Source organism: Pseudomonas sp. NCIMB 10586, from assembly GCF_023127895.1.
Taxonomy (GTDB): domain Bacteria; phylum Pseudomonadota; class Gammaproteobacteria; order Pseudomonadales; family Pseudomonadaceae; genus Aquipseudomonas; species Aquipseudomonas synxantha_A.
The window spans coordinates 57672-112554 of the sequence record NZ_SPKQ01000044.1; the positions used below are offsets into that span (position 1 = coordinate 57672).

Here is a 54883-nt window from a genome sequence, read left to right on the forward strand (position 1 = left end):
GTTCCACCGCGCTGGAAATTGCCCAGGCCCAGGGTATGGCGCAGCGTGGGGATACCTTGGTGATTACCGCAGGGGTGCCGTTCGGGCAGCCGGGGTCGACCAACTCGCTGCGTATCGAGACATTGCTCTAGCGCCTGTAGGGGCCTCATCGCAGGCAAGCCAGCTCCCACATTTGGATGTGTGAACACCGTCAAATGTGGGAGCTGGCTTGCCTGCGATGGGGACAACTCGGTCTCATTGAATACCTATCATGCACAACCACACCTGCCCCGACTGGGCCGAAGCCCTGCTCAACGGCTTCAGCCAGATTTTCCTGCAGCGCCACCCGCTGTGCGGCCTGCTGTGCCTGCTGGCGATCCTGATCGGCGCCCCGGACTTGCTGGGCGGTGCGTTGCTGGGCGGTGTCGCGGGGTTGCTCACCGCCCAGCGCCGTGGGTATCCCAAAGCTGAGCGTCAGGCCGGGCTGTATAGCTACAACGGCGTACTGCTGGGCTTGTTGATCAGCCAGCACTTTGCCTGGTCGGCGCTGGTGCCGCCGCTGATCCTGGCGGGCGGCGGCTTGAGCGCTATCCTCACCCGGCAATGGTTGAAACACGCCAGCCGGCCCCACAATTTGCCCGCCTACACTGCCCCCTTTGTTGGCCTCGGCTGGCTGCTGCTCGGCCATGTACCTCAAACTACGCTTGCGCCGGCCCAGGCCGACATGTTCGCGGTACTCACGGCGCCCTTTTCCGGTCTTGGGCAAATCATGCTGCTGGAGCAGCCCCTGGCGGGTCTTTTAATCGCCCTGGGTTTGCTGCTGGCTGACCGCCGTGCCGCCGCATGGGCCATGATCGGCGCCAGCCTCGGTGTGCTGGCCGGCCTGTGGTTGAATGAGCCTTCCGGTGCCCTGCTCGGTCTGCACAGCTATAACCCGGCATTGGCGGCCCTGGCCCTGAGCCCGTTACGTCGCCAGCCCTGGTTACCGCTGCTGGGCATCGGCCTGGCCATCCTGCTCACGCCGGGCTTCACCGCCCTGCACCTGCCCGCACTGACTGCACCGTTTATCCTCGCCTGCTGGCTGGTGCGCGCCGGTCACCGGTTGCTTCACAAACCCCGCATGGACAGCCCGTTCGAATCCCCCTAGGCTTGCTCGATATTCGCTTCAGGCAGGATTTATGGACAGCAACAACGACTGGCGCCAGCGGCTCTACATCATGGTGTTTCAAAGCGATACCGTCGCCGGGCGGCGCTTTGACGGCATCCTGCTGCTGATCATCCTCGCCAGCCTGGTGATCGTGATGCTCGACAGCATCGACCAGATCCACCAGAACTACGCGGACGTGCTGGCCTATATCGAATGGGGCTTCACGCTGATCTTCGCCATCGAGTACGGCCTGCGCCTGTATTGTTCGCCCAAGCCGCTGCGCTATGCCTTCAGCTTTTATGGCCTGGTGGACCTGCTGGCCATCGTCCCCGGCATCCTCGCCCTGTACTACAGCGATGCGCAGTACCTGCTGATCATCCGCATCATTCGGATGCTGCGAATCTTCCGCGTGCTCAAGCTCAGCCCGTACCTCAAGCAAGCCAATTATTTGATGGCGGCGCTGCGCGGCAGCAAGCAGAAGATCGTGGTGTTCCTGGTCAGCGTGTGCACGCTGGTGACGGTGTTCGGTACCTTGATGTACGTGATCGAAGGCCCGGAACACGGGTTTACCAGCATTCCCAAGGGCATCTACTGGGCCATCGTGACCCTGACCACCGTGGGCTTCGGCGATATCGTGCCCAAGACACCGCTGGGCCAGGTGATTTCATCGCTGGTCATGATCACCGGTTATTCGATCATTGCCGTACCCACGGGCATTTTTACCGCCGAGCTGGCCAGTGCCATGCGTGGTGAACAGCTGCGTACCGAGTGCCCGGCGTGCAAGAAAGACAGCCACGAACCCAACGCCGCGTTTTGCTCGCGCTGTGGCAGCAATCTTTTCCATAAACTGGAATAAGCAAAGTTCGTTTTAATCTTTAAAGGTCTATGCAGGCCCGGCTATAGTCGCTGGCAAATTGCCTCCCCTCTTCTCGAACAACAAGGAATGAGCAGTGAAAAAAATCCTCAGCGCCTCTCTTCTGGCCGCCGGCCTGGCCCTGGCGGGCTCTGCCCAGGCAGCGACCACCCTGCTCAACGTCTCCTACGACGTGATGCGCGACTTCTACAAGGACTACAACGCCGCATTTCAGAAGCATTGGGAAGCCGAGCACCCGAACGACAAGTTGACCCTGCAGATGTCCTTCGGCGGCTCCAGCAAACAGGCGCGCTCGGTAATCGACGGCCTGCCGGCTGATGTGATCACCATGAATATGGCCACCGACATCAATGCCCTGGCCGACAATGGCAAGCTGGTGCCGGACAACTGGGTCACGCGCCTGCCGAACAACAGTGCACCCTTTACCTCTGCGACCGTATTCATCGTGCGCAAAGGCAACCCCAAAGCCCTGAAAGATTGGCCGGACCTGCTCAAGGACGGCGTGCAGGTGATCGTGCCCAACCCGAAAACCTCGGGTAACGGCCGCTACACCTACCTGTCGGCCTGGGGTTATGTGCTCAAGAACGGCGGCGACGAAGAGAAGGCCAAGGCCTTCGTCGGCAAACTGTTCAAACAAGCGCCCGTGCTGGACACCGGTGGGCGTGCCGCGACCACCACGTTCATGACCAACCAGATCGGCGACGTGCTGGTGACCTTTGAGAACGAAGCAGAAATGATCGCCCGTGAGTTTGGCCGCGATCAGTTCGAAGTGATCTATCCAAGCGTTTCCGCCGAAGCCGAGCCGCCCGTTTCGGTGGTCGACAAAGTGGTCGAAAAGAAAGGCACCCGTACTGCCGCTGAAGACTACCTGAAGTACCTGTGGTCGCCAGAGGGTCAGGAAATTGCGGCCAACAACTACCTGCGCCCACGGGATCCGAAGGTGTTGGCCAAATACACCGACCGCTTCCCGAAGGTGGACTTCCTGTCGGTGGAGAAAACCTTTGGTGACTGGCGCACGGTGCAGAAGACCCACTTCAACGATGGTGGGGTGTTTGACCAGATCTACTCCGGCCAGTGAATGATCTTGACTGAATAGACTCGATCAAAATTGTGGGAGGGGGCTTGCTCCCGATAGCGGTGTGTCAGCCAATGCCTGTGCTGACTGACACACTGCTATCGGGAGCAAGCCCCCTCCCACATTGGGTTTTGCATTGAGTCATTATTTCGCGGCATGACAGTTATCACGCCAAGCGGCCTACTCACTGCCGGCCCTTGCCTTTACTCTCTCACCCCATCGTCCTTCGCCTTACGAGCCACGCCATGAACGCTACCTCTCACGCCACAGGCACCATGACCCGGAGCATGGTCATGCTGTTCGCGTTTTGCTGCGGCGCCATCGTCGCCAACATCTACTACGCGCAGCCAATCATCGAACTGATCGCCCCGGACATCGGCCTGACACCGGCGATGGCCAGCCTGATCGTGTCGCTGACACAAATCGGTTATGCCTTGGGCCTGTTCTTCCTGGTGCCGTTGGGTGATTTGCTGGAAAACCGCAGGCTGATGATCTTCACCACCGTGGTGGCTATCGCGAGCCTGTTGGGCGCAGCGTTCACCGAACAGCCCAACCTGTTCTTGCTGGTGTCGCTGCTGATCGGTTTCAGTTCGGTATCGGTGCAGATCCTCATCCCGCTCGCCGCGCACCTGGCCCCTGCCGAGTCCCGTGGTCGTGTGGTCGGCAGCATCATGGGCGGCTTGCTGCTGGGCATTCTGCTGGCGCGGCCGGTGTCCAGCGTGGTGGCCGACCACTTCGGCTGGCGTGCGATGTTTATGGCCGCCGCCGCCTTGATGGCGTTTATCAGCGTGGTGCTGATGCTGACCATTCCCAAGCGTCAACCCGATCACAGCGCCAGCTACGCCCAATTGCTGCGCTCCCTGGGCACCTTGCTGCGTAAGCAGCCGGTATTGCGCCAGCGTGCGTTTTACCAGGCGTGCATGTTTGCCACCTTCAGCCTGTTCTGGACCGCTGCTCCACTGGAACTGGCGCGCAACCATGGCCTGAGCCAAAGTGAAATCGCGCTGTTCGCCCTGGTGGGTGCCCTGGGCGCCATCGCCGCGCCCATCGCCGGTCGCCTGGCCGATGCCGGCCACACCCACCGCGCCTCGCTGCTGGCAATGCTGTTTGGCGCGTTGAGTTTCCTGCCCGCGTTCGTGCATCCGGTGTACAGCGTGATCGGCCTGGCAGTGACCGGCGTGGTTCTGGACTTCTGCGTGCAGATGAACATGGTCCTCGGCCAGCGCGCTGTATACGCCCTCGATGCCCACAGCCGCAGCCGCCTGAACGCGCTGTACATGACCAGCATCTTCATCGGCGGTGCGTTCGGTTCGGCAATTGCCAGCAGCGTGTATGAACACGGCGGCTGGCTGAGCGTGATGCTGGTGGGCAGCGCTTTCCCACTGGTGGCGTTGTTGCGTTTCCTTTCTGCATCGCGCCAGGTGAAGGTGGCAACCGCCTAAGAGCGCACCAACTTCTCCAGCGCCGCGTCCGCCAGAAAGGAGGACCGGCTTTTGACCTTGTGCTCGCGCACATAACGGTCAATGCGCTGAATGACATAGCCGGGCAAGGTCACATTGACCTTCTCGGTCTTGCCAAGATAAGGCGAGATGTCCAGTTCCAACATGCCCCAGCCCATGCCCAGATAGTCTTCATGAGCGTGATGAGTGGCGACCGAGGTTGGCATCGGAATCACCCCACCCTCTGCGGCGATTTCCTGCAAAAGGATATGCGCCACTTCCACGGCGGCATTGTAGGCTTCTTCGAAACTGTCCCCGGCAGTGACCGCGCCTGGGATATCAGGGATCTGGATACCGGTGGCGGTGAAATCATCGCCCCATTCGATACAGATTGGGTATTGCATGAATGCTCTCCTTAAAACTGAAACAACCCAACCCGCTTCCTGCAACTCCTTGATCAATAGCCTGCTCTGCACCGCTGCCTCCTTGGCTTGGCCTGAATAAAAGCAACCCTAGAGTTACCATTACTCAAGCACAAAAAGCATCGCCCGGACTGGCGGCTGTTTTACCGAATGTTGAAAACTCACGAAAAAATCGAAAACAGCCTGCTTATAAAACCCGTGAACGATGAAAAAACGTTCTGGATAAAGCTCCCCCCTGGCCTGGGACCCGGTTCGTGCGGCTGGTCTGTGTCTGGAGTCGGTTCTGGAATAGGCGTCGGGAGAGGTTCTGGAACAGGCGCGACAATGGTTTCAGGGGTGGGGAAAGGAATCACCGTTGGGGCCTGCCCGCTCCACACCACATCCGTCTGTTTGATCTGGCCTTGGCTGGTCACCAACAAATCTGCTGTGCCAGTGCCAGTCGTATCCACCGCCAGGGTGAAACGCCCCGTCGCCGAGTCATGCCCGAGCACCGCATCCCCCGCCCGGCCTTTGAATCGGTCGGAGAAATTCAGCGACTTGAGCTGCGCAGTCTGAAGCACTCCGGTCAGGTCAATCTTGTCGATCCCGCTTTGGAAGTCCTGGATGATGTCCGGGTTCTGCGGCGTTGAATCGACGACACGGTGATAAACGAACGTGTCCGCCCCAGCACCACCGTGAAGCTTATCCGCACCCCGGCCGCCCGTAAGACGATTGCCAGCTTCGTTGCCTATCAATGTATCGTCGCCGGAACCACCAATGGCATTCTCCACGCTCACGCCCTTGGCAATCGACACATTCCCCCGCAAGCCACCTACATCCGAGAACGTTTCGGCCTTGAGGCTGATGGTTTGGTTCTGGGTGAACCCGGAGAAGTCGAGCGTGTCGTTACCACCGCCGTCCCAAACGGTGAAAATCGGTTTGTCACTCCCGCGCTTGAGGCTATAGAACTCCCGAGCGGAGTTGGAGTTGAAGCCGTAGGTGGTATCGGTATTGCGGGTTTTGCTATTCGCCCCGTAAAGCCGCTGGGCCGCGGCGATATCATCCATCATCGGCGCTACCGGGCTGTGCCTGGCAAAATTATGCCCAGGCTGATAAGTCTCCGCCCAATAACTCATGACACTGCGTGCCTTGGTGTCCTGGGCATATTCGGCAGAGCGGGAGTAATTGAAGCCCCCGCCGTTGTATTCACCCGGATGACTTAGCCCGAGGGTGTGCCCCAGTTCATGGATCAACAAACCCAGGAAGTGGCTGCCCATTGTCGGGTTTTGCCCACCGCTGGTGCCGATGTTGGCCTGGACTCTGGAGTAATGCCTGTTAGGCAGCCCCGCCCAGCCTGACGAACCCGACGTGCCCCTGATACTGATGGTGCCATCGGTGTTCGAGCCGTTTTCGACAAACTCGATATTGGCGACATCCGCCCAGTATTGCAGTGCTTGTCTGGCTCGCTCTTTCTGCGCGGCATTGAAACCGCCGGCGAAGTTAAAGCCGACGACAACCTTGCCATCTTTATTGAGATCATGAAACTTGGATCCACTGCGCGTAATATGTTTCGCTGCCTGATCCGTGGTGAAGGTTTTTTTATTGTTTGCCCAGAGAACAACTGCGTTCTCAGCGGCTGATAACCGGGACTGCGACATCGCCGGAGCGCGCGTACGGGCAGAATGCCTAACAGGGATTTGCATGGTGTATTGATACTCTGAACAGTGAGGAGTTAACCGTCCATATATGAATTACCGACACTGACTTATCCGTTGCCAGCCCGATAAAAATCCCATATCAAAAACACCTTAACTACCGTTATTTTTTTGCGAAAGCATTTATTAAACACAACAGCAAAAAGTCCGTACAAGTATTAATCGGATCGACACACCCCTACATACCAATCGCCACAAAGGCGTTAAGCCACAGAAGAAACAGTTTTCAACAAATCAACTTAATTCAATCAAGAGTTTTACTTAACAACATCAAGAAACCCACTCAAACATACCGAAGAAAACACGCTTGAGGTGAAGGCTTTTATCTGATCTGAAACATGATCAATGCCTACACACCTTGATTGCCCGCAGCTACCGAGTGCGCCTGATCCAGGCAGCACAGCAAGCGTTCGACGGTATGCTCCAAGGGCCCGGAATTATCCAACACAAACAAACCTGCGCCGTTTCCGGCAATCAGCTCAGCGGTAAATCGCGCGTTGCGCGCCAATCGCTCTTCGATGTCCGCCAATGACTCACGCCCGCGTGCGATCAAACGTTGGCGCAATACGGCTTGATCGACCGTCAGCAGCAACACCAACAATGTCGGGTAACGCTCACGGGTCTGCGCCAGGTGGGCGCGAGAGCCATTGACCAGCACATCGTCCCCTGCGGCCAGCCACTCGTCGATTTCCCTGGGGATGCCATACGACAAGCCATTGGCCTGCCAGCTCAAGGCAAACGCGCCCTCGGCGTCCATCCGCGCAAACTCCTGCGGGCTCACCCCTTGCGCCGCTTCGCCGACTGCCTCCGCCGAGCGTGTGATCACCCGGCGCACCATGCGGCAACCACGCGCCTGCAAGCGCAGACGTGCGGCATCCAGCAGGCTGTCCTTGCCCGAACCCGATGGCCCGATGAGATAGATCAACCTGCCCGTCATCAAAACACCCTCTTGGCTTGTCTCCAGGCTTGTTGCGCCCCCGGCAACGCTTCGCAGCAACCGACCTGCGCCAGGTAGCGGCCACTGGAAAGTATATCCAGCAATTTTTCGCCAGCCAGGCCGGCTGGCGGCCACATTACCCGAGTGCGCGCTGCCGCGCACCTGTGGGAGGGGGCAAGCCCTGATGCAAGTCAGTTAAGACAGAACTGGCAACTGTGGCGAGGGAGCTTGCTCCCTCGCCACAGGTCATTGCGCGTACTGCTTGCTCAACCCCGGCGGCACGCCTTGCACATTGGTTTCTTCCCAAGGCCCGTTGGGGCTGATGGAACGGCTCCAGCCGTTGCTCCAGCGGTAGTAGGTACGCTGGCGGTAGAAGGTGTCGGGCTGGTCGTCGAGCACGTACACCTGCATCTTGCCGTCCCAGTGGCTGGCAGCCCCCGGTGGTGGAGCAAAGGTGGGGGACTTGCTTGGCAGTGGCTTTGGCGGCGGGGTCAGCGGGCCGGAAGGCTTGGTGCTCGGCTGAGTCGACGGGCCCGATGGCGGGATGGTCGGGCCGGTGGGTGCCGCAGGTGGGCGGTGGACCGCACAGGCGCTCAGGCCGAGTACCAGGCTGAGCAGGGTGATGCGTGCAAATGCGGTCATGGGCGTTTCCTCAGAATGACTTGTCCGGAGTATCGATGGTCAATTGCTGCAGCGCAGTGGTGCTGCTGGCCAGCGGTTGGCTGCGGCCGATCCATTCGCCAGTGGTCGGTTGGCCGGCCCGGGATATGCGCGCAACCAGTTGGACTTCGGGGAAGTTGGACAGTTTCAACTGCGGCATCATCGCGTCGGCATCGCCCAGTTCGACGGTGATGGGCAGTTCGGCAACGGTGACGCGCTTGGCCGCCAAGGGTGCCGGTGGGCCGCTGACTGCACGGGCGAAGATGAACACAGTGTCGGTCGGCAAGGCTTTGGCTTTCGCTTCGGCGGACAGGTCTACACGCACGGTCATTACCGCCTTGCGCGCGACCGTACCGCCGCTCTCTTTAAGCTTCTCGCCAGCCCGGTCAATACCGCCTTGCAGCGCTACACGGGAGTTGTCCTGCGGTGGCAGTTGCGCCAGCAGACGGTTCCAGTAATCGATCGCTTCCTGATAACGCTGGCCTTCAAAAGCCGCGATCCCCAACAGGCCAAGGCTGGTGACTTCCTTGGGATCGAGCTTTAACGCCTCGTCGGTCAGCGCCTGCACCTTGGGCGACCACTGTTTATTGTCGGCAAAGTATTGTGCCTGGGCCCACTGGCCAAGCAATTCCGGCTGGCGCCCGGCCAAGGCTACGGTGCGTTCAAAGACTTTGGCGGCATCGGCGGAACGGTCCTGAGCCATGTAGGCGCGCCCCAGGAAATACAGGCCCTCGGCCGAATCCGGCTGGGCTGCCGCGGCACGCTCCAGGCGCTGAGTCATGTCGGCCATGGACACCGGAGGCTGTGAGAATTCGCGGGTCAGTTCGACCTTGTCGCTCGCCCCATAATGCAGGTACAGCGCAACGCCAAGCACCGGCACCAGAAACGCCGCCAAAAACGGCAGCGGTTTGCCCAGGCGCGATTCACGGGGCTTTTCCACGCCCTCGGTATCGGCCAGCAACTCGCGAGCCGCCTCGGCGCGGCCCGTATCCAGTTGCACGGCGTTCAATACACCTTCGTCCTGCTGCACTTGCAGCTCGGCGACGCGTTCCTGATACAGCGCCACGTTCAGCGCGGTACGATCCTCTTCACGCTGGGCGCGACGGTCACGCAGTACAGGAATCAACAGGAAACTCAGGGCAATCAGAAGCAGCAAGCCGGCTGCGAGCCAGAAATCAATCATCAGTCTTGGTGTCCAGCAATTGGTCGAGGCGTTTACGCTCTTCAGGGGACAGCGCATCGGAACCATCGGTAGGCGCGGCGCGGCGACGGCGCACGATCACCGCCATCACCACAACGCCGGCCAGCAACAGCCCGGCGGGGCCGAACCAGAGCAGCGCGGTTTTGCCGGTAAGGGCCGGTTTGTAGCGCACGAAATCACCGTAGCGGTCGACCATAAAGTCGATGATCTGCTGGTTATCCTTGCCCTCTCCCAACATGCGGAAGATTTCTTTGCGCAGGTCAGCGGCGATGGGCGCGTTGGAGTCGGCGATGTCCTGGTTCTGGCACTTGGGGCAGCGCAGTTCCTTGGTCAGGTCGCGGAAACGCTCACGCTCGGCGTCATTGGCAAATTCATAGGTGTCGATGGCGGCATGGGCCACACCGGCCAGGCCCAGGGCTAAAACAGCAGCGGTCAACCAACGCTTCATGGCTTGGCCTCATCGACCAGGGCCTGGTACTTGGCGGCCAGTTGCTCACGCCAGACTACCTCGTCGATCACGCCGACGAACTTGTCACGGATCACGCCCTTGGCGTCGATGAAGAAGGTTTCCGGCGCGCCATAGACGCCCAGGTTCAAACCCAGGTTGCCGTCTTCATCACGGATATCGAGCTGGTAAGGGTTATGAAACTCGGCCAGCCATTTCAAGGCCGCCGCATTGTCGTCCTTGTAGTTGATGCCGTAGATCACCACGCCCTTCTCGGCCAGTTTGTTCAGCACCGGGTGTTCGACGCGGCAGGAGATGCACCAGGTGGCCCACACGTTGACCAGCGCCGGCTTGCCCTGCAGGTCGGCCTGGGTCAGGGTCTTGTCACCCTGCACCGTCGGCAGGTTGAACGCGGGAAACGGCTTGCCGATCATCGCCGAGGGTAACTCGGCCGGGTCCAGATACAGCCCGCGATACAGGAACACTGCCATCAGCAGAAACAATGCCAGCGGCACCACCATCAACCAACGTTTCATACTGCCGCTCCTGAAAGGCCCAATGCTTCACGCACACGGCTGCTGACCTTGACCCGATAACGCCGATCCAGCGCGGCGAGCAAACCGCCAAAGCCTGTGAGCAACCCGCCGAACCAGATCCAGCGCACGAAGGGTTTGACATGCACCCGCACAGCCCAGGCGCCGTCGCCCAAGGGTTCACCCAGCGCCACATACAGGTCACGGGTGAAACCGGCGTCGATACCGGCTTCGGTCATCATTGAACTTTGCACTGTGTACAGGCGCTTTTCAGGATGCAATACGGCGATTTCCTTGCCATTGCGCACTACGCGCACGGTGCCTTTATCCGAGGTGAAGTTCGGCCCTTCGAAGTGCCTGGCACCTTCGAAGATGAACTGGTAACCGGCCAGGTCCATGGACTCACCCGGCGCCAGGCGCAGGTCGCGCTCGGCGCTGTTCTGGCTGGAGAGCACTACGCCCAAAGCGCACACGGCGATGCCAATGTGAGCGATCTGCATGCCCCAGTAACTGCGGGTCAGGGTGGGCAAGCCTTTGATCAGGCCTTTGTGGCGCGTCTTGTCGAAGATGTCCCGCACGCCGGCCAGCAACACCCAGGCCGCCAGCAGGAACGTGGCGAGTACCGCCCAATTGAAGTCGCCGTAGGCGAACCCGGCGATCACTGCCAGGGCCACGCTGCCCAACAGCACCGGCATCAACATGCCTGCCAGCCATTTCACCGGGGTGTCTTTCCAGCGCACCAGCACACCGACCGCCATCACTACCATCAACAGGCCCATCAACGGGATGAACAACGCATTGAAGTACGGCGGGCCCACGGACAGCTTGGCGCCGCTCAAGGCATCCAGCACCAGCGGGTAGAGGGTGCCGAGCAGGATCATTGACGCGGCTACCACCAGTACCAGGTTATTGCCCAGCAGCAGGGTTTCGCGCGACCACAGGTTGAAACCGACCTGGCTCTTGACCACCGGCGCGCGCAGGGCGAACAGGGTCAGGGAACCGCCCACCACAAACAGCAGGAAGATCAGGATGAACACGCCGCGTTCGGGGTCGGAGGCAAACGCATGCACTGACGTCAGCACCCCCGAACGCACAAGGAAAGTGCCGAGCAGGCTGAGGGAAAACGCGGCGATGGCGAGCAATACCGTCCAGCTTTTGAATACGCCACGCTTTTCGGTCACTGCCAGGGAGTGAATCAGCGCCGTGCCCACCAACCAGGGCATGAAGGACGCGTTTTCCACCGGATCCCAGAACCACCAGCCGCCCCAGCCGAGTTCGTAGTAGGCCCACCACGAACCCAAGGTGATACCGATACCGAGAAAAGCCCAGGCGACGATGGTCCATGGCCGTGACCAACGCGCCCACGCCGCATCCAACCGCCCGCCAAGCAAGGCCGCGATGGCAAACGCAAAAGCTACGGAGAAGCCCACGTAACCCATGTAGAGCATCGGCGGGTGCACAATCAGGCCGATGTCCTGCAACAGTGGGTTGAGGTCATGCCCGTCTGCGGGGATCTGCGGCAGGATGCGGCTGAATGGATTGGAGGTCATGATCAGAAACAGCAGGAAGCCGATGCTGATCATGCCCATCACCGCCAGGACTCGCGCCAGCATCACTTGCGGCAGTTGGCGCGAGAATACCGACACGGCAAAGGTCCAGCCGCCGAGGATCAGCGCCCACAGCAGCAACGAACCTTCGTGGGCGCCCCACACGGCGCTGAACTTGTAGTACCAGGGCAAGGCGCTGTTGGAGTTGTTCGCGACATAGGCGACGGAAAAGTCGTCGGTCATGAAGGCATAGGTCAGGCAACCGAAGGCGAACAGCAGGAAAGCAAACTGACCCCAGGCGGCCGGCTGCGCCAGGCTCATCCACAAACGATCGCCGCGCCAGGCACCGAGCAACGGCACCACGGCCTGGACCACGGCAAAGCACAGGGCGAGGATCATCGCCAGTTGGCCCAGTTCAGGAATAAACAATGCGGACGTCATCACTTAGCCCTCCTTGGCTGGGGTCGCGGGCGCGGACTGGCCACTGTCTTTCAGGGCCTTGGTGACCTCGGGCGGCATGTACTTTTCATCGTGCTTGGCCAGCACTTCGTCCGCCACTACCACACCATCGGCGTTGAGTTTGCCCAGAGCGACGATGCCCTGGCCTTCGCGGAACAGGTCCGGGAGGATGCCGCGGTAAGTGATGGTCACGGCCTTGTTGAAATCGGTGACCACGAAGGTCACGTCCAGAGAATCGCCGGAACGCTTCAACGAGCCCTGCTCCACCATGCCGCCGGCGCGGATGCGCGTGTCCAGCGGGGCTTCGCCGTTGGCGATCTGGGTGGGGGTGTAGAACAGGTTGATGTTCTGCTGCAGGGCGCTCAAGGCCAGGCCCACGGCAATGCCGACGCCGACCAGGATGGCAAGGATGATCAACAGACGCTTTCTACGCAGCGGATTCACTTTTCGGTCTCCCGGCGCAGACGTCGCGCCTCTTGTTGCAGGTAACGCTTGCGGGCCAGGATCGGCGCGGCAACGTTGAGGGCCAGCACTGCCAGGCAGATGCCGTAGGCGCTCCAGACATACAGGCCGTGGTGGCCCATGGCGAGAAAATCACTGAAAGAAGCAAAGTTCATCCCCGCGCTCCCAGGCTGGTTTGCACTTGGGCTTTGACCCAACTGGTGCGGGCTTCACGCTTGAGCACTTCAAGGCGCATGCGCAGCAACAGCACGGCGCCGAAGAAGCAGTAGAACCCCAGCACCATCAGCAGCAGTGGCGCCCACATTTCCACGGGCATCGCCGGTTTTTCGGTGAGGGTGAAGGTGGCGCCCTGGTGCAGGGTGTTCCACCACTCTACCGAGTATTTGATGATCGGGATGTTGATCACGCCGACAATCGCCAGCACCGCGCAGGCCTTGGCGGCGCTATCGCGATTGCTGATGGCGTTGCCCAGGGCAATCAGGCCGAAGTACAGGAACAGCAGGATCAGCATCGAGGTCAGGCGTGCATCCCACACCCACCAGGAACCCCAGGTCGGCTTGCCCCAGATCGCGCCGGTGACCAGCGCCACGGCGGTCATCCACGCACCAATAGGTGCAGCGCATTGCAGGGCCACATCGGCCAGTTTCATCTTCCACACCAGGCCGACGATGCCGCAAACCGCCAGCATCACGTAGCAGGACTGGGCCAGCATCGCAGCAGGGACGTGGATATAGATGATGCGAAAGCTATTGCCTTGCTGGTAGTCCGGCGGCGCGAAGGCCAGGCCCCAGACCAGGCCGGTGCCGATCAGCAATACGGCGGCGACGCTCAACCACGGCAGCAGCTTGCCACTGATGCCATAAAACCATTTGGGCGAGCCGAGCTTGTGAAACCAGGTCCAGTTCATTGCATTTTCCATCACGGGTGCTTTTCGTCGTGGCGAAAAGCTTAGGGTCTTTACTGACTCAACGTCATTAACGCCGAGTCAGACCTCATTATTCACCGACGCTGATTTTCAGGCCGGCGGCTATAGCAAAGGGTGTCAGGGTTACCGCCAGGGCGGTCAGGCTACCAAGCCACAAGAGGTAACCGGTCGCCGGCATCCCCATGAGCGCGGCTTGCAAAGCGCCGCTGCCCAGGATCAACACCGGGATATACAAAGGCAGAATCAACAGGGCCAGCAGCAGGCCACCCCTTTTCAGGCCCACAGTCAAGGCGGAGCCCACCGCCCCCAACAGGCTGAGCACCGGCGTACCGAGCAACAAGGACACCAGCAACACGGGCAGGCATTCGACGGGCAAGCCCAGCATCATCGCCAGCAGCGGCGAGAGCAAGACTAGCGCCAGGCCGGAAAAAGCCCAGTGTGCCAGTACCTTGGCCAGTACCAGAAGTGGCAGGGGGTGCGACGAAAGGACCCACTGCTCCAGGGATCCGTCTTCGAAATCACTGCGAAACAGCCCGTCCAGCGAGAGCAGGACCGATAAAAGCGCCGCGACCCACACCAGTCCCGGGGACAAGGTTTGCAACAGTTTAGTCTCCGGGCCGACCGCCAACGGAAACAGCGCGATCACAATCGCAAAGAACACCAGCGGGTTGGCCAGTTCAGCCGGGCGACGGCATAACAGCCGCGCTTCACGGGCCACCAACAGGGCAAACACACTCATGCCGACCACCGTCCGAGATCCAGCTCCCGGTAACCACCCGGCTTGCGTGCCAGGGTATGGTGGGTGGTGAGCACCACCAGGCCGCCCTGCTTGCAGTGCCGGGCCAGGTGCTCTTCGAGTTGGGCCACGCCTTGCTTGTCGAGAGCGGTGAAGGGTTCGTCGAGAATCCACAGCGGCGGGCCGGGCAGGTACAAACGCGCCAGGGCCACGCGGCGCTGCTGGCCGGCTGACAGCGTGTGACAGGGCACATCTTCAAAGCCCTTGAGGCCAACGGCGGCCAGGGCCTGCCAGATGCCATCGCGGGTAGCAGGGTGATGCAGGGCGCTGAGCCAGCTGAGGTTTTCTTCGGCGCTGAGCACGTCCTTGATACCCGCGGCGTGGCCGATCCAGACCAGGTTGCGTGCCAGCTCGGTACGTTGTTCGTGCAGGGGCTTACCGTTGAGCCGAACAACACCCGCCGTGGGCTGCATCAAACCGGCCAGCAGACGCAGCAGACTGGTCTTGCCGCTGCCATTGGGGCCGCTGATTTGCACCATGTCGCCAGCCGCCAGACGCAGGTCGAGTTGCTCGAACAACAGGCGCAGGTCGCGTTCACAGGCAAGCGCTACGGCTTCAAGAAGAGGGCTGGTCAAGAGATCGCGGGCCTTTACGGTTCAAGTCGGCGGTGCAGCGGCCGTTATAGAGAGATGCACAATAACGACTTTGGCGACCGATTTTAGAGAGCTGGATCAAATAGTTGTGCGGTTTTTACCGCTCTCTTTGCAGACGGGCGGCATTATACATGCGATGCCCTACTCTAAAGAGGGCAATTTCCCCAGAGACGATGCGCACGATGACCGGTGAGATCAATCTTCCTCCACTGCCTCCAGCCTCAGCACCCAAGGCTGCCCCGCTGCCTGCGGCTGGCGAGTTGCTCAAGCTCCTGGAGCCACAGGCCGGGTTGATTGGCGCCGGAAAAACCGTAAACGCTGAAGTCATCGCGCTGAAACAAGGCAGTGAAGCCTTTCAGCTGTTGCTCAAGCTGACCCTTGAAGGTGGTCGCCAGACCCTGGTTCAAGCCAGCAGCGCCCAGCCCTTGCCTCTGGGCAGCAATGTGGCAGTGAGCCAAACGCCTGCGGGCAACCTGGCCATCAGCTTGCAGCAAGCCATGAGCGCCAACGTGGCCGCCCTCACCCGCCTCGACACCACACAAATGCCGGTGGGCACCCTGCTGCAAGCCAAGGTGCTGACCACCCAGATGCTGCCTCAAGGCTCAGCGCAAGCGGCGATCTATCGCTCGCTGGTGAGTGTGCTCAATAATGCCCTGGCCGGTACCACGCTGACGCTGGAAAGCCCTCAACCCTTGCGGGTCGGCAGCTTGCTCAGTGCCGTGGTGCAGAACGCGCAAACCCTGAATTTTGTGCCGCTGAGCGGGCTGAAAGACCAACTGGCCGTGACGCAACAACTGGCAACCCAGCAAAGTCGCCAAGGCTCGCTGGATGCGGTGTTCACTGCCCTGCAGAACCTGCCCCGTGGCGACAACACCTCGGCCGAGCTGCGGGCCGCTGCCGAGCGTTTACTGGCAGCCTTGCCCGATCTGGCGCAAGTCAGCAATCCCAAGGTACTGGCACAAGTGGTGCAAAACAGCGGCGCCTTCCTGGAAGCCAAATTGCTCGCTGGGCAGAACCCACAAATCCCACCGCTGGATATGAAAGGCGCGCTGTTGCGCCTGGTCGCGGACCTGCTGCCCGCCCTGCCCGCCAACACCAACCTGAATGCGATCCTCGCTGCCAATACCCTGGCCCAGGTGCTGCCGCACTTTGTGCGCAGCCCGTTGAACACTCTCGGCCAGGTCGGCGCTCGGCAGATACCTGCCGGTTTCCCGTTGCCGGAGCGGCTGATCGCGAAACTGGAAGGTGAAGGCGACCTGGAAAACCTGCTGCGCCTGGCCGCCGGGGCGATCTCGCGCTTGCAGAGCCACCAACTGTCGAGCCTGGAACAGACCGGCACCACCGCCGATGGCCGCCTGCAAACCACGTGGCAGTTGGAAATCCCCATGCGCACCCTGCAAGACATAGTGCCGTTGCAGGTCAAGTTTCAGCGCGAGGAGCCTGCGCCTGACAAGGATCAGCCCGAGCGCAAGGATAAAAAAGATCCGAAGCAGATGCTTTGGCGCGTCGAACTGGCCTTCGACATGGAGCCGCTGGGGCCGCTGCAAGTTCAGGCGCAGTTGTCCCAGGGCAAACTGTCCAGCCAGTTGTGGGCCAGTCGCCCTTTCACCGCCAGCCTGATCGAAAGTCACCTGGGCAGCCTGCGCGAGCGCCTGGTGTCATCCGGACTTAACGTCGGCGACCTGGATTGCCACCTGGGCACCCCGCCACGCGGTGCAAAAACCGGATTGGAACAACGCTGGGTGGATGAAACCGCATGAAGAACGCCGCCCCACCCCGCCAGGCCATCGCCCTCAAGTACGACGGCCAACAAGCCCCCACCCTGACCGCCAAGGGCGATGACGCCCTGGCCGAAGCGATTCTCAAGCTGGCACGGGAGAATGAAGTACCGATCTATGAAAATGCCGAGCTGGTGAAGCTGCTGGCGCGTATGGAACTGGGGGACAGTATTCCAGAAGAGCTCTATCGCACGATTGCCGAGATCATTGCGTTTGCATGGACGTTGAAGGGCAAGTTCCCGGTGGGCTACGACCCGGATGCGGGGCCGATGGAGCGGGATGTCACTGAGCGTGGCGACGATTACTGAGTAGCCACAGGCATACCAAGATCCACTGTGGGAGGGGGCTTGCTCCCGATAGCGTCATTACAGCCAACCTATCTGGGGCTGATACACCGCTATCGGGAGCAAGCCTCCTCCCACATTTTTTGATCTGTGTTCAGTTCAGGACTTCGCTCAGGGGGATGAAATTGACCCGGTCGCCAATGGCCAATGTGGTCCCCTCCATCACCTCCACAAACCCCTCCGCCCACGCCGCACTGCGCAGCACCCCGGAGCTCTGGTTGCGATAGATAATCGCCTTGCCCTGCTCGATACGCCCGCGCAGATATTCGCGGCGGTTGCCAGGCTTGGGCCAGTCGAATCCTGCCGGCACCTCGAAACGTAGCGGCTGCACCTGCGCCACGCCTTGGCGGCGCAGCAGGTACGGGCGCGCCAATAGCGCAAAGGTCACCAGGGTCGAGGCCGGGTTACCTGGCAGGCCGATCACCGGCACGCCACGAAAATGCCCGAAGGTCAGCGGTTTGCCTGGCTTGATCGCCAGCTTCCACAACGCCAACTCGCCCTCTTCACGCAAGGCAATGCCGAGGAAGTCCGCTTCGCCCACCGACACACCGCCGGTAGACAGAATCAGGTCGACACTGCCCAGGCCGGCCAGACACGTGCGGGTCTGTTCCAGATCATCCGGCAGAATCCCGGCATCGATCACTTCGCAGCCCATGCGCGCCAGCCAGCTGCACAGCACGCGACGGTTGCTGTTGTAGATCTGTCCCGGGCCCAACGGCAAGCCTGGCTCGATCAATTCATCGCCGGTCGACAGCACGGCCACGCGCGGGCGACGCACCACATCGAGCCGATCCCGCCCCAGAGACGCAGCCAGGCCCAACTCGATGGGCCCCAGGCGCGTTCCGGCGCTGAGTACGCACTCACCCACCGTAGTCTCCTGGCCCTGTGGTCGGATGTTGTCGCCCACCCGTAACGGCTCGGTGAAACTCACGCGCTGATCGGCATGAACCACCGCGTTTTCCTGCATTTGCACGCAGTCTGCGCCTTCAGGTACCGGCGCGCCGGTAAAGATCCGTGCGCAGGTGCCGGCCGCCAGCGGCTCGGGCGCAGTGCCAGCGAAAATCCGTTGGCTCACCACCAGCGGTTCCCCGGTCCAGTCCGCCAGGCGCACGGCGTAGCCGTCCATGGCACTGTTGGGCCACGGCGGCAGGTCGAGCGTCGAGATCAGGTCCTGAGCCAGTACGCGGCCATCGCACTGCGCCAGGGGCAGCACATGCTGGTCACGGATCGGCGCCGATTCCGCCATGGCGAGCAGCCGCTGCAAGGCAGCTTCCACCGGCATCAGTGCGCCGGTCTTGCCCGGCTTATCCACGGGATTCACAGGGTTGGGCCTGCTTCAGGTGCGGGACGAAATTGCATGGGCGGTGACGATTATCCAGTTGCTCGGCGAGGATGCCGTCCCAACCGGTGCGCACGGCATTGGTGGAGCCCGGCAGGCAGCACACCAGGGTGCCATTGGCCAGGCCGGCCAGGGCGCGTGATTGCACGGTGGAGGTGCCGATATCGGCCACGGAGATCTGGCGGAACAGTTCGCCGAAGCCATCGACCTGCTTGTCGAGCAGGCAGCTCACGGCTTCAGGGGTGCTGTCACGGCCGGTGAAGCCGGTGCCCCCGGTGATCAGCACCACTTGCACCACGTCTTCGGCGATCCAGTGGGCAACCTGGGCGCGAATCTTGTAGAGGTCGTCCTTGAGCAGCACGCGCTCGGCCAGATGGTGGCCGGCGGCGGTCAGGCGATCGACGAAGACCTGGCCGGAGGTGTCGGTGTCCAGGGTGCGGGTGTCGCTGACGGTCAATACAGCAATATTCAGGGGTACAAAGGGCGCATCGGCCTTGGCTTTCATGGCTCGGTCCAGTTGTCGAAAAAACAGCCCGATGTTATATCACAGGCCCCTCTTTACCTGCCGCAGTGGAACCGCCATGTCTCTTGAATCTTCACCCCTGCCTTGTTCGATTCTGTTGTTGGCCGGTGGTCGTGGCCAACGCATGGGCGGCCAGGACAAGGGGCTGCTTCAATGGCGGGGCGAGCCCTTGATTGCCCACCTGCAACGGCTGGCCAGGCCGCTCACGGATGACCTGATCATCTCGTGCAATCGCAACCTTGAACACTACGCGCCCTATGCCGACCAACTGGTCAGTGATGACAGCCCGGACTTTCCCGGCCCGTTGGCGGGTATCCGAGCAGGACTCTTCGCTGCACGCCATGAACATCTGCTGATCTTGCCGTGCGATGTGCCGCAGATTGATGAGCGACTGCTGGCCGACTTGCGTCAGATTGCCCAACGCAATCCGCAGGTTCCCGTCATGGTGCGTCATGGCGAGTTCTGGGAACCCTTGCTGTGCATTATCCCAACAGGCCTGAGAGATCAGGTGGAACGGGCCTGGCAAGCGGGTGAACGCAGCCCGCGCAAGGTCCTGCTGCAACTGGGTGGCGTCGGCCTGGAATGCCCGGCCGATGACCCGCGCCTGGCCAATCTTAATACGCCCGAGCTGTTGCACCCACGGGCTGGCGTGTCAGAATGAGCCTTTCACAAGGAACTTTGCCGACGTCCCATACGTCACAAGGTCAGCAATTTATAAGTATTTTCTCGGAGACAAACTCATGACTCAACGGACCATCGCCGCTCTCATGCTTGCACTGGGCCTCGCCACCCTCGCCGGTTGCGCCTCGCCAACAGTGATCACCCTGAATGACGGTCGCGAAATCCAGGCCGTCGACACCCCGAAATTTGACGAAGATTCGGGTTTCTACGAATTCCAACAGCTTGACGGCAAGCGCACCCGCATCAATAAAGACCAGGTTCGCACCGTTAAAGATCTGTAAGCCTTAACGCTTGCCAACAAGGCCCGCCTCGCGCGGGCCTTGTCGTTTGCGGCGTTTACCAGTCGAGGGTGATACGGCTGTGAAAACTGCGTTCTTCACCATTTAGAGGGTCGATGAAACGCACGCCCTGGGCCAGCAGCTTCAGGGGGTGGGCGTAGTCGTCCTCGGCGTCCTTGACCACCTCGGGATAGAACGGGTCATTGCAGATACTCGCCCCGAGGGCAGTCATGTGTACGCGCAGTTGGTGTTTCTTGCCGGTCACCGGGAACAGACCGTAACGCCATAAACCACCCTTTTTCTCGCGCACTTCAACGGCCGTCTCGGTGTTGCTGGCGCCCGGCCCTTCCTGCATCCGAAAGAAGGGTTCGCCATCCACCAGGCGGCTTTTATGCACCAGGGGAAAGCTCAGATTCGGCAGGGCCGGGGCGATGGCTTCGTAGAATTTGTCGATACGCCGCGTGGGAAACAGTTGCTGGTACGCCGAGCGGCTTTGCGGGTTGGCCGAGAACAGCACCAGCCCCGCCGTGTGCCGATCAATGCGGTGCAACGGCACCAGGGCGGGGTTGTCCAGGCGACGGATCAGGCGACGCAACAGGGTTTGCTCAACGTACTCGCCGGCGGGAGTCACCGGCAGGAAATGCGGCTTGTCCGCCACCACCAGATGTTCATCGGCGTACAGGATAGTTTCCTGTACCGGAATCACTTTTTCGTTGGGTACTTCGCGAAAGTAATAGATGCACAGGCCTTCCTTGTAGGCCAGGCCCAGGCTGATCGGGCTGCCATTGATATCCAGCACTCGTTCCCGGGCAATGCGGTCCAGCCACTGCTCACGGCCAATGGCCGGGAAGTGATCGCACAGGCAGTCGATCACCGTTGCCCAAGGCCCCGGTGGCAGATACAACGTGCTGGCTTGGTGCTGGGCAGCGGAAAAACCGGAAGTGGACATGCAAATGCTCGAACCTGGAAACAGGCGGGCATTATCCCGCATGGAGCGCGATTGCGCCTAGGGCCGTTCTCATGCCTTGGCCAGTTGGGCCCGCAGCACCGGCGAAGCGCTCGCCGCCTCGGTGAACTCCTTGAGCCAGCGCAGTACGTCCACTGCTTCCCAACGGCCCGGATCATAGAGCGCGTAGAGCAAGCCTTGATAACCCACCACATCCAACTGTTTGTGATAACCGGCACGCTGGAACAGCGCCTCGATTTCCGCAAAGCAGGTGTTGAAATGCACTTTGTTGAAGGGCGTCTTGCCTTCCGTGACCAGCCCATCGAGGCGCAGCTCGTTGACCGCGTCGCGCACCACATCGGCGGACATGCGATTGACGCTGCTTTTCAATTGTTCAACATTCACCACGGGCGTTCCCTCTATTCAATCGCTGTACGAATATACAGTAACGTAATATTCGCAAGCCCGCCATCGGATAAACGTCAGCGCAGAAAGGCAACGACCTGGCCGGTGTCGAACGGCCAGTCCAGTTCCGCCCCGGTGTCCATGCGGCGAAGCACCGGAATCCGCAGGCCGTAGTCTTCTGTCAGGTCATCTGGCTCAGTGATATCCACCAACTCCACCAGCAGCCCGTGTTCGACGAGCGGCATGATTTCGGCTTCGGCAATTTCACACAGATGGCAACCCAGGGTGCCGAACAGCTGGCATTCAGGAGGCATGACGAAAGAACCCGGTCAGAAAAACAAGTGACCATTCTAAACCCGCTCGCGCCGTGAAATCCCATTGCCGACAAAACACCTGACCCAGGTCACCATGGCCTATAACTGATTCAGCGATTCTCGCGGCTTTTTGCCCGTCCACCTGCAATGGAGATGCCTGTGTTTGCCAACCTGCTGATCATCCTGGCCTCATCCCTGGTGGTGATTGCGCTGTTTCGCCGGCTGCAACTGCCGCCCGTGCTGGGCTACCTGTGCGTGGGCCTGGCGGTGGGGCCGACTGCTTTGGACTGGGTGAACGACAACGAGGACCTGCCGGACTTGGCCGAGATGGGCGTGGTGTTTCTGCTGTTCTCCCTGGGCCTGGAGTTTTCCCTGTCGAAAATGTTCGCCCTGCGCCGCGTGGTGTTCGGCCTGGGCAGTTTGCAGGTGTTGGGATGCGGCGCCCTGCTCGGCGCTGCGCTGATGGGCTTGGGCCTGGCGCCGGGCATCGCGCTGTTACTGGGTGCAGGGTTGGCGTTGTCGTCCACGGCCATCGTCAGCAAGGAACTGACCAGTCTTGGGGAGATCTTCAGCAGCCACGGCCAGAATGCGATAGGCGTGCTGCTGTTCCAGGATGTGGTGGCGGTATTGCTGCTGACACTGGTGCCGGTGTTTGCCGGCAGCAGTGACCAAGCCTGGTACTGGGCATTGCCGCTGACCCTGGGCAAAACCGTGGTGTTGTTCGTCGGCCTGTTATTCGCCAGCCGCTGGTTGCTGCCGCGGTTGTTCCATGAGGTCGCCGCGTCCCATTCCGCAGAGTTGTTCGTGCTGCTGGCGCTGGTAATTGTCTTGCTCACCGCCTGGCTCACCCACCTGCTCGGCCTGTCCCCTGCCCTTGGTGCGTTTCTGGCCGGTATGTTGCTGGGCGAGAGTCATTATCGTCACCAGATAGAAGCGGATATCCGGCCGTTTCGCGACATTCTGCTGGGGCTGTTTTTCGTCAGCATCGGCATGTTGATCGACCTGCAGTTATTCGTCAGCCACAGCCTGTTGATCCTCGGCCTGACCCTTACGCTGATGTTGGTCAAAGGCTCTGTGGTGGCCGTACTGGTCAAGCTGCGTGGCAGCGACACTGAAACCGCCTGGCGCAGCGGCCTGGCCCTGGCCCAGGGTGGCGAGTTCTGTTTCGCGCTGATGGCGCAGATGCAGCAGAGCCGGTTGATTCCGGATGAGTTCAACGGCCTGCTACTGGCCGCCACGTTCTGCTCGATGCTGTTGACGCCGCTGCTGTTGCGCGCAGCGCCGGCCATTGCCCTGCGCCTGCATCGCAAGCCCAACCAGCAAGTGCAACTGGAGCACATCACCGCGCTCAACGCTCAGTTGCACGGGCACGCGGTGATTTGCGGTTATGGTCGGGTGGGACAATCGATCGGGCGGTTTTTGCGCCGCGAGCACCAGGCGTTTATCGCCCTGGATGACGACCCCGAACGGGTGCAGGAGGCCGCTACCGAGGAAAGCAGCGTGCATTATGGCGACTGCCGCCGGGGTGCCTTGCTCAGTGCCGTGGGCCTGGAGCGCGCGCGGTTGGTGGTGATCGCCGTCGACAACAGCGATGTCGCCCTGGTGGTGCTCAAGGAAGCGCGACGGATCAACCCACAGGTGCCGATCCTGGTGCGCACCCGTGATGACAGCCAGTTGGCTGAACTCAAGGCCGCGGGGGCCAGCGAAGTGGTGCCCGAGTTGCTTGAGTCAAGCCTGATGCTCGCGTCCCACGCCCTGATCCTGCTGGGCCTGCCGGACCAACAGGTACAGGCTCGGGTGGATGAAGTGCGGCAGAACCACTATCGCTTGCTGCACGGGTTTTATCCGCCGCCACACACTGATGAACAAGCGCCGATCAATCCTGACTGACCGCACCGATCTTGTGGATCGACAGGTCCGCGCCGTAATACTCCTCTTCCTGACTCAAGCGCAGCCCTTGCACGCGCTTGATCACGCCGTACACCAGCAAGCCGCCACCAAACGCCACCGACACGCCCAGGCCGGTGCCGATCAACTGGCTGATCAAGCTGACGCCGCCAAGCCCACCCAGGGTGGCCTGCCCGAAGATGCCGCAGGCGATGCCGCCCCACACGCCACACAAGCCGTGCAACGGCCATACGCCCAGCACATCGTCGATCTTCCAGCGTGCCTGGGCGGCGATAAAGCACCACACAAACAAGCCGCCTGCGACTACTCCGGTGACCAGCGCGCCCACCGGATGCATCAGGTCGGAACCTGCGCAGATCGCCACCAGCCCGGCCAAGGGGCCGTTGTGCAGGAATCCTGGGTCGTTACGGCCGATCACCAGCGCGGCCACGGTACCGCCAACCATGGCCATCAACGAATTGACGGCCACCAGGCCGCTGACCCCGTTGAGGGTCTGCGCACTCATCACGTTAAAGCCGAACCATCCCACGATCAGGATCCACGACCCCAGCGCCAGGAACGGGATGCTCGACGGTGCAAACGCCACCAGGCGCCCTTCGCGATAACGTCCATTGCGCGGCCCCAGCAGCAACACCGCCGCCAGCGCCAGCCAGCCTCCCATGGCGTGCACCACCACGGAACCGGCAAAATCGTGAAAACTGGCGCCAAAGCTTGCAAGCAGCCAGGCTTGCAGACCGAAATTGCCGTTCCACACCATGCCCTCGAAGAACGGGTAGATAAACGCCACGATCAGTGCAGTGGCGCACAACTGCGGCGCAAACTTCGCACGTTCGGCTATGCCACCGGAAATGATCGCAGGGATCGCCGCGGCGAAGGTCAGCAGGAAGAAAAACTTCACCAGGCCATAGCCATGATCGGCGCTGATGACGGCTGCCGGTTGCATGAAGCTCACACCGTATGAGATCCAATAGCCTATAAAGAAATAGGCCAGGGTGGAGATGGCGAAATCGCTGAGGATTTTCGACAGGGCGTTGACCTGATTCTTCTGGCGCACCGTGCCGACTTCAAGGAAGGCAAAACCGGCGTGCATGGCCAGGACCATGACCGCGCCAATCAGGATAAACAGGGTGTTGGAACTGTGGACGAGTGTATCCACCGCACTTTGCAGATTTTCCATGGAGGTTGGCAGGCCTGCATCAAGGCAAAAAGCACCAAATCGGTTCAAGCTGAGGGTTGGCGCACTAAATGGGTACCACCGGCTTCGTCCCTCTTGGGAGGGCACGAACCGCTTTAGCGCAGCGATCAACACAACTGACCGTTGCCGACAGGGTTTTTCCGCGGGTTTTAGTTATTTAGGGTAAGGTTTTTCAAGGCTTGCGCCCCGACCGCCCATATTCGGCGCGGGCCTCTGAGCCTGCGCACCAATGCAAAGCAAAAGCTGTACCACACAATTGCAGTGAACCTTCAGCGAACGCCGCGACTCGAAACCACACGTACAGATCAGCCACACACGGAGACAACCATGGCCGGTAAAACAGCAAAGACTGCTCAAGAGATACTGATGGCGGATTTTCAAACCCTGGTCAGTGATACCGAAAGGTTGCTGGACGACACCGCAGTGCTGGCCGGCGATCAGGCCGACGAACTGCGCACCAGGATCCACGAGAGCCTGCTCAAGGCCCGCGAGACCTTGCAACTGACCGAAGACTCCCTGCGCGAGCGCGGTCAGGCGGCCATCACCGCCACCGAAGACTACGTGCAAGCCAACCCATGGCAGTCAGTCGGCATCGCTGCCGGCGTGGGCTTTTTGATCGGTCTGCTGGCTACAAGGCGCTAATCATGTCTATCGGCGAATCCAGCTCATCAACGAGCGCACATTCTTCGGCAAGCGGTTCCACCTCCCGACGCCTGGGCGCCGCTGTGCTGGGCTTGCTGCACAGCCATGTCGAGTTGTTTGGCATCGAATTGCAGGAGCAAAAGGCCCGCACTGTCAGCCTGTTGTTGTTTGCCGGTCTGGCGTTGGTGTTCGCCCTGCTGTTGCTGGTAGGGTTGTCGACGCTGGTGATGATCCTGGTGTGGGATACCGGCTACCGCCTGACGGGGATCATCTGCCTTTGCGTGTTCTATAGCCTGGCCGCGGCCTTCTGCGGTGTGCGCCTGAAAGCCGCGGTGTTCGATGAATCCACGCCCTTCCACGCCACGCTCGAAGAGCTGGCCAACGACCGGGAGCGCCTGCTGCCATGAGCATGACCGAGATCCCGAAAAATACCTCCCGCCGGGAAATGCGCAAGACGCTGATCCGCCTGCGCATGGAAATGCACCGCCAGGAAATCCGTCATGAGTCCCAGCAACTGATGGCCCCTCTGCAGAAAATGCGCAACATGCGCCACAACTGGCAGGACAGCCTGGGCATCAAGCACGCGCCACTGTGGGGCGTGGCGGCGGTGACGCTGATGGGCTTTTTCACCGGCAAGGGCGCCAAGGGCGGCAGTATCAGCAGCGTGACACGTCTGGTGCGGCTGGGTGCAGGGTTGATCCCATTGATCAAATTGGCCATGCAAGGCTCGCGCAAAAGTTAAACCTTTGCCGGCGTTTAGCGTGCCGATACCAGTGGCCCGGCCCTCGTCAACGGGTGCCGGGCCTTTTTTCGCCCGCACCGCCGACCTGTAGATTTTTGCTTGCTCCGCCACGCCGGAAACGGGAAGCTGGCGGATGTCATTCACCGAACGGAGAGTAGTTGCCTTGGATTGGCCCACCCTGCTGAACCGCGAACGCCTGGGAAAACCTCTGCACAGCCCTGAAGAACTGGGCCGCAGCCCCTTTCACAAAGACCACGACCGCATTATTTTCTCCGGCGCGTTCCGGCGCCTGGGCCGCAAGACCCAGGTGCATCCGGTATCGAGCAACGACCATATCCACACGCGCCTGACCCATTCGCTGGAAGTCAGTTGCGTCGGCCGCTCCCTGGGTATGCGCGTGGGTGAAACGTTGCGCGGCGCCCTGCCCGACTGGTGCGACCCGAGCGACCTGGGCATGGTGGTGCAATCGGCTTGCCTTGCCCACGATATCGGTAACCCGCCGTTCGGACACTCCGGCGAGGATGCCATTCGCCACTGGTTCCAACAGGCCGCCGGGCGCGGCTGGTTGGACGACATGAGCAGCGCCGAACGCAATGACTTTCTCAACTTCGAAGGCAATGCCCAGGGCTTTCGGGTACTGACCCAACTTGAATACCATCAGTTCGACGGCGGCACGCGGCTGACCTACGCCACCTTGGGGACGTACCTCAAGTACCCCTGGACCGCCCGCCACGCCGACTCGCTGGGCTACAAGAAGCACAAGTTCGGCTGTTACCAGAGCGAGCTGCCGATTCTGGAGCAAATCGCCCATAAGCTCGGCCTGCCCCAGCTTGAAGAGCAACGCTGGGCCCGTCACCCGCTCGTATACCTGATGGAAGCGGCCGACGACATCTGCTATGCGCTGATCGACCTGGAAGACGGCCTGGAAATGGAGCTGCTGCAGTACGCCGAAGTCGAGTCGCTGTTGCTTGATCTGGTGGGCGATGACTTGCCGCAGACGTACCGCCAATTGGGCCCGCTTGACTCTCGGCGCCGCAAGCTGGCGATCTTGCGCGGCAAAGCGATTGAGCACCTGACCAATGCAGCGGCGCAGGCCTTTGTCGAACAGCAGGACGCCCTGCTCGCCGGCACGCTGCCGGGCGATCTGGTCGAGCATATGCACGGGCCGGCGAAGCGCTGTGTGCTGGATGCCAAGGACATGGCGCGCAAGAAGATCTTCCAGGACAAGCGCAAGACACTGCACGAAATCGGCGCCTACACCACCCTGGAAATCCTGCTGAACGCCTTCTGCGGCGCGGCCCTTGAACAACATGGCGGGCGCACGCCGTCATTCAAGAATCGGCGCATTCTGGACTTGCTCGGCAATAGCGCGCCGGATCCGGCCTGGCCGCTGCACGCCTCATTCCTGCGGATGATCGACTTCATCGCCGGTATGACCGACAGCTACGCCACTGAAATGGCACGGGAGATGACCGGGCGCTCCAGCCCTCAATAACGATCCGATCAAGCCGCCCGTTCCCTGAAACGAATCGCCCTACGATGGGAACAGAGCGGCCTGATCGAATTCGTACAGGCACCCGAAGAATAATCACGCACGCTCCTAACGGGCCAGCCGCGCAATTCCTACCGCCCCCATCGACGCTTGCATCACTGTGTGCACTTTTATGCCCAGACACTCTCTTCGTATTCTTTTGGTGGAGGATCACCCTTTTCAACTTCTGGCCACCCAGTGCCTGCTCAAAAGCTTCGGCTTCGAGCAACTGACACCTGTGGAAAATGCCGAGCAGGCCATACACACGATGAGTCGGTCCGAACACCCCTTCGACCTGATGCTGTGTGACCAATGCCTGCCTGACCTGCCGGGGCTTGAACTGATCGAAATCGCCAACCGCCAGCGCTTCATCACTGGCGCCATTCTGTTAAGCGGCTTACCCACACAGGAATTGATCAACCTGAGCAGGCAAGCCTTGCAACGACGTCTTCCACTGCTTGGCTATTTGTCCAAGCCCTTGAACAAAGATGAGCTGGAAAGGCTAATAGGTTAATTTTTAACTCTCTCATGTAGGAACTTAAACATCATTTTCAATGAAAAACACTATAAGGCCCGTCGTAAAATCCAAGGCCCCGTTTATTGGCGCAACCACCTTCAAATTGTTGATATACCCTGTAACGCCCCCCTAACAACTTGTAGGCTTTTGCCTTATTAAACGTAGGAACTTTCCTGTTTTGCATTTACTCCCTGTGAGCTTCATGCTGAGCCCTCATCTTCTGAGCTAATGTGCCCGCTTTATTTGCACCAGCATGGAATGTGATTATGAACTCAGTTTTTATTATCGATGACCACCCGGTAATCCGGCTTGCCATTCGAATGTTACTGGAGCATGAGGGTTACAAGGTCGTCGGCGAAACAGACAATGGGTGCGATGCGATACAGATGGTCCGCGAATGCCTTCCAGACCTGGTGATTCTCGACATCAGCATCCCGAAACTCGACGGCCTTGAGGTGCTCTGCCGATTCAACGCCATGAACACCTCGATGAAAACCCTCGTGCTCACGGCGCAATGCCCTACGCTGTTTGCAACGCGATGCATGCGCTCGGGTGCCGAGGGCTATGTGTGCAAGGAAGGGGACTTGAGCGAGTTGCTGAGCGCCATCCGTGCGGTCCTGTCCGGCTACAACTACTTCCCCAGCCAGGCGTTGAACGGCCCCGGAACGGAAGGCCTGGATGTACAAGAACTGGAACTGTTCAAGACAGTCAATGACCGGGAGCTGATGGTCTTGCAACTTTTTGCACAAGGCCGCACTAACAAGGAAATAGCCAAAGGCATGTTTTTGAGCAACAAGACTGTCAGTACTTATAAAAAGAGGTTAATGCAAAAACTCAAAGCCAAATCCTTGGTAGAACTCATCGAGATGGCAAAACGAAACGCGCTAGTGTGAGAAAGCGGATGCCCAGGCGTATAAAGGACTATCTGATTATATTGAGTGCCGGTCTGTACTTCAGCACTGCCGTGCTCGCAGAGCACCAAACAAACCCGGAACGCTTCACCTTATTGAGTCGTGCGGGAGCCGTTCAACTCGGCACTCATTTTGACAAGGCTCAGCACCAGTGGCTACAGAACAAACGCGAACTGGTGCTGGGCACCTCCGCGCCCGATTACCCGCCATTCGACCTGACGTCCAGCGGCTATGATTATGAAGGGCTGACCGCCGATTACGCGGGGTTGTTGGCCAAAGCACTCTCCTTGCCGGTCAATGTAATGCGCTACCCGTCCCGGGATGCTGCCATTCGAGCCTTGGAAACCGGGGAAATCGACTTGTTGGGCTCATCCAACGGTTTTGAGGCTGCGACACCGAACCTTATCCTCTCTGAACCCTACGCCGTGGACCAACCGGTACTGGTCACCCGCGAGGGAGAAACCCGTAGCCTCAACGAGGGCCTGGACGGGCTGCGCTTGAGCCTTGTCTACCATTACCTGCCGCTCAATGAGGTAGAAAAGCTGTACCCCAAGGCCATCATCCGCGCCTATCCGTCTTATCAGAACGCCTTGAATGCGGTGGCCTTCGACCAGGCGGATGTGTTTCTGGGTGACACCATTTCCACCCACTACATGATCAACAAGGGTTATCTCAAAAACATCCGCATGGCCAATTTCGGCAAGCATGAGGCTTATGGTTTCAGCTTCGCCATGCGTGAAGATAACCGCGTGCTGCTGAGCATTGTCGACGCGGTCCTGGCTGCGGTCCCCATCACCGAACGAGACAGCATCGCCAAACGCTGGAGCGCCGGCAGCGATATCCTGCTCACCGACAAGAAATTGCAACTGACCCAACGCGAAGAGCGCTGGCTTAAAGAGCATCCGGTGGTCAAGGTGATCGTCAATGAAACCTTCGCGCCTCTCACGTTCTTCGATGCGGACGGCAACTTTCGCGGCATTACCGCCGATCTCCTGGAGCTGATTCGCCTGCGCACCGGCCTACGCTTTTCGATTGTACGCGGGCGTGATGTCAACGCGATGATCGATCAGGTCACCAGCCAGAAGGTCGATATGATCGGGGCCATTGTGCCGAGCAACACAAGGGACTCGCAGCTCAATTTCAGCCGACCCTACCTGGAAAACTCCTACGTATTGTTGACACGCAAGGAGCCAGGGCCGCCCGCGAACATCGCACAAATGGCAGGAAAGCGCCTGGCGATAACCCAGGGCAACCCCTTGATCGAGACCTTGACCAACGATTTCCCCCAGGTTCACCTGGTCGAAACCAGTGATACTTTCAGGGCATCGGAGTTACTCGCACAGGGCCAAGTGGATGGCGCAGTGAGCACACTGGTGATCGCCAACTACCTGCTGTCTTCCAAGGCTTTTCAGGACAAGCTGCAGATCAGCGCCAGCATTGGCACTACGCCGGCAACTTATACCCTGGCGACATCGCGCCACGCCACGGAACTGAGCTCAATCCTCGACAAGGCGCTGCTCAGCATCGCCCCGGATGAAATGGGCGTGATCAACAGTCGTTGGCGGGGTTACACCGCCGCGTCCGACAGCTACTGGCGCAACTACCATCAATTGATATCTCGAATCATCATCGGTACCGGGCTGTTGCTACTGATTTCCCTGACCTGGAACGCCTACATGCGGCGCCAGATAAAACACCGCAAAATGGCCGAACGGGCCCTGAACGACCAATTCGAATTCATGCGTGCGCTGGTCAATGAAACCCCCCATCCGATCTACGTGCGTGACCGCAACGGCCTGCTGCAAACCTGCAACGACAGCTACCTGCAGGTATTCGACGTCAAACGCGAAGACGTGATCGGCAAAAGCGTCACCCAGATGAGCATGGCCCTGGAGTCGGAGGCGGCGCAATACCATGCCGACTATCTGCGCGTAGTGGCCGAGGGCATTCCGCTGATCCTGGATCGCACATTGCATATCCACGAGCGCAAACTGACGATCTATCACTGGATCCTGCCGTACCGCGACTCCACAGGCGAAGTCCAGGGCATCATCGGCGGCTGGATCGACATCAGCGACCGACGCGAGTTGTTTGATGAGCTACGCGCCGCCAAAGAGCGGGCCGATGAGGCCAATCGCGCCAAGAGCACGTTCCTTGCCACCATGAGCCACGAGATCCGTACGCCCATGAACGCCGTGATCGGAATGCTCGAACTGACGCTCAAGCGCGCCGATCAAGGGCATCTCGACCGCCCGGCCATCGAAGTGGCGTACAACTCGGCCAAGGATCTGCTGGAGTTGATCGGTGACATCCTGGACATCGCGCGTATCGAGTCCGGCCGTCTCAGCCTGGCGCCGGAGCGCGTCAACCTGCGCGAGGTGATTGAGTCGGTGGTGCGTGTCTTCGACGGTCTGGCACGCCAGAAAACCCTCAGCCTGCTGCTGGAATTCAAGCCCGACCTGAACGATATCGAAGTGCTGATAGACCCTCTGCGCTTCAAGCAAGTACTGTCGAACCTGGTGAGCAACGCGATCAAGTTCACCGAGCAAGGCCAGGTGAAGATCAAAGTGGAAGTACAGCCGACCCAGGCACCGGAGCAGATCGAGCTGAAGCTGGTGGTGGAAGACACCGGCATCGGCATCAGCAGGGAGGATCAACTGCGTCTGTTCGAACCCTTTGCCCAAGCGGACAATTCCGGTCAACTGGCCAGGAGCGGCGCGGGGCTGGGGCTGGTGATCTGCCGCAGCCTGTGCGCCATGATGGGCGGCCAGTTGAGCCTGAGCAGCGTGCCCATGGTAGGTACCCAGGTGCACGTCAACCTGAGCGTACCCCGCCTGCAAACGATCACGGTGGTGGGTGAGCAACAGCCTGAAGCACCGGCCGCCACTCGGGTGCTGAATGTACTGGTGGTAGACGACCACCCGGCGAACCGCCTGCTGATGTGCCAGCAACTGGGCTACCTGGGTCATCAATTCACTGCCGCCGAGCACGGTGCTGCAGGGTTCCAGGCCTGGCGCAAGGAGCATTTCGACCTGGTGATCGCCGATTGCAACATGCCCATCATGAATGGCTATGAGCTGAGCCGTTCAATCCGTGAATATGAGCAACGCGAGCAATTGGTACCTTGTGTGGTGCTGGGCTTTACTGCCAACGCCCAGCCAGAGGAAAGACAACGTTGCGTGCAGGCCGGCATGGATGACTGCCTGTTCAAGCCCATCAGCCTGACCGTACTGGAACGGCAACTGGCGCAAATCGCTCCCAAACCTGCGAACCAGCGCCTGAACCTCGAGTGCCTGCAAGCGTTGACCGGCGGCGACCCGCAATTGAGTCGACGCCTGCTGGAGGAGCTGCTGAGCAGCAGCCGTGACGACCGTCAGGCGCTTGTCACGCTGTTGAATCGGCAGGCCCACCCCCCCGAGATCATTGAACAAGCCCACAAAATCAAGGGCGCTGCCCGTATCGTTCAGGCCCATTCATTGGCTGGGCAATGCGAAGCGCTGGAGCAAACCTGCGCTCGCAATGAAGAGTGGGCAACCATTGAAACCGGCATCAAGGCGCTGGAGCATCTCATGCTGGAACTGGAGAGGATGCTGCAGATTCAACTGGCCGAGCTGCAAGGCCAATAAACGCCCGGGCCCGCAACGGCAGGAGCGAGTCACTCGCTCCTGCACTCCTCTGCCGTGGCTCCCAGGTTCAGCAGTCGGTCAGCCGCAGGAAAATCGCCGCCAGCCGTTCAATCCCTGCCTGGTCCTGAGGTGTAAAACGGGCCAGCGAGGGACTGTCGAGGTCAAGCACGCCAATCAGCTGACCGTCTTTGACCAATGGCACCACCAACTCACTGTTCGAGGCGCTGTCACAGGCGATATGGCCTGGGAACGCATGCACATCCTCTACTCGCTGGGTTTGTCGTGAAGCCGCAGCAGCGCCACATACGCCACGGCCGAACGGGATACGTACGCAGGCTATCTGACCCTGGAACGGCCCAAGCACCAGTTCTTCATTGCGATTAAGGTAAAAGCCTGCCCAGTTCAGGTCATCGAGCTGGTTGAACAGAAACGCAGAAAACTGTGCACTGTTGGCAATAAAGTCACGCTCATCCGCCAGCAATGACTCCAGTTGTGCACACAGCATGGCGTAGCCATCAAGACCGCTGCCGGCCTGTTGCAAATCGATCATGGTTGACGTTCCAGCAATTTAAGACCTACCCAGTAACGGGCAAACTGATAGGCACAACGGCCATTGCGGTTACCGCGCCCTGTGGCCCAGCGCACCGCGAGTACATCAAGCTGCTCATCGCGCTGCCACTGCAAGCCGGCCTTGCCGGCCAACTCGCCGATCCAGTGTTCCACCACATCCAGGAAATGCTCCTGGGAAAACGGATAGAACGACAGCCACAAGCCAAAACGGTCCGACAAGGCAATCTTGTCCTCTACCGCCTCGCTCGGGTGCAACTCGCCATCCACACGTTTCCAGTTGTCGTTGTCGCTCTGGTTCTCCGGCACCAGATGACGGCGGTTGGACGTGGCATACAGCAGCACGTTTTCCGGCGCCTGCTCCAGGGAGCCGTCCAGCACGCTTTTGAGCACGCGATAATCGCCTTCGCCGGCTTCGAACGAGAGGTCATCGCAAAACAAAATGAAGCGCTGCGGCAGTTTTATCAACTGTTCGACCACGCGCGGCAGGTCGGCCAGGTGGTCGCGTTCGATTTCGATCAAGCGCAGACCCGCCGTGGCGTGCTGAGCCAGCAAGGCGCGCACCATGGAAGACTTGCCGGTGCCGCGAGAACCCCACAGCAGCGCATGGTTGGCGGGCAGGCCATCGAGGAACTGCTGGGTATTACGCGCCAGTTGTTCACGTTGCTTGTCGACGCCAATCAGGTCCGACAAGCGCATATCCAGGCTCACTTCCAGCGGCAACAGGAAGCCACTGCGACCTTCACGCTGCCAACGAGCGGCCAGGCATTGGCGCCAGTCGATGGCTTGGCGCGGGGCCGGCAATAAGGGTTCCAGGCGAGCAAGTACGGCGTCGGCCCGCTCAAGGAAGGCATTCAATCGAGAATCCATGATTATTCCTCTGGCAAGTTCTTGTAAAAGATGGCGTATTGGCAACCCTGCGGCAGACCGCATGAGGCTGCGTCAAAAAACGATTCGTGCCCGGCAAGCAGAAGCTTGGGGATGTTCAGCTATGCTTGCCGGGCGAAAGGAAACGTGAAGTGGTTCAACACTCGATGGATATCAAGTTCGCCCACCGCTTGTCTTATAAACAAGCCAGATTGACTGTGCTGGTCGGTTTCGTGTTGGGAACCTTGCTCAGTCTGATCCAAATCGGCATTGATTATGCCAGTGAAGACGCATCCATCAACCGTGAAATACGCTCACTGATTGAAATCAGCCATAACCCCGCGTCGCGTATCGCCTACAACATCGATGCCGAACTCGCCCAGGAGCTGACCCTGGGCCTGCTGCACTCCCCTGCCATCACCCGTGCGCAGCTGATCGACAACAATGGCGCGGTGCTGGCCGACGTCAACCGCCCGCGCAAAGAAAGCAACTATCGTCCGGTCAGCGATTTTCTGTTTGGCGCCAATCGTCAGTTCGAGGACCGACTGTTTCTCAACCATATGCCCAACGAATCCCTCGGCGTATTGCGCCTCGACGTTGATACCTATGCCTTTGGCAGCCGTTTCCTGCATCGCGCCGAGATCACCCTGCTCAACGGATTTACCCGCAGCCTGCTGCTGACCGGGATCTTGCTGGGCTTATTCTACGTAATGCTCACGCAACCGCTGGTACGTATTATCCGAGAGTTGAGTACCCGCAAACAGGCACGCCTGGATTGCCCGCCGGGGCATGAGCACGACGAAATCGGCGTATTGGTCGACGTCGCCAACCAGCAATTTGAAAACATGGAAACCGAGATCCATCAGCGGCGTCACGCCGAGGACCGCCTCACCGAATACCTGGGCCAATTGGAAAATATCGTTTCGGCGCGCACCCTTGAACTCAAGGCCAGCAACCAACGCTTAAGCCAATCCAATGATGAACTGGAAGCAGCCAGGATGACCGCGCTGGGGATGGCACAGGCACGGGCCGCGTTCCTGGCCAATATGAGCCATGAAATCCGTACGCCGCTCAATGGCCTGCTGGGGATGATTGCACTGTCGCTCGACAGCCCACTGAATGCCGAGCAGCGCCAGCAACTGTCGATCGCCCATGACTCGGGCAAAGTGCTGGTCGAATTGCTCAACGATATTCTCGATCTGTCCAAGTTCGATGCCGGCCAACTGGAACTGGAACATATCCCCTTCGACCTGGGCTCACTGGTGGAAGACACTGCCAACCTGCTGTCGCAGAATGCAGCGCCGAGTGTCGAGCTGACGTGCCTGATTGATCCACAGTTTCCCGCCCAGGTCATCGGCGACCCGACCAGGGTGCGGCAAATCGTCAGTAATCTGCTTTCCAATGCCTTGAAGTTCACGCGCTTCGGCCGGGTCGATGTGCGCCTGCGTGCCCTGGAAGGCAGGGTCAATATTGAAGTCTGTGATACCGGCATCGGTATCGCCCAGGAAGCCCAGGTGAAAATCTTCCAACCCTTCACCCAGGCCGGTGCGGGCATCACCCGTCAATTTGGCGGTACGGGTTTGGGACTGGCCTTGACGCACAATCTGTGTGAAGCCATGCAAGGCCGCTTGAGTATCAGCTCGGAGGTGGGCTTTGGCAGCCAGTTCTGCGCCGACCTCCCGCTACCCACCCATTTACCTGCCACGCGCTATACACCGCTCACAGGTGATGTAATCGCCATCACCCATGCCGGTGGCGGGTTGACAGAGCTGCTCACCACCCTGCTGCCCTCTTGGGGGCTGACACCAAGGTGCTATTCCCAAGACGATGATTTGAGCGCACTGGCCCCTGACCTGTTGATTACCGACTGCCCTGAATGCTTGTTCCGCTTGCGCCCGGCAATCAGCGCGCCGATTCTGCTGGTCACCGCCTATGGCAACTTCATGCCCAGTGAAGAAGTCGCGGCGCTGGCACCGCTGCAGCAACAAGCACGCCCATTGAGCCGTAACGCGCTGTACCAGATCCTGCAACGCAACCTGCGCAGCAGCACGCAACCGATCCTCGACCCGATCCAGATGGAAGCCGCGCCGCTGGCTCACCGCGCGCGCATCTTGTTGGTGGAGGACAACGCGGTCAATCAACTGGTGGCCAAGGGGATGCTCAGCAAGCTGGGGTGTGAGGTGATTATGGCTGCCCATGGTGGGGAAGCGCTCAAGCTGCTTGAGGACCAGCGCTTCGATATGGTGCTGATGGACTGCAACATGCCGGTGATGGATGGCTACGAGGCCAGCCGGCAAATTCGCCGTAGCGGGCGCTGGCCAGACCTGCCCATTGTCGCCTTGACCGCCAATGCCCTGTCCGAAGAGCGCGAGCGTTGCCGGGCGGCGGGCATGAACGATTACCTGGCCAAGCCGTTTCGCCGCGAAGAGCTCCATGCGCTGCTGGAGTTGTGGGTACCGACGACGACAAGCCTCTGAGGCTGCGCCCGCACTATCGTGGTCATTTGAGCAAGGCTTCGATCTCCTGGCTCAGGTCCTGTGGCTTGGTCGTTGGCGCAAATCGCTTGACCTGCTTGCCGTCGGGGCCGATGAGGAACTTGGTGAAGTTCCACTTGATATTCTTGGAGCCCAGCAGCCCCGGGGCCTGCTTTTTCAACTGTACGAACAATGGGTGGGCATCGCTGCCATTGACGTCGACCTTCTTGAACAGCGGAAAACTGACACCGAAGTTCAGCTCGCAGAACTCGGCTATCGCGCCTTCGTTACCCGGTTCCTGCTTGCCGAACTGGTTGCAGGGAAACCCCAGCACCACCAGCCCCTGGTCCTTGTAGCGCTGCCAAAGTTGCTCCAGGCCCTTGTACTGGGGGGTGAAGCCACATTTGCTGGCGGTGTTGACCACCAAAATGGCCTTGCCGGCGAAATCGGCCAGGGTCTTTTGCTCACCCTTGATGGTGGTGCAAGGGATGCTCAGCAGGGAGTTGCTCATGGCAATGCCTCAATTCAGGGGAAGAAGTGATACGCGTACGCTTGACCGACTGGCATTCGGGCCTGTTTATCGCTTCAAGCCGAGCGCGGCACCAGGTCCAGGCACACCGAGTTGATGCAGTAGCGCAGGCCCGTCGGCGGCGGCCCGTCCGGGAACACATGCCCCAGGTGTGCGTCGCACTTGGCGCAGGTGACTTCGGTACGAATCATGCCGTGGCTGACGTCACGAATTTCGATCATCGCGCTGTCGGCAATCGGCGCGTAGAAGCTCGGCCAGCCGCAGCCGGAATCAAACTTGGTGGTCGAATCGAACAGCGGCTCATTACAGCAGATGCAGTGATACACGCCGTCGGTCCTGGTGCCGTTGTACTTGCCGCTGAAAGGCCGCTCGGTGCCCTTGAGGCGGCACACGTTGTACTGCTCAGGGTCGAGCATGGCCTTCCACTCATCAACGGTTTTCTGCAACTTTTCCATCGGTACACCTCGGCAACTGAAAAACCCTGATCTGTGTCTTTTCCATGGATCAGGCGGCACGTATGATTGCGCCTCTTCAAAACGCCAGTCTGGCACCCGCGCCATCGGCATTCAAACGTATTTATGGGGGCGAACCGCGCAGGATTCACCCTACGGTAGTGCCTACGCCGTCTGAATCGTTCATTTTCAGGATCACATCGCCATGCAGGTCAGCAAATCGAACAAGCTCGCCAACGTCTGCTACGACATTCGCGGCCCAGTGCTCAAGCACGCCAAGCGCCTGGAAGAGGAAGGCCATCGCATCCTCAAGTTGAACATTGGCAACCCGGCGCCGTTTGGTTTCGAAGCGCCGGACGAAATCCTCCAGGACGTGATCCGCAACCTGCCGACCGCCCAAGGCTACAGCGACTCCAAGGGCCTGTTCAGTGCACGCAAGGCGGTAATGCAGTACTACCAGCAGAAGCAGGTCGAAGGTGTCGGCATCGAGGACATCTACCTGGGCAACGGCGTGTCCGAGCTGATCGTGATGTCGATGCAGGCGCTGCTCAACAATGGCGATGAAGTGCTGGTGCCGGCACCGGACTATCCGCTCTGGACCGCTGCCGTGACCCTGGCTGGCGGCCATCCGGTGCATTACCTGTGTGATGAAGGCGCCGACTGGTTTCCGGACCTGGCCGACATCAAGGCCAAGATCACCCCCAACACCAAGGCGCTGGTGATCATCAATCCGAACAACCCTACCGGCGCCGTGTACTCCAAGGAAGTGCTGCTGGGCATGCTTGAACTGGCACGCCAGCACAACCTGGTAGTGTTCTCCGACGAGATCTACGACAAGATCCTCTACGATGACGCCGTTCACATATGCACCGCCTCCCTGGCTCCGGACCTGCTATGCCTGACCTTCAACGGCCTGTCCAAGTCGTATCGCGTGGCGGGCTTCCGCTCCGGATGGATCGCCATTTCCGGCCCCAAGCATAATGCCCAGAGCTACATCGAAGGCATCGACATGCTGGCCAACATGCGCCTGTGTGCCAACGTGCCGAGCCAGCACGCCATCCAGACCGCCCTCGGCGGCTACCAGAGCATCAATGACCTGATCTTGCCCCAGGGTCGCCTGCTGGAGCAGCGCAACCGCACCTGGGAGTTGCTCAACGCGATCCCCGGTGTGAGCTGTGTGAAGCCTATGGGCGCGTTGTATGCGTTCCCGCGGATCGACCCGAAAGTCTGCCCGATTCTCAACGACGAGAAGTTCGTGCTCGACCTGCTACTGTCGGAAAAGCTGCTGGTGGTCCAGGGCACTGCGTTCAACTGGCCATGGCCGGATCACTTCCGCGTGGTGACTTTGCCACGTGTGGATGACCTGGAAATGGCCATCGGTCGCATCGGCAACTTCCTGAAGTCCTATCGCCAGTAAGGAAATTGACGCTGTACGACTCACATTGGGTCGTACAGCGATTATCTGGCAACACTTCTTTCTCGCTTACGCGCGGTGGTAGTTCACTCAGCCCCTGCCTGAGGCGTGCCCCCTATAATCACGGGGCGGCAAGGCAAACTCACGCCGGTCATGGCCGACAATACAGGTCGGAAAATCCCTTCAGGGCCTTACGTTCATGCTGTAGGACACAGTTTGAAATAGTCGCTCGGTTGAATCACCCCATGCGGCACCTTATATACCCCGCAGTACGCGACATATTAAGCATGAGGAGAACCCTACAACCATGATGCGCATCCTGCTGTTCTTGGCCACTAACCTGGCGGTCGTGCTGATTGCCAGCATCACCCTGAGCCTGTTCGGCTTCAACGGGTTCATGGCGGCCAACGGGGTTGACCTGAACCTCAATCAGCTGTTGGTTTTCTGTGCGGTCTTTGGTTTTGCCGGCTCGCTGTTTTCGCTGTTCATCTCCAAGTGGATGGCGAAGATGAGTACCAGCACCCAGGTCATCACTCAACCTCGCACTCGCCATGAACAATGGCTGATGCAAACCGTGGAGCAGCTATCTCAAGAAGCAGGCATCAAAATGCCCGAAGTGGGGATTTTCCCTGCCTATGAGGCCAACGCCTTCGCCACCGGCTGGAACAAGAACGACGCGCTGGTGGCCGTAAGCCAGGGCTTGCTGGAGCGTTTTTCGCCCGATGAAGTCAAGGCGGTGCTGGCCCACGAGATCGGTCACGTGGCCAACGGCGACATGGTCACCCTCGCGCTGGTACAGGGCGTAGTGAACACCTTCGTGATGTTCTTTGCGCGGATCATCGGCAACTTTGTCGACAAGGTCATCTTCAAGAACGAAGAAGGTCGCGGCATTGCCTACTTCGTGGCGACCATCTTCGCCGAGTTGGTGCTGGGCTTCCTGGCCAGCGCGATCACCATGTGGTTCTCGCGCAAACGCGAGTTCCGCGCAGATGAAGCCGGCGCACGCCTGGCGGGCACCAGCGCAATGATCGGCGCGCTGCAACGCTTGCGCTCCGAACAGGGCCTGCCGGTGCATATGCCGGACAGCCTGACGGCCTTTGGCATCAACGGTGGCATCAAACAGGGCATGGCTCGCCTGTTCATGAGCCATCCGCCGCTGGAAGAGCGGATCGACGCACTGCGTCGTCGGGGCTGATAACCCAGGCAAGACAAAAAAGGGGCGATTGAATCGCCCCTTTTTCGTGGGCGTGATTTACCGCCTGGTCAGCCGATAAACACGCTCATCAAGCCGAGTAACGCCGTCCGCCTTGAATTTGCTGCTTTCACTCAAAATGTCCCGCTCTTGCAGCGTGACCACATTCCAGTGCGGGCCCAGCAACGACTGCACTTCCTCATCCGGGACGGCGAAAGGCGGGCCAGCCCTTTGTGCCTGGTCGTAGTCGACAGTGATCAACAACCCCTCACAGACGGGGGTCAGCAGGGTATCGAGATGCTCGGTGTATCGCGAGCGCATTGGCTGCGGCAAGGCGATCAGTGCCGCACGGTCATACAGCGCCGTGCAATCAGCCACGGCACTTGCGTCAAGGGCGAAGAAGTCACCGCACCACACTTCGATCAGGCCCGCCTGATACACCTTGAACACGCCTCTCTGATCGATCTGCGGCGTAAGCCCCTGCTCGCTGAAGAACGCCTCAACGGCTTGATCAGACACCTCCACACCCATCACGCGATGCCCGCGATCCGCCAACCACTTCATGTCCAGGCTCTTGCCACACAAAGGCACGAAAACCCTGGCACCATCAGCCAGACCCAACGTTGACCAATGCCGCTGCAAGTAAGGATTAACGTCGGACTGATGAAAACCGATCTGATTGGTTGCCCAGCGTTCCTGCCAAATTTTTGCGTCCATGCATCACCTTGAAAAAATCGATTAAAAGACACTAAATCTTATATTAGATCTCGATCAATAATCTGAATGAAGATAGCGCCATATTATTCTTCAGGACCCCTCTTATGCTCCCCAGCCTGTTTATCTCCCATGGCTCCCCGATGCTGGCCCTGCAACCCGGTGCCAGCGGCCCGGCGCTGCAGGCCCTGGCAGCCGCGTTGCCACGGCCCAAGGCGATTGTGGTGGTATCGGCGCATTGGGAAAGCCACGAGTTACTGGTGAGTGGCAGCGCCGCGCCCGAAACCTGGCACGACTTCGGCGGCTTCCCTCGCGAACTGTTTGCGGTGCAATACCCTGCGCCGGGTGATCCACAGCTGGCAAATGAAATTGTCGAGTTATTGCAGGCTGACGGCCTGACTGCACGCGTCGACAACCAACGGCCCTTCGACCATGGCACCTGGGTGCCCCTGTCGCTGATGTACCCGGCGGCGGATATTCCGGTGGTGCAAGTCTCCCTGCCAAGCCGCATGGGCCCGGCTTTTCAAACCCGGGTTGGACACGCCCTCTGCAGCCTTCGCGATCAAGGTGTGCTACTGATCGGCTCCGGCAGCATCACCCATAATCTCGGTGAGCTGGACTGGCGCGCCGGGCCGGAAACCATCACGCCATGGGCGCTAGCCTTTCGCGACTGGGTGGTCGAAAAACTCGCTGCCGGTGACGAAACAGCCTTGCATGACTATCGCCTCCTGGCGCCCCATGCAGTGCGCAGCCACCCCAGCGACGAGCATTTGTTGCCGCTGTACTTTGCGCGGGGTGCCGGCGGTGATTTCAGCGTGGCGCATCAGGGCTTCACCCTCGGCGCCTTGGGCATGGACATCTACCGCTTTGGCTAACGCAAGTGCACAGCCTGAAATCCCAGGCAAAAAAAATCCCCGAACCAGTCGGGGATTTTTTATGTGCGATCAATCAGCCCAGAGGCGGATCAATCTTCGCGGTAGCGACGCAGTTTGAGCTGCTTACCGGCAACGCGAGTGTCTTTGAGCTTGGCCAGCAGTTTTTCCAGGCCATCCTCCGGCAGCTCCACCAGGGAGAAGCTGTCACGTACCTGGATGCGACCGATGGCTTCACGCGCCAGGCCACCCTCGTTGAGGATAGCGCCCAGCAGGTTCTTGGCAGCGATACCGTCACGCGCACCCAGCGCGGTACGGCAACGAGCACGACCTTCAGCCAATGGAACCGGAGCACGACGTTCACGATCGCCACGCTCTGGACGGTCGCCGGAACGCTCTGGACGATCACCGCGTGGGGCGTTGTTCGGTACCAGTGGGCGCTCTTTCTCGATGGCAGCCAGGGTCAGGGCTTGACCGTTGGTCGCTTTGCGCAGCAGGGCTGCAGCCAGGGCACGCGGGGTGCAACCGATATCGGCGGTCAGGCGGTCCAGCAGGTCGCCGTGGGTCGATTCAGCGTCAGCCACCAATGGCGCCAGGCTGTTGGTCAATTTCTTGATGCGAGCATCAAGAACGGCCTGGGCATCCGGCAGGCGTACTTCGGCAACTTTCTGACCGGTGACACGCTCGATCACTTGCAGCATGCGGCGCTCGCGCGGAGTCACCAGCAGCAGTGCACGACCTTCGCGACCCGCACGACCGGTACGGCCGATACGGTGAACGTAGGACTCTGGATCGTACGGCATGTCAACGTTGAACACGTGGGTGATACGTGGAACGTCGAGGCCACGGGCAGCAACGTCGGTCGCCACAACGATGTCCAGACGGCCATCCTTGAGGGAGTCGATCACGCGCTCACGTTGGTTCTGGGCGATGTCACCGTTCAGCGCAGCGGCTTTGTAGCCTTTGGCTTCCAGGGCACTGGCCAGGTCCAGGGTCGCTTGCTTGGTGCGCACGAACATGATCAGGGCGTCGAAGTCTTCGACTTCCAGCAGGCTCAATACAGCCGAGGTCTTCTGGTCAGCGTGAACCAACAGGTGAGCCTGTTCGATCGCGGTAACGGTCTGGGTCTTGGTCTGGATCTTCACGTGTTGCGGATCGCGCAGGTGGCGTTCGGCAATGGCACGGATCGACTGCGGCAGGGTAGCCGAGAACAATACGGTCTGACGGGTCGGTGGCAGTGCCTTGAAGATGACTTCCAGGTCATCCATAAAGCCCAGCTTCAACATTTCGTCAGCTTCGTCCAGAACCAGGTGGTTCACGGTCGACAGGACTTTCTCGTCACGACGCAGGTGGTCGCACAGACGGCCCGGGGTGGCGACAACGATCTGTGCGCCGTTACGGATAGCCTTGAGTTGTGGGCCCATCGGCGCGCCGCCGTAAACGGCCACAACGGTTACGCCTGGCATTTGCTTGGCGTAGGTTTCAAAAGCGGTTGCTACTTGCAGCGCCAACTCTCGGGTTGGCGCCAGGATCAGGGCTTGCGGCTCGCGCTTGGCAGGATCGATGCAATGCAAAATAGGCAGGGCGAACGCGGCGGTTTTACCGGTACCGGTTTGCGCCTGGCCAATCATGTCCTGGCCGGCCATGATGATCGGGATCGATTGCTGCTGAATAGCCGAAGGTTCTTCGTAGCCAGTCGCGATGACAGCGGCGAGAATGTTCGGGTTAAGATTAAAAGCGGCGAAGCCGCCGGTTTCCTGGGTCATGGGTCTGCCTCTAAGTGCATCCGCAAAGACCCATGCTCCAAAGCTGCGCATGCCGTGTTGAGACTCAAGAGTCGCCCTGGCTGCTTTGTCGGCGGGGATTTGCGAAAACGAATGAATGAAAAAGATTCGTCAAGGGAGAGTCCGCTGTGCGGACGTGCAGCCGAAGCTGACTTCGGGGAATTGCGCTACCTAAACGCGGCCCGGTTAAAGGCCGGCGCGCACTATACCGGAAATAGCTGAAAAAGGGAGCTTTTTTTATCGCAGCGCACTGATAAACCGCGCTGCGTCGCGGGCTTTGCAGATCTGTGCGCCAGGGTCTATTTTTCAAAGGCCCGGCCCTGCTGGTCATCAAGCTTAAACGGTTCACCCACCCACTCAGGCCCTTCGGTCTGAAACCCTACCCGCGCCCGAGGGCACACCCGATGAAACAAGCCAGCAGTAGCCGCGTCAGCCGTGCACTTGAGGGCCATGTTCTGTTGCTGGGCCTGGACCGCGTGGCCAAACGCAATGCCTTCGATCTGGATTTACTCAATGAGCTGAGCCTGGCCTATGGCGAATTTGATCGAAACGATGACGCCCGGGTGGCCGTGATATTTGCCCACGGCGATCACTTCACGGCGGGGCTGGACCTGGCCAATGTCAGCGGCGTGATGGCGGGCGGCTGGCAACCGCCGCTGGGCGGGTGCGATCCCTGGGGCGTATTCGCAGGGCCCAGGGTCAGCAAACCGGTGATCGTCGCGGCCCAGGGCTACTGCCTGACCATTGGTATCGAGTTGATGCTGGCGGCGGATATCAACCTCTGCGCCAGCAATACACGCTTTGCACAGATGGAAGTGCAACGTGGGATCTTTCCGTTTGGCGGCGCGACAATGCGCTTGCACCAGATCGCGGGCTGGGGCAATGCGATGCGCTGGCTGCTTACCGGAGACGAGTTCGACGCCCATGAAGCCCTGCGCCTGGGCCTGGTACAGGAAGTAATGGCCAGTGAAGACCTGTTGCCCCGCGCCATCGAACTGGCCAACCGCATTGCTCGTCAGGCGCCGCTTGGCGTGCAGGCGACGTTGATGTCGGCGCGTCTGGCGCGTATGGAAGGCGAAGCTGTCGCAGCCGCCGCCCTGCCGCCCATGGTGGATAAATTGCTCAACAGCGAGGATGCCAAGGAAGGCGTGCGGGCGATGATCGAGAAGCGGCCCGGGGTGTTCAAGGGGATTTGAGTTGGCAATACCGACGCGATCGGGGGCAAGCCCCCTCCCACATGTGTACGTGTAAACGGATCTGAAATGCGGTCGAATATGGGAGGGGGCTTGCTCCCGATCGCGCCGGAACAGACAACTAGGTCGCCGGCCGAATAGCCTTGATCAACGGCTGCAACGAGTACCCCAATCGCGGCGCCAAGGCTTCGGCGCGGGCTGACAGGGCATCGAGGTCCAGTTCCTGATCCAGCTCGGAAGGCACCAGCAGAATCACATTGCCCTCCTTCACCGGCAGCTCCCAGTAGTGTCGGTGATACAACCCACGCAGCAATGCCGCGCCCAGCGGTTTACCATCATCGGTGGCCCACTGGTTGATCACCAGCCAGCCGCCGGGGTTGAGTTTCTTCTGGCAGCTTTCCAGAAAGGTCCAGGCCAGATGCCCCACACCGGGGCCGACATCGGTGTAGAGGTCGACGAAGATCAGGTCGGCCGATTCAGCGGTATCGAGCAATTGCAGGGCGTCCCCCACGCGAATGTACAAGCGCGGGTCGTCATCGAGCCCCAGGTATTCGATGGCCAGGCGCGGTACATCAGGGCGCAGTTCAATGGCCTCGACGTCTTCCAAAGGCAGAAACCTGAGGCATGCCTGGGTCAACGTGCCCGCGCCCAAACCGAGGAACAACGCGCTCTCCGGCTGCTCATGGCACAGCGCACCGATCAACATGGCCCGGGTGTAGTCATACTCCAACCAGCTAGGGTCGGCGGTGAACACGCAGCTTTGCTCGATGGCGTCGCCGAATTCGAGAAAGCGGTAATCGGCTACTTCGAGCACACGGATCATGCCGAAATCATCATGGACTTCGGCCAGCAGGCGCTCGACACGCTCCTCGGTCATCACTACTCCTAAGGGGTTACCGCTTGGCAAAGGCGCGATTGTCGGCCAACCGGCAGCAACAGGTCACGCACTAATTGCTGATAACATCAGCGTTATCCGTCAATCACCCAATCGAGTTCATGATGAGCCAACCTTGGAGCCCCGACAGCTGGCGCGCCCTGCCAATCCAGCAACAACCCCAGTATCCGGACGCTGCACACCTGTTGCAGGTGGAGCAGAACCTGGCCAGCTACCCGCCGCTGGTGTTTGCCGGGGAAGCCCGTGAGTTGCGTCGCCAGTTTGCCGAAGTGACCCAAGGCCGCGCCTTCCTCCTGCAAGGTGGCGATTGTGCCGAGAGTTTTGCCGAGTTCTCCGCGGCAAAAATCCGCGACACCTTCAAGGTGCTGCTGCAGATGGCGATTGTCATGACCTTCGCCGCCGGTTGCCCGGTGGTGAAAGTCGGACGCATGGCCGGCCAGTTTGCCAAACCGCGCTCGTCCAACGATGAGACCATCGACGGTATCACCCTGCCTGCCTACCGTGGCGACATCGTCAACGGCATCGGCTTCGATGAAAAAAGCCGTGTGCCGGACCCGGACCGCCTGTTGCAGTCCTACCACCAGTCCACCGCCACCCTCAACCTGCTACGCGCGTTTGCCCAAGGGGGGTTCGCCGACCTGCACCAGGTGCACAAGTGGAACCTGGACTTTATCGCCAACTCAGCCCTGGCCGAGAAGTACAGCCAACTGGCCGACCGCATCGACGAGACCCTGGCCTTCATGCGCGCCTGTGGCATGGACAGCTCGCCGCAATTGCGCGAAACCAGCTTCTTCACCGCCCACGAAGCGTTGCTGCTCAACTATGAACAAGCCTTCGTGCGCCGCGACAGCCTGACCAACGACTACTACGACTGCTCGGCCCATATGCTGTGGATCGGCGACCGTACACGCCAGTTGGACGGCGCCCACGTCGAATTCCTGCGCGGGGTGAACAACCCGATCGGCGTGAAAGTCGGGCCGAGCATGAACCCGGACGATCTGATCCGCCTGATTGATATCCTTAACCCGAACAATGACCCTGGTCGCCTCAACCTGATTGCGCGCATGGGCGCAGGCAAGGTCGGCGACCACTTGCCCAACCTGATCCGCGCCGTACAGCGCGAGGGCAAGCAGGTGCTGTGGAGCTCCGATCCGATGCACGGCAACACCATCAAGGCCAGCAGCGGCTACAAGACCCGCGACTTTGCGCAAATCCTCGGCGAAGTGAAGGAGTTCTTTCAGGTGCACCACGCCGAAGGCAGCTACGCCGGCGGTATTCATATCGAGATGACCGGGCAGAACGTCACCGAATGCATCGGCGGCGCACGGCCGATTACCGAAGACGGGCTGTCGGACCGCTATCACACCCATTGCGACCCACGGATGAATGCCGATCAGTCGCTGGAGCTGGCGTTTCTGATTGCCGAGACCTTGAAACAGGTCAAACGCTGATCAACATCGCCGCCCTTAATCGGGCGGCATCGGGTCGCAGGCAATTGAGCTGGACCTGCTCCAGCCCCAGCCAGGCGGCCATTCGCCGCAGGTTGACGGCCAGCGCCAACATGCCTTCGTCATCCAGCCCCGATTCTTCTTCGTGCACTGCATGCACCGCCAGCCGCCCGTGGGCACGCTCGGCCCGCAGGTCGACGCGCGCAGCGATCCGCTCATTGTGCAAAAACGGCAGCACGTAGTAGCCATACACCCGCTTGTCTTGCGGGGTGTAGATCTCCAGTCGATAGCGGAAATCGAACAAACGCTCGGTGCGGCTGCGCTCCCATATCAATGAATCGAACGGTGACAGCAAAGCGCTCGCCGGCACTTTGCGTGGCACTTTGGGCTCCGGCAGACAGTACGCTGGTTGCTTGAAGCCTTGCACCTGGCACGTCAGCAACTGCCCGTCCTCGACCAGTTCGGCCAAGCGCGGGCGGCTGTCCGCGGGGTCGAGGCGAAAATAATCGCGCAGGTCCTTTTCGGTGGCGATACCCAGCGCCGTTGCGCTATGCATCAGCAAGCCGCGCTGGGCTTGAGCCTCGCTCATGGACGTTTGAAGAATCTCGCCCGGGATCACACGCTCCGGCAAATCATACAGTCGCTCAAAACCTCGGCGCCCCGCGACGGTGACCAAACCGGCGGCGAACAGCCATTCCAGTGCGTGCTTCTCATCACTCCAATCCCACCAGGGCCCAGCACGCTCCTCTCGGGTCGACAAACTGCCCGCACCCAAGGCGCCCTGCTGCTCGACGCTGTGCAACACACGCCCAATAGTCGCCTGCTGCTCACGGCCAAAACGCGCCATCTGCGCATAGATGCCTTGCCCTTGCCTGGCCCGCTCCATGCGCCAGCGCATCAGCGGGTACATCGCCATCGGCAACAGCGACGCCTCATGCCCCCAATACTCGAACAATGAACGCCGCCGCCCCTGGCTCCAGGCTGCTTGCTCAAGGAGCAACGGGGTGTACTGGCCAAGGCGGGAGAACAACGGCAGGTAGTGGGAACGCACCAATGCGTTGACCGAGTCGATTTGTATAACGCCCAGGCGTTCGATCAGCCGGTTGAGGTGCGCAGCTTTTATCTGGGCAGGCGCCTGGCGCCCCGAGAAACCCTGGGCGGCCAGCGCCATGCGTCGAGCTTGCTTGAGTGAAAAGGACAGGTCGGCGGGCATGGCAATCTCCATAAAAGCTCGCCCCCTACCCTACTGCATCCTGGCTTACTTTCGCAGCGGGTCTTCCCAGAAATGCCGATGGCTTTCCTGCTCGACGTCGGCGCGGTTGAGCCCGATATCCTTGAGTGCGTCATCGCTCAACGTCGCCAGCATATTGCGCTCTTGATGCAACAACTGCCAACGCGCAACCCTATTAAACAGACCGGCAAACCACCACTTATTCAGTAATACAAAACCTTTTCGACCTTTCATCTTCTCGCCCTCCAGTAGGGATGACGAAAGTGTGTGCCTGCCGCTATGATCAATCCAACGAATGTTTCTTATGCAATACATCTCGGAGATTGATCCATTGTCCGGCTACCCGAGTATCGACACTGACGTGCTACGCACCTTCGTGGCCATTGCTGACCAAGGCGGCTTTACCCGCGCCGGTGAGCTGGTCAACCGCACTCAATCGGCGGTGAGCATGCAGATGAAACGCCTGGAGGAGGATGTGTTGCAGCGCAAGCTGTTCGAGCGTGACGGCCGACAAGTGCGGCTCACGCCCGAAGGCCAGGTGCTGCTGGGGTATGCGCGGCGCATCCTGAAACTGCACAGCGAGGTGTTCAATACCCTGCGCGAGCCACATATGGTGGGGCTGGTACGCATCGGCACGCCGGATGACTACGTCATGCGTTTTTTGCCGGGAATCCTGAAGCAGTTTTCCAAAGCTTACCCACTGATTCAGCTTGAGATGCACTGCGAGGCGTCGTCTGTATTGATGCAACGGCGGGACCTGGCGCTGACCGTCATCAGCCGCGAGCCTGGTAATGATATCGGTGAGCTGTTACGCACTGAACGCATGGTGTGGGCTGCGTCACCGTGCTTCTGTGCCGATGAGCACGATGCCCTGCCACTGGCGATTTCCGGCGATGACTGCCTGTACACCCATTGGGCACGCGCCGCACTGGATGCGGCCGGACGGGATTATCGCTTGGCCTATCACAGCTCCAACGGCGCGGCGATCCAGGCGGTGGTCAGTGCTGGCCTGGCGGCGATGGTCAGCATGGAAAGCCTGATCACCGACGACCTGCGAGTGCTTGGCAGCGAAGAAGGCTTTCCCCCGCTGCCGTCGATGAATCTGCGCTTGCTGCGCAACCCGCAGATGACGTCGCCGATCACGGAATGCCTGGCGGAGTACATCGTTGAAGGCTTCAAACTTTAAAGGTCAGCATCACCGCGCACACCACTAAAAAACCACAGAACAGGCCGCGCAACAGGCGCTCCGGCATGGCGTGCGCGACTTTCACACCCCAACTGATACTGAGCAGGCCACCTACCGCCAGTGGCAGGCCGATCATCCAGTCCACCTCGTGGTGCCAGGCATAAGTGACCAGGGTCACGCTGGTGCTGGGCAGCGCCAAGGCCAACGATAAGCCTTGGGCAACCACTTGGGTGGTGCCGAACACACTGGTGAGTACCGGCGTGGCGACCACCGCGCCCCCCACCCCGAACAATCCGCCCATGGAGCCGGACGCCGCGCCCAATACCCCAAGCCACGGCCATGAATAGCGCATCTGCGCCGTGGGCGGCGCGTTGCGGGTGAACATGCGCAGCAAGTTGTAGGCCGACAGCGCCACCAGGAACGCAATAAAGCCGATACGCATTGCGCCCGCATCCAGCCCCACCGCCCAGATAGATCCCAGCCAGGCAAAGCAGAATCCCATCACGCCCAATGGCAAGGCGTGACGCAATTCGATGCGATTACGCTGGTGATAGCGCCACAGGGCAAGCATCACATTGGGCACCACCATGACCAAGGCGGTGCCCTGGGCGATCTGCTGATCCAGGCCGAACAGCACGCCCAGCACCGGGATAGCAATCAGCCCGCCGCCAATGCCAAACAGCCCACCCACCGTGCCCAGGGCCGCGCCCAATATCAGGTACATCACTAAATCCAACACCGCGCTACTCCGTCATCCCAAGCCTTGCATGCTACGCAGTCGGCTCTAGCGCGGAAACGCACAGCAACGCACAATGGCTATGCCAATCTCGCACAAGCGCTAGCCAATGAACCCCAATACCCTCACCGAACAACTGGGCCTGTTTCTGGACGTATTGGAAACCGGCAGCTTTTCCGCCGCCGCACGGCGCCATCCGCTGACGCCCTCCGCGGTGGCTAGGCGTATCGACAGCCTGGAAAGCTCAGTGGGCAGCCAGCTGTTCCAGCGCAGCACCCATGCGGTGCTGCCGACACCGGCGGGTTTGGCCTTTGCCGAACGGGCCCGGCGGATCGTCAGTGAGTTGCAACTGGCGCGGGCGGAAGCAGTGTCCCTGAGCCACGCGCCGGAAGGCTTGATCCGGGTGGATGCACCTGCGGCATTCGGTCGACGGCACCTGGCACCGGTGATTGCGGATTTTTTGAACGTGTACCCGGGCCTGGACGTGCACCTGCACCTGATCGACAGCTTTGTCGATATGCAGGGCGCACACCTGGGCAAGGTCGACCTGGTGCTGCGCGCCGGGCATATCGTAGACACGCGGTTGATCGCTACCCCGCTGGCGAGCATCGTGCGTATCGCCTGTGCCAGCCCGGCCTACTTGAAGAGCCGCGGCACACCGACCCATCCTCGAGAACTGAGCGAGCATGACGGCCTTGACTGGGATGGCCTGGCGCCGATGTTTGCCTGGCGCTTTGAGCACGACGGGCGCCGCACCACTTATCGTCCGCGGCGTATCCGCCTGAGCGCCAACAACGCCGAGGCCCTGCTCAGCGGTGCGCTGGCGGGGCTGGGCATCGCGCATTTGCCTACCTGGCTTGCCAGTGAATACCTGGTACGGGGTGAGCTGCTGCCGCTGTTTTGTGAAAACGGCCTGCCCAGCCCGGAGACCGCCGGCATTTATGCGCTGCGCCTGGAACAACAACCCAACGCCCGTAGCCGATTACTCCTTGAATACCTCAAGTCGCGCTTCAGCCCAGTGCCGCCTTGGGATTTGGCCTTGCAAAGCGGCCTGATCTGACCCGCCAGGCAAAATTACCTGGCGCATTAAAGATTTGCCCGCTAGATTCCAGCGCAGACACGCTTTTACGAGGCACCCCAATGAGTAAAAACCCTGATCCCTGCCAATCGCTGCTGCTGGACAATCAGCTGTGCTTCGCCTTGCATTCCACCTCGTTGCTGATGACAAAGGTGTACAAACCCTTGCTCCAGGCGCTCGGCCTGACCTACCCGCAGTACCTGGCCATGATGGTGCTGTGGGAAGAGGATGGTTTGACCGTCAGCGAAATCAGCAGCCGCCTGCTGACGGACCCCGGTTCACTCACGCCATTACTCAAACGCCTGGAAGCCGAGGGCCTGCTTAGCCGCACCCGTAGCCGCGAAGATGAGCGGGTGGTGGTGGTAGAGCTGACCGACGCCGGGCGTGCCTTGCAGGGCAAGGCCAAGGATGTGCCCCAATGCATCCTGGGCGCCAGCGGGATGCAGCTTGCGCAATTGCGCAAGCTGCAAGCCGACCTGATCGCGTTGCGCGGCAATCTGCAAAGCGCTATTTAGAAAACAGCAAATCACTTGAATGTGGGAGGGGCGGTGCGCCCTCCCACATTAAATTTCAGCAAGTCAAAAACATTTATCTTGCGCGCAAAACATTAGCGCTATACATTGGCCCTACCAACTACTTAGCGCGCAAATATTTAGCGCTAACAATCAAAGAGGAACGCCCCATGCAAACGCTCTATACCGCTGTAGCCACCGCCACTGGCGGCCGTGATGGTCGCGCTGTTTCCAGCGATAACATCCTCGACGTCAAACTCTCCACCCCCAAGGAACTGGGCGGTGCTGGTGGCCAGGCTACCAACCCGGAGCAACTGTTCGCCGCGGGCTACTCCGCTTGCTTTATCGGGGCGCTGAAATTTGTCGCCAGCCAGACCAAACGCAAAATCCCGGATGACGCCTCTATCACCGCCCACGTTGGCATCGGTCAGATCCCCGGCGGTTTCGGCCTGGACATCGACCTGCACGTCAGCCTGCCGGGCCTGGCCCAGGAGGATGCGCAAAGCCTGGTCGACGCCGCCCACCAGGTATGCCCTTATTCCAACGCCACCCGTGGCAACGTGGATGTGCGCTTGCATGTAACAGTCTGATAAACAGACGCCCACAAAAAAGCCCGACACCAGGTCGGGCTTTTTGCGTACCGCCGGGGCCAGAATTACTTCTTGGCGCGACCTTTGTACGAACCACCTTCGCGGGTGTCGATCTCGATCAGGTCGTCGATTTCGATGAAATCGGCCACTTGCAGTTCGGTACCGTTGCTCAGCTTGGCAGGCTTCATCACCTTGCCCGAAGTGTCGCCGCGAGCGGAACCTTCGGTGTAGGCAACCTTACGCACGATGGTAGTCGGCAGCTCTACGGACACCAGGCGCTCTTCGAAGAAAATCGCTTCGCAGACGTCTTCCATGCCTTCTTCGATGAACGGCAGAACGGCTTCGATATCTTCAGCGTTCAGCTCGTACATGGTGTAGTCGGTGGTGTCCATGAACGTGTAGGTGTCGCCGCTGATGAAGGACAGGGTCGCTTCCTTGCGGTCGAGGATCACGTCGTCCAGTTTGTCGTCAGCGCTGTAGACGATCTCGGTCTTGTAACCGGTCAGCAGGTTCTTCAGCTTGGTCTTCATGATTGCGCTGTTACGACCAGACTTGGTGAACTCAGCTTTCTGAACCAGCCAAGGGTCGTTTTCGAGACGGATCACTGTACCGGGTTTCAGTTCTTTACCAGTTTTCATTGCATATATCCGAAATTTGGATGGGATTTACAAAAATCAAGGTGGCGTATCATATCCAACTTTCATAAAACTGTACCAGCGCCGTCGCAAGATCGGCCTGCAAGCCTTGTTCCAGACACCAGTTCTGCGCGTGCTCATTCACCTCGGGCCAGTGTTCCAGCAGCATTTTCCAGGACTGTGCCATGTCGCCATCAGCGTTCCAGGCTTGCCAAAGCGCAAAGACAGCCGCTTTGGCGGCAGGCGAGAGTGCAGCGGTGTACAACTCAAGGAAGGCATCCAGTTTGTCCAGGTGGATGTCTTCATCCTGGCGGTAGATATGCCACAGCAACGGCCTCCCCGCCCATTGGGCGCGCACGAAGGAATCCTCACCGCGCACGGCGTTGAACTCGCAACACCACAGCAAATGGTCATATTGCTCCTGGCGCATGAATGCAATGACCTGCACCGTCAGCGCCCCGCGTACCTGGATGTCTCCCGCCGACAGGCTGGTCACGCCCAACCAGCGTTGCACATCCCCCAGAATTCGCCCTTCCGGCACCAGCAAGTGAGTCGCACGCCCATCCTTGGCGAGCACGTCCAGCCAACCGGCCAGCCCAGGATTCTCATAGGCAAACAATGAGATCAATCGTGCCCCGCCCGCAGGAGACACGCCCAAGCTCTGCAGGAATTGTCGTTGCGCAACGTCATCCTGCTGAAAAGCCTGGCGTCGCTCCACCAACCCGGCTTCACGCAGCAAACCACCGGTACCAGGACGAAAGCCGGGGAAGAAAAAGTACTTCTGCACCCCCTTGAACTTCACCGAAGGCAGGCGATGACAACCCACCACCCAGTCTTCTGCGCTGAGGTAATCCAGGTTCATCCACAACGGCGGGCGCACACGCTCGGCCATGCGCTCCATGTAGTGCGGCGGCAGCTGGCAGGCGAATGCAGCAATCACCACATCGGCCGACTGCGCGCCCGGCCACTCGGCCGGCCAGTGCCGCACCTCTACGCCCTCTTGCCATTGCTGGTCCATCTGCACATCAATGTGCGGGCACATGCGCTCGAACGCCCGCAGGTCATCGACCCACAAGCGCACCTCACAACCATGCTCCGCCACCAACTGTCGGGCCAGGCGCCAGGTCACGCCGATGTCGCCGTAGTTGTCGACGACGCTGCAAAAAATATCCCAGCGGGCTTTCATTCCGGGCTCCATCGTCCAAAGGCTCGATTGTCCGCATAAATGCGCTGATGCAGAAGGCTTGATCGCGATTATTCTGCACGGCGGCTGTGCGACAATCGGCACCACGCCGTCAATGTCTGCAAGGAGGCCATCATGTCCGACCGTCAGCTGTCACTGTTCAAGCTGTGCATCGCCATTGCCGCAGGCGTGTGGCTGGGGTTTATCGCCATTGCGCTGACCGCCTGGCTGGCAACTCACTATCTGTTTCCCCAAAGCCTGGCACCCGTGGCCCAGGCGGTTCAGCAGTTGGGCGAGCCGGCCGCAGTTGTGCCGCAGCCACCGAACCGCATGTTCGAACAGTATCAACAAAACCTGCAAAAGCAGGAACAACAACAGGCCCTGGACCAGGCCCGCAGCAATGCGCGCAACCTGTCCAACCCCAAATGCCAGTTCTGGCTGCAACAGGACCAGAACGCCCCCA

At 60.0% G+C, this 54883-nt stretch carries 59 protein-coding genes (2 of these 59 only partly in view); 28 read left to right on the forward strand and 31 right to left on the reverse strand.

The window, feature by feature from the left end:
- The 5 genes from pyk to E4P01_RS19625 all read left to right on the forward strand — a co-directional run.
- On the forward strand, positions 1 to 131 hold the 3' end of the coding sequence (gene pyk / locus E4P01_RS19605) for a pyruvate kinase (RefSeq protein ID WP_032877103.1). Its footprint begins 1285 nt before the window's first position; the window shows 131 of its 1416 coding nt (coding positions 1286–1416); its start codon lies off the left edge, out of view; it ends in the stop codon at positions 129 to 131.
- Between the two features lie 119 nt (positions 132 to 250).
- Positions 251 to 1126, forward strand: a complete 876-nt coding sequence (locus E4P01_RS19610) for an urea transporter (protein WP_078820717.1) — start codon at positions 251 to 253, stop codon at positions 1124 to 1126.
- A gap of 31 nt (positions 1127 to 1157) precedes the next feature.
- The gene (locus E4P01_RS19615; RefSeq protein WP_005786531.1) at positions 1158 to 1982 is read left to right on the forward strand and encodes an ion transporter; all 825 of its coding nucleotides are present in this window, start codon (positions 1158 to 1160) and stop codon (positions 1980 to 1982) included.
- Positions 1983 to 2076: 94 nt separating this feature from the next.
- Positions 2077 to 3078, forward strand: coding sequence for a sulfate ABC transporter substrate-binding protein (locus E4P01_RS19620; protein WP_122733740.1), 1002 nt, complete (start codon positions 2077 to 2079; stop codon positions 3076 to 3078).
- Positions 3079 to 3320: 242 nt separating this feature from the next.
- Positions 3321 to 4517, forward strand: coding sequence for an MFS transporter (locus tag E4P01_RS19625; protein WP_081883284.1), 1197 nt, complete (start codon positions 3321 to 3323; stop codon positions 4515 to 4517).
- Here E4P01_RS19625 and E4P01_RS19630 read toward each other — a convergent pair.
- The 13 genes from E4P01_RS19630 to ccmA all read right to left on the reverse strand — a co-directional run bounded on the left by E4P01_RS19630 (position 4514) and on the right by ccmA (position 15170).
- On the reverse strand, positions 4514 to 4918 hold the full coding sequence (locus tag E4P01_RS19630; RefSeq protein WP_032877106.1) for a type II toxin-antitoxin system HicB family antitoxin: 405 nt from the start codon (positions 4916 to 4918) through the stop codon (positions 4514 to 4516). The two genes, E4P01_RS19625 and E4P01_RS19630, sit on opposite strands and share 4 nt — an antisense overlap.
- A gap of 179 nt (positions 4919 to 5097) precedes the next feature.
- On the reverse strand, positions 5098 to 6618 hold the full coding sequence (locus E4P01_RS19635; RefSeq protein ID WP_078820715.1) for a M10 family metallopeptidase C-terminal domain-containing protein: 1521 nt from the start codon (positions 6616 to 6618) through the stop codon (positions 5098 to 5100).
- 361 nt (positions 6619 to 6979) lie between these two features.
- Positions 6980 to 7567, reverse strand: a complete 588-nt coding sequence (gene phnN / locus E4P01_RS19640; protein WP_078820714.1) for a phosphonate metabolism protein/1,5-bisphosphokinase (PRPP-forming) PhnN — start codon at positions 7565 to 7567, stop codon at positions 6980 to 6982.
- A gap of 246 nt (positions 7568 to 7813) precedes the next feature.
- Positions 7814 to 8209 carry a hypothetical protein gene (locus E4P01_RS19645; protein ID WP_216090956.1) on the reverse strand — a complete coding sequence of 132 codons (396 nt, stop codon included), beginning with the start codon at positions 8207 to 8209 and terminating at the stop codon, positions 7814 to 7816.
- 10 nt (positions 8210 to 8219) lie between these two features.
- The gene (ccmI, locus tag E4P01_RS19650; protein ID WP_032877110.1) at positions 8220 to 9410 is read right to left on the reverse strand and encodes a c-type cytochrome biogenesis protein CcmI; all 1191 of its coding nucleotides are present in this window, start codon (positions 9408 to 9410) and stop codon (positions 8220 to 8222) included.
- Positions 9403 to 9876 (reverse strand): cytochrome c-type biogenesis protein, encoded by a 474-nt coding sequence (locus tag E4P01_RS19655; RefSeq protein ID WP_005786512.1) that lies wholly within the window; start codon positions 9874 to 9876, stop codon positions 9403 to 9405. The genes ccmI and E4P01_RS19655 overlap by 8 nt, the downstream gene beginning before the upstream one ends.
- A complete protein-coding gene (locus E4P01_RS19660; protein ID WP_005786510.1) occupies positions 9873 to 10409 on the reverse strand; it encodes a DsbE family thiol:disulfide interchange protein in 537 nt (178 codons plus the stop codon). Before E4P01_RS19660 ends, E4P01_RS19655 begins: the two co-directional genes overlap by 4 nt.
- Positions 10406 to 12394, reverse strand: coding sequence for a heme lyase CcmF/NrfE family subunit (locus E4P01_RS19665; RefSeq protein ID WP_032877111.1), 1989 nt, complete (start codon positions 12392 to 12394; stop codon positions 10406 to 10408). The genes E4P01_RS19660 and E4P01_RS19665 overlap by 4 nt, the downstream gene beginning before the upstream one ends.
- A 3-nt stretch (positions 12395 to 12397) precedes the next feature.
- Positions 12398 to 12856 carry a cytochrome c maturation protein CcmE gene (gene ccmE, locus E4P01_RS19670; RefSeq protein ID WP_005786506.1) on the reverse strand — a complete coding sequence of 153 codons (459 nt, stop codon included), beginning with the start codon at positions 12854 to 12856 and terminating at the stop codon, positions 12398 to 12400.
- The gene (gene ccmD, locus E4P01_RS19675) at positions 12853 to 13029 is read right to left on the reverse strand and encodes a heme exporter protein CcmD (RefSeq protein WP_078820712.1); all 177 of its coding nucleotides are present in this window, start codon (positions 13027 to 13029) and stop codon (positions 12853 to 12855) included. Before ccmD ends, ccmE begins: the two co-directional genes overlap by 4 nt.
- Entirely contained in the window at positions 13026 to 13781 is a 756-nt protein-coding gene (locus E4P01_RS19680; RefSeq protein WP_032877112.1) for a heme ABC transporter permease, read from the reverse strand. Before E4P01_RS19680 ends, ccmD begins: the two co-directional genes overlap by 4 nt.
- A gap of 88 nt (positions 13782 to 13869) precedes the next feature.
- Positions 13870 to 14538 (reverse strand): heme exporter protein CcmB, encoded by a 669-nt coding sequence (gene ccmB / locus E4P01_RS19685; protein WP_005786500.1) that lies wholly within the window; start codon positions 14536 to 14538, stop codon positions 13870 to 13872.
- On the reverse strand, positions 14535 to 15170 hold the full coding sequence (gene ccmA, locus E4P01_RS19690; protein ID WP_216090955.1) for a cytochrome c biogenesis heme-transporting ATPase CcmA: 636 nt from the start codon (positions 15168 to 15170) through the stop codon (positions 14535 to 14537). The genes ccmB and ccmA overlap by 4 nt, the downstream gene beginning before the upstream one ends.
- Before the next feature lie 200 nt (positions 15171 to 15370).
- Here ccmA and E4P01_RS19695 point away from each other — a divergent pair, with 200 nt between their 5' ends.
- Positions 15371 to 16948, forward strand: a complete 1578-nt coding sequence (locus tag E4P01_RS19695; RefSeq protein ID WP_216090954.1) for a flagellar hook-length control protein FliK — start codon at positions 15371 to 15373, stop codon at positions 16946 to 16948.
- A complete protein-coding gene (locus E4P01_RS19700) occupies positions 16945 to 17274 on the forward strand; it encodes an EscU/YscU/HrcU family type III secretion system export apparatus switch protein (protein ID WP_032877115.1) in 330 nt (109 codons plus the stop codon). The genes E4P01_RS19695 and E4P01_RS19700 overlap by 4 nt, the downstream gene beginning before the upstream one ends.
- 130 nt (positions 17275 to 17404) lie before the next feature.
- Here E4P01_RS19700 and glp read toward each other — a convergent pair whose 3' ends face one another.
- Both glp and moaB read right to left on the reverse strand, forming a co-directional pair.
- Positions 17405 to 18631 (reverse strand): gephyrin-like molybdotransferase Glp, encoded by a 1227-nt coding sequence (gene glp, locus E4P01_RS19705; RefSeq protein ID WP_148852292.1) that lies wholly within the window; start codon positions 18629 to 18631, stop codon positions 17405 to 17407.
- Positions 18615 to 19154, reverse strand: a complete 540-nt coding sequence (gene moaB / locus E4P01_RS19710; protein ID WP_032877117.1) for a molybdenum cofactor biosynthesis protein B — start codon at positions 19152 to 19154, stop codon at positions 18615 to 18617. Before moaB ends, glp begins: the two co-directional genes overlap by 17 nt.
- A gap of 76 nt (positions 19155 to 19230) precedes the next feature.
- Between moaB and mobA the strand changes: the two genes are divergently transcribed.
- Together mobA and E4P01_RS19720 are read left to right on the forward strand one after the other, a co-directional pair.
- On the forward strand, positions 19231 to 19833 hold the full coding sequence (gene mobA / locus E4P01_RS19715; protein ID WP_216090953.1) for a molybdenum cofactor guanylyltransferase MobA: 603 nt from the start codon (positions 19231 to 19233) through the stop codon (positions 19831 to 19833).
- 79 nt (positions 19834 to 19912) lie between these two features.
- Complete coding sequence (locus E4P01_RS19720; protein WP_005786486.1) at positions 19913 to 20134, forward strand: YgdI/YgdR family lipoprotein; 222 nt, start codon at positions 19913 to 19915, stop codon at positions 20132 to 20134.
- Positions 20135 to 20189: 55 nt separating this feature from the next.
- On the opposite strand, the gene E4P01_RS19725 is transcribed toward E4P01_RS19720, so the two are convergent.
- The 3 genes from E4P01_RS19725 to E4P01_RS19735 form a co-directional block, all read right to left on the reverse strand.
- Positions 20190 to 21080, reverse strand: a complete 891-nt coding sequence (locus tag E4P01_RS19725) for a pseudouridine synthase (protein ID WP_078820732.1) — start codon at positions 21078 to 21080, stop codon at positions 20190 to 20192.
- Between the two features lie 69 nt (positions 21081 to 21149).
- Positions 21150 to 21485 carry a hypothetical protein gene (locus E4P01_RS19730; RefSeq protein WP_003189932.1) on the reverse strand — a complete coding sequence of 112 codons (336 nt, stop codon included), beginning with the start codon at positions 21483 to 21485 and terminating at the stop codon, positions 21150 to 21152.
- Between the two features lie 74 nt (positions 21486 to 21559).
- Complete coding sequence (locus E4P01_RS19735; protein WP_216090952.1) at positions 21560 to 21796, reverse strand: glutaredoxin family protein; 237 nt, start codon at positions 21794 to 21796, stop codon at positions 21560 to 21562.
- Between the two features lie 153 nt (positions 21797 to 21949).
- Here E4P01_RS19735 and E4P01_RS19740 point away from each other — a divergent pair, with 153 nt between their 5' ends.
- The gene (locus tag E4P01_RS19740) at positions 21950 to 23686 is read left to right on the forward strand and encodes a monovalent cation:proton antiporter-2 (CPA2) family protein (RefSeq protein ID WP_143508419.1); all 1737 of its coding nucleotides are present in this window, start codon (positions 21950 to 21952) and stop codon (positions 23684 to 23686) included.
- Here E4P01_RS19740 and E4P01_RS19745 read toward each other — a convergent pair.
- Positions 23673 to 24881: an ammonium transporter gene (locus E4P01_RS19745; protein ID WP_032877119.1), complete on the reverse strand. Its 1209-nt coding sequence runs from the start codon at positions 24879 to 24881 to the stop codon at positions 23673 to 23675. The genes E4P01_RS19740 and E4P01_RS19745 overlap by 14 nt on opposite strands.
- Positions 24882 to 25226: 345 nt before the next feature.
- On the opposite strand from E4P01_RS19745, the gene E4P01_RS19750 reads away from it, so the two are divergent.
- From E4P01_RS19750 to E4P01_RS19780, 7 genes are all read left to right on the forward strand, one after another.
- Positions 25227 to 25541: a YqjD family protein gene (locus E4P01_RS19750; RefSeq protein WP_216090951.1), complete on the forward strand. Its 315-nt coding sequence runs from the start codon at positions 25227 to 25229 to the stop codon at positions 25539 to 25541.
- Between the two features lie 2 nt (positions 25542 to 25543).
- On the forward strand, positions 25544 to 25948 hold the full coding sequence (locus E4P01_RS19755) for a phage holin family protein (RefSeq protein ID WP_005786473.1): 405 nt from the start codon (positions 25544 to 25546) through the stop codon (positions 25946 to 25948).
- Complete coding sequence (locus E4P01_RS19760) at positions 25945 to 26283, forward strand: hypothetical protein (RefSeq protein ID WP_032877120.1); 339 nt, start codon at positions 25945 to 25947, stop codon at positions 26281 to 26283. The genes E4P01_RS19755 and E4P01_RS19760 overlap by 4 nt, the downstream gene beginning before the upstream one ends.
- Before the next feature lie 163 nt (positions 26284 to 26446).
- Positions 26447 to 27778 (forward strand): deoxyguanosinetriphosphate triphosphohydrolase, encoded by a 1332-nt coding sequence (locus E4P01_RS19765; protein ID WP_005786469.1) that lies wholly within the window; start codon positions 26447 to 26449, stop codon positions 27776 to 27778.
- A gap of 169 nt (positions 27779 to 27947) precedes the next feature.
- Positions 27948 to 28328, forward strand: coding sequence for a response regulator (locus tag E4P01_RS19770; protein WP_032877121.1), 381 nt, complete (start codon positions 27948 to 27950; stop codon positions 28326 to 28328).
- A 269-nt stretch (positions 28329 to 28597) separates the two neighbouring features.
- On the forward strand, positions 28598 to 29224 hold the full coding sequence (locus E4P01_RS19775) for a response regulator transcription factor (protein ID WP_005786466.1): 627 nt from the start codon (positions 28598 to 28600) through the stop codon (positions 29222 to 29224).
- Positions 29225 to 29232: 8 nt separating this feature from the next.
- Positions 29233 to 32868 (forward strand): transporter substrate-binding domain-containing protein, encoded by a 3636-nt coding sequence (locus tag E4P01_RS19780; protein WP_078820706.1) that lies wholly within the window; start codon positions 29233 to 29235, stop codon positions 32866 to 32868.
- Between the two features lie 67 nt (positions 32869 to 32935).
- Here the strand turns inward: E4P01_RS19780 and E4P01_RS19785 are convergent, their stop codons facing one another.
- Positions 32936 to 33418 carry a GAF domain-containing protein gene (locus E4P01_RS19785; RefSeq protein ID WP_032877122.1) on the reverse strand — a complete coding sequence of 161 codons (483 nt, stop codon included), beginning with the start codon at positions 33416 to 33418 and terminating at the stop codon, positions 32936 to 32938.
- On the reverse strand, positions 33415 to 34305 hold the full coding sequence (locus tag E4P01_RS19790) for an ATP-binding protein (RefSeq protein ID WP_032877123.1): 891 nt from the start codon (positions 34303 to 34305) through the stop codon (positions 33415 to 33417). The genes E4P01_RS19785 and E4P01_RS19790 overlap by 4 nt, the downstream gene beginning before the upstream one ends.
- 164 nt (positions 34306 to 34469) lie before the next feature.
- On the opposite strand from E4P01_RS19790, the gene E4P01_RS19795 reads away from it, so the two are divergent.
- A complete protein-coding gene (locus E4P01_RS19795; protein ID WP_216092231.1) occupies positions 34470 to 36779 on the forward strand; it encodes a response regulator in 2310 nt (769 codons plus the stop codon).
- Positions 36780 to 36801: 22 nt separating this feature from the next.
- Here the strand turns inward: E4P01_RS19795 and E4P01_RS19800 are convergent, their stop codons facing one another.
- Positions 36802 to 37287 (reverse strand): glutathione peroxidase, encoded by a 486-nt coding sequence (locus E4P01_RS19800; protein WP_216090950.1) that lies wholly within the window; start codon positions 37285 to 37287, stop codon positions 36802 to 36804.
- A 74-nt stretch (positions 37288 to 37361) separates the two neighbouring features.
- Positions 37362 to 37760: a peptide-methionine (R)-S-oxide reductase MsrB gene (gene msrB / locus E4P01_RS19805; protein ID WP_005786454.1), complete on the reverse strand. Its 399-nt coding sequence runs from the start codon at positions 37758 to 37760 to the stop codon at positions 37362 to 37364.
- 202 nt (positions 37761 to 37962) lie between these two features.
- Between msrB and E4P01_RS19810 the strand changes: the two genes are divergently transcribed.
- Together E4P01_RS19810 and htpX are read left to right on the forward strand one after the other, a co-directional pair.
- Complete coding sequence (locus tag E4P01_RS19810; protein WP_003189906.1) at positions 37963 to 39174, forward strand: pyridoxal phosphate-dependent aminotransferase; 1212 nt, start codon at positions 37963 to 37965, stop codon at positions 39172 to 39174.
- Positions 39175 to 39478: 304 nt separating this feature from the next.
- Positions 39479 to 40366: a protease HtpX gene (gene htpX, locus E4P01_RS19815; RefSeq protein WP_005786451.1), complete on the forward strand. Its 888-nt coding sequence runs from the start codon at positions 39479 to 39481 to the stop codon at positions 40364 to 40366.
- Between the two features lie 57 nt (positions 40367 to 40423).
- On the opposite strand, the gene E4P01_RS19820 is transcribed toward htpX, so the two are convergent.
- Entirely contained in the window at positions 40424 to 41080 is a 657-nt protein-coding gene (locus E4P01_RS19820; RefSeq protein ID WP_078820704.1) for a thiopurine S-methyltransferase, read from the reverse strand.
- Between the two features lie 104 nt (positions 41081 to 41184).
- On the opposite strand from E4P01_RS19820, the gene E4P01_RS19825 reads away from it, so the two are divergent.
- Positions 41185 to 41952: a class III extradiol ring-cleavage dioxygenase gene (locus E4P01_RS19825; RefSeq protein WP_032877127.1), complete on the forward strand. Its 768-nt coding sequence runs from the start codon at positions 41185 to 41187 to the stop codon at positions 41950 to 41952.
- 89 nt (positions 41953 to 42041) lie between these two features.
- Here E4P01_RS19825 and E4P01_RS19830 read toward each other — a convergent pair whose 3' ends face one another.
- Entirely contained in the window at positions 42042 to 43715 is a 1674-nt protein-coding gene (locus tag E4P01_RS19830; protein WP_005786445.1) for a DEAD/DEAH box helicase, read from the reverse strand.
- A gap of 422 nt (positions 43716 to 44137) precedes the next feature.
- Between E4P01_RS19830 and E4P01_RS19835 the strand changes: the two genes are divergently transcribed.
- On the forward strand, positions 44138 to 44929 hold the full coding sequence (locus E4P01_RS19835; protein WP_216090949.1) for a crotonase/enoyl-CoA hydratase family protein: 792 nt from the start codon (positions 44138 to 44140) through the stop codon (positions 44927 to 44929).
- 118 nt (positions 44930 to 45047) lie between these two features.
- Here the strand turns inward: E4P01_RS19835 and E4P01_RS19840 are convergent, their stop codons facing one another.
- The gene (locus tag E4P01_RS19840; RefSeq protein ID WP_005786442.1) at positions 45048 to 45803 is read right to left on the reverse strand and encodes a spermidine synthase; all 756 of its coding nucleotides are present in this window, start codon (positions 45801 to 45803) and stop codon (positions 45048 to 45050) included.
- Positions 45804 to 45925: 122 nt separating this feature from the next.
- On the opposite strand from E4P01_RS19840, the gene E4P01_RS19845 reads away from it, so the two are divergent.
- Positions 45926 to 47272 carry a 3-deoxy-7-phosphoheptulonate synthase class II gene (locus tag E4P01_RS19845; RefSeq protein WP_032877128.1) on the forward strand — a complete coding sequence of 449 codons (1347 nt, stop codon included), beginning with the start codon at positions 45926 to 45928 and terminating at the stop codon, positions 47270 to 47272.
- Here the strand turns inward: E4P01_RS19845 and E4P01_RS19850 are convergent.
- Together E4P01_RS19850 and E4P01_RS19855 are read right to left on the reverse strand one after the other, a co-directional pair.
- The gene (locus E4P01_RS19850; RefSeq protein ID WP_216090948.1) at positions 47262 to 48482 is read right to left on the reverse strand and encodes a winged helix-turn-helix domain-containing protein; all 1221 of its coding nucleotides are present in this window, start codon (positions 48480 to 48482) and stop codon (positions 47262 to 47264) included. The two genes, E4P01_RS19845 and E4P01_RS19850, sit on opposite strands and share 11 nt — an antisense overlap.
- A 45-nt stretch (positions 48483 to 48527) precedes the next feature.
- On the reverse strand, positions 48528 to 48734 hold the full coding sequence (locus E4P01_RS19855; protein WP_248130116.1) for a DUF1127 domain-containing protein: 207 nt from the start codon (positions 48732 to 48734) through the stop codon (positions 48528 to 48530).
- A 70-nt stretch (positions 48735 to 48804) separates the two neighbouring features.
- Here E4P01_RS19855 and E4P01_RS19860 point away from each other — a divergent pair, with 70 nt between their 5' ends.
- Positions 48805 to 49686 carry a LysR family transcriptional regulator gene (locus E4P01_RS19860; RefSeq protein ID WP_032877130.1) on the forward strand — a complete coding sequence of 294 codons (882 nt, stop codon included), beginning with the start codon at positions 48805 to 48807 and terminating at the stop codon, positions 49684 to 49686.
- Here the strand turns inward: E4P01_RS19860 and E4P01_RS19865 are convergent.
- Positions 49676 to 50425 (reverse strand): sulfite exporter TauE/SafE family protein, encoded by a 750-nt coding sequence (locus E4P01_RS19865; RefSeq protein WP_032877131.1) that lies wholly within the window; start codon positions 50423 to 50425, stop codon positions 49676 to 49678. The genes E4P01_RS19860 and E4P01_RS19865 overlap by 11 nt on opposite strands.
- 106 nt (positions 50426 to 50531) lie before the next feature.
- On the opposite strand from E4P01_RS19865, the gene E4P01_RS19870 reads away from it, so the two are divergent.
- The 3 genes from E4P01_RS19870 to E4P01_RS19880 all read left to right on the forward strand — a co-directional run bounded on the left by E4P01_RS19870 (position 50532) and on the right by E4P01_RS19880 (position 52602).
- On the forward strand, positions 50532 to 51482 hold the full coding sequence (locus E4P01_RS19870; RefSeq protein WP_005786433.1) for a LysR family transcriptional regulator: 951 nt from the start codon (positions 50532 to 50534) through the stop codon (positions 51480 to 51482).
- A gap of 80 nt (positions 51483 to 51562) precedes the next feature.
- Complete coding sequence (locus E4P01_RS19875; RefSeq protein WP_005786431.1) at positions 51563 to 52015, forward strand: MarR family transcriptional regulator; 453 nt, start codon at positions 51563 to 51565, stop codon at positions 52013 to 52015.
- Positions 52016 to 52182: 167 nt separating this feature from the next.
- Positions 52183 to 52602, forward strand: coding sequence for an organic hydroperoxide resistance protein (locus E4P01_RS19880; RefSeq protein WP_005786430.1), 420 nt, complete (start codon positions 52183 to 52185; stop codon positions 52600 to 52602).
- Positions 52603 to 52667: 65 nt separating this feature from the next.
- Here the strand turns inward: E4P01_RS19880 and E4P01_RS19885 are convergent, their stop codons facing one another.
- Together E4P01_RS19885 and earP are read right to left on the reverse strand one after the other, a co-directional pair.
- Positions 52668 to 53240: an elongation factor P gene (locus E4P01_RS19885; RefSeq protein ID WP_003172723.1), complete on the reverse strand. Its 573-nt coding sequence runs from the start codon at positions 53238 to 53240 to the stop codon at positions 52668 to 52670.
- A 49-nt stretch (positions 53241 to 53289) separates the two neighbouring features.
- Positions 53290 to 54423: an elongation factor P maturation arginine rhamnosyltransferase EarP gene (earP, locus tag E4P01_RS19890; RefSeq protein WP_216090946.1), complete on the reverse strand. Its 1134-nt coding sequence runs from the start codon at positions 54421 to 54423 to the stop codon at positions 53290 to 53292.
- Positions 54424 to 54555: 132 nt separating this feature from the next.
- Here earP and E4P01_RS19895 point away from each other — a divergent pair, with 132 nt between their 5' ends.
- A protein-coding gene (locus E4P01_RS19895; RefSeq protein ID WP_148852299.1) for a hypothetical protein crosses the window boundary here: on the forward strand, positions 54556 to 54883 show its 5' portion. It continues 41 nt past the right edge of the window; the window shows 328 of its 369 coding nt (coding positions 1–328); the start codon lies at positions 54556 to 54558; the stop codon falls past the right edge of the window.

Bases quoted from the DNA above. Each gene is read 5' to 3' on its own strand.
- htpX (WP_005786451.1), top strand. From the start codon at position 39,479: ATGATGCGCATCCTGCTGTTCTTGGCCACTAACCTGGCGGTCGTGCTG.
- E4P01_RS19680 (WP_032877112.1), bottom strand. From the start codon at position 13,781: ATGAACTGGACCTGGTTTCACAAGCTCGGCTCGCCCAAATGGTTTTAT.
- E4P01_RS19785 (WP_032877122.1), bottom strand. From the start codon at position 33,418: ATGATCGATTTGCAACAGGCCGGCAGCGGTCTTGATGGCTACGCCATG.
- E4P01_RS19655 (WP_005786512.1), bottom strand. From the start codon at position 9,876: ATGAAGCGTTGGTTGACCGCTGCTGTTTTAGCCCTGGGCCTGGCCGGT.
- E4P01_RS19770 (WP_032877121.1), top strand. From the start codon at position 27,948: ATGCCCAGACACTCTCTTCGTATTCTTTTGGTGGAGGATCACCCTTTT.
- E4P01_RS19775 (WP_005786466.1), top strand. From the start codon at position 28,598: ATGAACTCAGTTTTTATTATCGATGACCACCCGGTAATCCGGCTTGCC.
- ccmB (WP_005786500.1), bottom strand. From the start codon at position 14,538: ATGAGTGTGTTTGCCCTGTTGGTGGCCCGTGAAGCGCGGCTGTTATGC.
- E4P01_RS19755 (WP_005786473.1), top strand. From the start codon at position 25,544: ATGTCTATCGGCGAATCCAGCTCATCAACGAGCGCACATTCTTCGGCA.
- E4P01_RS19810 (WP_003189906.1), top strand. From the start codon at position 37,963: ATGCAGGTCAGCAAATCGAACAAGCTCGCCAACGTCTGCTACGACATT.
- E4P01_RS19645 (WP_216090956.1), bottom strand. From the start codon at position 8,209: ATGACCGCATTTGCACGCATCACCCTGCTCAGCCTGGTACTCGGCCTG.
- E4P01_RS19740 (WP_143508419.1), top strand. From the start codon at position 21,950: ATGCCTGTGTTTGCCAACCTGCTGATCATCCTGGCCTCATCCCTGGTG.
- E4P01_RS19860 (WP_032877130.1), top strand. From the start codon at position 48,805: ATGCAATACATCTCGGAGATTGATCCATTGTCCGGCTACCCGAGTATC.
- E4P01_RS19725 (WP_078820732.1), bottom strand. From the start codon at position 21,080: ATGTCCACTTCCGGTTTTTCCGCTGCCCAGCACCAAGCCAGCACGTTG.
- E4P01_RS19695 (WP_216090954.1), top strand. From the start codon at position 15,371: ATGACCGGTGAGATCAATCTTCCTCCACTGCCTCCAGCCTCAGCACCC.
- E4P01_RS19850 (WP_216090948.1), bottom strand. From the start codon at position 48,482: ATGCCCGCCGACCTGTCCTTTTCACTCAAGCAAGCTCGACGCATGGCG.
- E4P01_RS19835 (WP_216090949.1), top strand. From the start codon at position 44,138: ATGAAACAAGCCAGCAGTAGCCGCGTCAGCCGTGCACTTGAGGGCCAT.
- E4P01_RS19880 (WP_005786430.1), top strand. From the start codon at position 52,183: ATGCAAACGCTCTATACCGCTGTAGCCACCGCCACTGGCGGCCGTGAT.
- mobA (WP_216090953.1), top strand. From the start codon at position 19,231: ATGTCTCTTGAATCTTCACCCCTGCCTTGTTCGATTCTGTTGTTGGCC.
- E4P01_RS19800 (WP_216090950.1), bottom strand. From the start codon at position 37,287: ATGAGCAACTCCCTGCTGAGCATCCCTTGCACCACCATCAAGGGTGAG.
- E4P01_RS19745 (WP_032877119.1), bottom strand. From the start codon at position 24,881: ATGGAAAATCTGCAAAGTGCGGTGGATACACTCGTCCACAGTTCCAAC.
- E4P01_RS19625 (WP_081883284.1), top strand. From the start codon at position 3,321: ATGAACGCTACCTCTCACGCCACAGGCACCATGACCCGGAGCATGGTC.
- E4P01_RS19780 (WP_078820706.1), top strand. From the start codon at position 29,233: ATGCCCAGGCGTATAAAGGACTATCTGATTATATTGAGTGCCGGTCTG.
- ccmD (WP_078820712.1), bottom strand. From the start codon at position 13,029: ATGAACTTTGCTTCTTTCAGTGATTTTCTCGCCATGGGCCACCACGGC.
- E4P01_RS19665 (WP_032877111.1), bottom strand. From the start codon at position 12,394: ATGACGTCCGCATTGTTTATTCCTGAACTGGGCCAACTGGCGATGATC.
- earP (WP_216090946.1), bottom strand. From the start codon at position 54,423: ATGAAAGCCCGCTGGGATATTTTTTGCAGCGTCGTCGACAACTACGGC.
- E4P01_RS19885 (WP_003172723.1), bottom strand. From the start codon at position 53,240: ATGAAAACTGGTAAAGAACTGAAACCCGGTACAGTGATCCGTCTCGAA.
- E4P01_RS19870 (WP_005786433.1), top strand. From the start codon at position 50,532: ATGAACCCCAATACCCTCACCGAACAACTGGGCCTGTTTCTGGACGTA.
- E4P01_RS19830 (WP_005786445.1), bottom strand. From the start codon at position 43,715: ATGACCCAGGAAACCGGCGGCTTCGCCGCTTTTAATCTTAACCCGAAC.
- E4P01_RS19735 (WP_216090952.1), bottom strand. From the start codon at position 21,796: ATGCCTCCTGAATGCCAGCTGTTCGGCACCCTGGGTTGCCATCTGTGT.
- E4P01_RS19825 (WP_032877127.1), top strand. From the start codon at position 41,185: ATGCTCCCCAGCCTGTTTATCTCCCATGGCTCCCCGATGCTGGCCCTG.
- E4P01_RS19855 (WP_248130116.1), bottom strand. From the start codon at position 48,734: ATGAAAGGTCGAAAAGGTTTTGTATTACTGAATAAGTGGTGGTTTGCC.
- E4P01_RS19795 (WP_216092231.1), top strand. From the start codon at position 34,470: ATGGATATCAAGTTCGCCCACCGCTTGTCTTATAAACAAGCCAGATTG.
- E4P01_RS19750 (WP_216090951.1), top strand. From the start codon at position 25,227: ATGGCCGGTAAAACAGCAAAGACTGCTCAAGAGATACTGATGGCGGAT.
- E4P01_RS19840 (WP_005786442.1), bottom strand. From the start codon at position 45,803: ATGACCGAGGAGCGTGTCGAGCGCCTGCTGGCCGAAGTCCATGATGAT.
- E4P01_RS19845 (WP_032877128.1), top strand. From the start codon at position 45,926: ATGAGCCAACCTTGGAGCCCCGACAGCTGGCGCGCCCTGCCAATCCAG.
- phnN (WP_078820714.1), bottom strand. From the start codon at position 7,567: ATGACGGGCAGGTTGATCTATCTCATCGGGCCATCGGGTTCGGGCAAG.
- E4P01_RS19660 (WP_005786510.1), bottom strand. From the start codon at position 10,409: ATGAAACGTTGGTTGATGGTGGTGCCGCTGGCATTGTTTCTGCTGATG.
- E4P01_RS19760 (WP_032877120.1), top strand. From the start codon at position 25,945: ATGAGCATGACCGAGATCCCGAAAAATACCTCCCGCCGGGAAATGCGC.
- moaB (WP_032877117.1), bottom strand. From the start codon at position 19,154: ATGAAAGCCAAGGCCGATGCGCCCTTTGTACCCCTGAATATTGCTGTA.
- E4P01_RS19610 (WP_078820717.1), top strand. From the start codon at position 251: ATGCACAACCACACCTGCCCCGACTGGGCCGAAGCCCTGCTCAACGGC.
- ccmI (WP_032877110.1), bottom strand. From the start codon at position 9,410: ATGATTGATTTCTGGCTCGCAGCCGGCTTGCTGCTTCTGATTGCCCTG.
- E4P01_RS19820 (WP_078820704.1), bottom strand. From the start codon at position 41,080: ATGGACGCAAAAATTTGGCAGGAACGCTGGGCAACCAATCAGATCGGT.
- msrB (WP_005786454.1), bottom strand. From the start codon at position 37,760: ATGGAAAAGTTGCAGAAAACCGTTGATGAGTGGAAGGCCATGCTCGAC.
- E4P01_RS19615 (WP_005786531.1), top strand. From the start codon at position 1,158: ATGGACAGCAACAACGACTGGCGCCAGCGGCTCTACATCATGGTGTTT.
- E4P01_RS19875 (WP_005786431.1), top strand. From the start codon at position 51,563: ATGAGTAAAAACCCTGATCCCTGCCAATCGCTGCTGCTGGACAATCAG.
- E4P01_RS19790 (WP_032877123.1), bottom strand. From the start codon at position 34,305: ATGGATTCTCGATTGAATGCCTTCCTTGAGCGGGCCGACGCCGTACTT.
- E4P01_RS19630 (WP_032877106.1), bottom strand. From the start codon at position 4,918: ATGCAATACCCAATCTGTATCGAATGGGGCGATGATTTCACCGCCACC.
- E4P01_RS19700 (WP_032877115.1), top strand. From the start codon at position 16,945: ATGAAGAACGCCGCCCCACCCCGCCAGGCCATCGCCCTCAAGTACGAC.
- E4P01_RS19635 (WP_078820715.1), bottom strand. From the start codon at position 6,618: ATGCAAATCCCTGTTAGGCATTCTGCCCGTACGCGCGCTCCGGCGATG.
- E4P01_RS19720 (WP_005786486.1), top strand. From the start codon at position 19,913: ATGACTCAACGGACCATCGCCGCTCTCATGCTTGCACTGGGCCTCGCC.